Source organism: Enterococcus sp. FDAARGOS_553, from assembly GCF_003812305.1.
GTDB classification, from domain to species: Bacteria; Bacillota; Bacilli; order Lactobacillales; family Enterococcaceae; genus Enterococcus_D; species Enterococcus_D gallinarum.
The window spans coordinates 1435515-1493185 of the sequence record NZ_CP033740.1 but is presented as its reverse complement, the minus strand read 5'-3'; the positions used below and the strand labels follow the sequence as shown (position 1 = coordinate 1493185).

Annotated in this window: 50 protein-coding genes, 3 pseudogenes and 1 other annotated feature (1 of these 54 only partly in view); of the genes and pseudogenes, 11 read left to right on the top strand and 42 right to left on the bottom strand. The window is 37.1% G+C overall.

Features of this window, described 5'->3' with window-relative positions:
- Nucleotides 1–39: 39 nt before the first annotated feature.
- The 20 genes and pseudogenes from EGX73_RS07680 to EGX73_RS07565 all read right to left on the bottom strand — a co-directional run bounded on the left by EGX73_RS07680 (nt 40) and on the right by EGX73_RS07565 (nt 17820).
- Nucleotides 40–648: an MptD family putative ECF transporter S component gene (locus EGX73_RS07680; protein WP_003128664.1), complete on the bottom strand. Its 609-nt coding sequence runs from the start codon at nt 646–648 to the stop codon at nt 40–42.
- Between the two features lie 95 nt (nt 649–743).
- On the bottom strand, nt 744–1382 hold the full coding sequence (locus EGX73_RS15920) for a pilin N-terminal domain-containing protein (RefSeq protein ID WP_231130347.1): 639 nt from the start codon (nt 1380–1382) through the stop codon (nt 744–746).
- Between the two features lie 42 nt (nt 1383–1424).
- The gene (locus EGX73_RS16210; RefSeq protein WP_123866860.1) at nt 1425–1658 is read right to left on the bottom strand and encodes a hypothetical protein; all 234 of its coding nucleotides are present in this window, start codon (nt 1656–1658) and stop codon (nt 1425–1427) included.
- 623 nt (nt 1659–2281) lie between these two features.
- Nucleotides 2282–2790: pseudogene (locus EGX73_RS07665) on the bottom strand (YitT family protein).
- A 243-nt stretch (nt 2791–3033) separates the two neighbouring features.
- Nucleotides 3034–3243: pseudogene (rplT, locus tag EGX73_RS07655) on the bottom strand (50S ribosomal protein L20); the annotation flags it as partial.
- A gap of 167 nt (nt 3244–3410) precedes the next feature.
- Nucleotides 3411–3695 carry a hypothetical protein gene (locus EGX73_RS07650; RefSeq protein ID WP_123866859.1) on the bottom strand — a complete coding sequence of 95 codons (285 nt, stop codon included), beginning with the start codon at nt 3693–3695 and terminating at the stop codon, nt 3411–3413.
- Nucleotides 3696–3760: 65 nt separating this feature from the next.
- The gene (locus tag EGX73_RS07645; protein ID WP_253764201.1) at nt 3761–5170 is read right to left on the bottom strand and encodes a type I restriction enzyme endonuclease domain-containing protein; all 1410 of its coding nucleotides are present in this window, start codon (nt 5168–5170) and stop codon (nt 3761–3763) included.
- A gap of 4 nt (nt 5171–5174) precedes the next feature.
- Nucleotides 5175–6029: pseudogene (locus EGX73_RS07640) on the bottom strand (N-6 DNA methylase); the annotation flags it as partial.
- Nucleotides 6030–6108: 79 nt separating this feature from the next.
- Nucleotides 6109–6330, bottom strand: coding sequence for a hypothetical protein (locus EGX73_RS07635; protein WP_096741724.1), 222 nt, complete (start codon nt 6328–6330; stop codon nt 6109–6111).
- Nucleotides 6331–6666: 336 nt separating this feature from the next.
- On the bottom strand, nt 6667–7092 hold the full coding sequence (locus tag EGX73_RS07630) for a hypothetical protein (protein WP_123866858.1): 426 nt from the start codon (nt 7090–7092) through the stop codon (nt 6667–6669).
- The gene (locus EGX73_RS07625) at nt 7092–8231 is read right to left on the bottom strand and encodes a recombinase family protein (RefSeq protein WP_172956423.1); all 1140 of its coding nucleotides are present in this window, start codon (nt 8229–8231) and stop codon (nt 7092–7094) included. The genes EGX73_RS07630 and EGX73_RS07625 overlap by 1 nt, the downstream gene beginning before the upstream one ends.
- Nucleotides 8232–8368: 137 nt before the next feature.
- Complete coding sequence (locus tag EGX73_RS07620; protein ID WP_123866856.1) at nt 8369–9049, bottom strand: hypothetical protein; 681 nt, start codon at nt 9047–9049, stop codon at nt 8369–8371.
- A 650-nt stretch (nt 9050–9699) separates the two neighbouring features.
- Nucleotides 9700–9882 carry a hypothetical protein gene (locus EGX73_RS07610; RefSeq protein WP_115240399.1) on the bottom strand — a complete coding sequence of 61 codons (183 nt, stop codon included), beginning with the start codon at nt 9880–9882 and terminating at the stop codon, nt 9700–9702.
- Between the two features lie 1196 nt (nt 9883–11078).
- The gene (locus EGX73_RS07600) at nt 11079–12050 is read right to left on the bottom strand and encodes an Abi family protein (RefSeq protein ID WP_096741727.1); all 972 of its coding nucleotides are present in this window, start codon (nt 12048–12050) and stop codon (nt 11079–11081) included.
- 1021 nt (nt 12051–13071) lie between these two features.
- Nucleotides 13072–14916, bottom strand: coding sequence for a hypothetical protein (locus tag EGX73_RS07595; RefSeq protein ID WP_123866855.1), 1845 nt, complete (start codon nt 14914–14916; stop codon nt 13072–13074).
- A complete protein-coding gene (locus tag EGX73_RS07590) occupies nt 14897–15166 on the bottom strand; it encodes a hypothetical protein (protein ID WP_123866854.1) in 270 nt (89 codons plus the stop codon). Before EGX73_RS07590 ends, EGX73_RS07595 begins: the two co-directional genes overlap by 20 nt.
- Before the next feature lie 464 nt (nt 15167–15630).
- The gene (locus tag EGX73_RS07580; protein WP_019723519.1) at nt 15631–15873 is read right to left on the bottom strand and encodes a hypothetical protein; all 243 of its coding nucleotides are present in this window, start codon (nt 15871–15873) and stop codon (nt 15631–15633) included.
- Between the two features lie 9 nt (nt 15874–15882).
- Nucleotides 15883–16803 (bottom strand): hypothetical protein, encoded by a 921-nt coding sequence (locus EGX73_RS07575; protein ID WP_123866853.1) that lies wholly within the window; start codon nt 16801–16803, stop codon nt 15883–15885.
- A 17-nt stretch (nt 16804–16820) separates the two neighbouring features.
- On the bottom strand, nt 16821–17033 hold the full coding sequence (locus EGX73_RS07570; RefSeq protein ID WP_005233820.1) for a hypothetical protein: 213 nt from the start codon (nt 17031–17033) through the stop codon (nt 16821–16823).
- 217 nt (nt 17034–17250) lie between these two features.
- Nucleotides 17251–17820: a recombinase family protein gene (locus EGX73_RS07565; protein ID WP_123866852.1), complete on the bottom strand. Its 570-nt coding sequence runs from the start codon at nt 17818–17820 to the stop codon at nt 17251–17253.
- 340 nt (nt 17821–18160) lie between these two features.
- On the opposite strand from EGX73_RS07565, the gene EGX73_RS07560 reads away from it, so the two are divergent.
- Both EGX73_RS07560 and EGX73_RS07555 read left to right on the top strand, forming a co-directional pair.
- On the top strand, nt 18161–18937 hold the full coding sequence (locus tag EGX73_RS07560; RefSeq protein WP_123866851.1) for a leucine-rich repeat domain-containing protein: 777 nt from the start codon (nt 18161–18163) through the stop codon (nt 18935–18937).
- Between the two features lie 578 nt (nt 18938–19515).
- Entirely contained in the window at nt 19516–20430 is a 915-nt protein-coding gene (locus EGX73_RS07555) for a hypothetical protein (RefSeq protein WP_123866850.1), read from the top strand.
- Here the strand turns inward: EGX73_RS07555 and EGX73_RS07550 are convergent.
- The 4 genes from EGX73_RS07550 to EGX73_RS07535 all read right to left on the bottom strand — a co-directional run bounded on the left by EGX73_RS07550 (nt 20427) and on the right by EGX73_RS07535 (nt 24521).
- Nucleotides 20427–20954: a type III toxin-antitoxin system ToxN/AbiQ family toxin gene (locus tag EGX73_RS07550; RefSeq protein ID WP_123866849.1), complete on the bottom strand. Its 528-nt coding sequence runs from the start codon at nt 20952–20954 to the stop codon at nt 20427–20429. The genes EGX73_RS07555 and EGX73_RS07550 overlap by 4 nt on opposite strands.
- A 280-nt stretch (nt 20955–21234) precedes the next feature.
- Nucleotides 21235–21810, bottom strand: a complete 576-nt coding sequence (locus EGX73_RS07545; RefSeq protein ID WP_123866848.1) for a tyrosine-type recombinase/integrase — start codon at nt 21808–21810, stop codon at nt 21235–21237.
- 243 nt (nt 21811–22053) lie between these two features.
- A complete protein-coding gene (locus tag EGX73_RS07540) occupies nt 22054–23484 on the bottom strand; it encodes a hypothetical protein (RefSeq protein WP_096741735.1) in 1431 nt (476 codons plus the stop codon).
- The gene (locus EGX73_RS07535) at nt 23484–24521 is read right to left on the bottom strand and encodes a hypothetical protein (RefSeq protein ID WP_123866847.1); all 1038 of its coding nucleotides are present in this window, start codon (nt 24519–24521) and stop codon (nt 23484–23486) included. The genes EGX73_RS07540 and EGX73_RS07535 overlap by 1 nt, the downstream gene beginning before the upstream one ends.
- Before the next feature lie 188 nt (nt 24522–24709).
- Between EGX73_RS07535 and EGX73_RS07530 the strand changes: the two genes are divergently transcribed.
- A complete protein-coding gene (locus EGX73_RS07530; protein ID WP_123866846.1) occupies nt 24710–25876 on the top strand; it encodes a site-specific integrase in 1167 nt (388 codons plus the stop codon).
- 60 nt (nt 25877–25936) lie between these two features.
- On the opposite strand, the gene rplT (EGX73_RS07525) is transcribed toward EGX73_RS07530, so the two are convergent.
- From rplT (EGX73_RS07525) to nox, 4 genes are all read right to left on the bottom strand, one after another.
- On the bottom strand, nt 25937–26302 hold the full coding sequence (rplT, locus tag EGX73_RS07525) for a 50S ribosomal protein L20 (RefSeq protein WP_005233807.1): 366 nt from the start codon (nt 26300–26302) through the stop codon (nt 25937–25939).
- A 61-nt stretch (nt 26303–26363) separates the two neighbouring features.
- The gene (gene rpmI / locus EGX73_RS07520; RefSeq protein ID WP_003128650.1) at nt 26364–26564 is read right to left on the bottom strand and encodes a 50S ribosomal protein L35; all 201 of its coding nucleotides are present in this window, start codon (nt 26562–26564) and stop codon (nt 26364–26366) included.
- A 60-nt stretch (nt 26565–26624) separates the two neighbouring features.
- Nucleotides 26625–27146: a translation initiation factor IF-3 gene (gene infC, locus EGX73_RS07515; protein WP_003128645.1), complete on the bottom strand. Its 522-nt coding sequence runs from the start codon at nt 27144–27146 to the stop codon at nt 26625–26627.
- Between the two features lie 48 nt (nt 27147–27194).
- Nucleotides 27195–27316 (bottom strand) — a sequence feature (ribosomal protein L20 leader region).
- A 191-nt stretch (nt 27317–27507) separates the two neighbouring features.
- On the bottom strand, nt 27508–28842 hold the full coding sequence (nox, locus tag EGX73_RS07510; protein WP_003128643.1) for a H2O-forming NADH oxidase: 1335 nt from the start codon (nt 28840–28842) through the stop codon (nt 27508–27510).
- Between the two features lie 338 nt (nt 28843–29180).
- Between nox and EGX73_RS07505 the strand changes: the two genes are divergently transcribed.
- Nucleotides 29181–29816 carry a pentapeptide repeat-containing protein gene (locus EGX73_RS07505; RefSeq protein ID WP_003128642.1) on the top strand — a complete coding sequence of 212 codons (636 nt, stop codon included), beginning with the start codon at nt 29181–29183 and terminating at the stop codon, nt 29814–29816.
- 4 nt (nt 29817–29820) lie between these two features.
- Here the strand turns inward: EGX73_RS07505 and EGX73_RS07500 are convergent, their stop codons facing one another.
- On the bottom strand, nt 29821–30723 hold the full coding sequence (locus EGX73_RS07500) for a magnesium transporter CorA family protein (protein WP_003128641.1): 903 nt from the start codon (nt 30721–30723) through the stop codon (nt 29821–29823).
- A 95-nt stretch (nt 30724–30818) separates the two neighbouring features.
- Nucleotides 30819–31463, bottom strand: coding sequence for a deoxynucleoside kinase (locus tag EGX73_RS07495; protein ID WP_003128640.1), 645 nt, complete (start codon nt 31461–31463; stop codon nt 30819–30821).
- A 414-nt stretch (nt 31464–31877) separates the two neighbouring features.
- Between EGX73_RS07495 and mvk the strand changes: the two genes are divergently transcribed.
- Genes mvk through fni form a run of 4 tightly spaced genes read left to right on the top strand, consistent with a single transcriptional unit; the run spans nt 31878 to nt 35938 of the window.
- Nucleotides 31878–32810, top strand: coding sequence for a mevalonate kinase (gene mvk, locus EGX73_RS07490; protein ID WP_003128639.1), 933 nt, complete (start codon nt 31878–31880; stop codon nt 32808–32810).
- The gene (gene mvaD, locus EGX73_RS07485) at nt 32803–33822 is read left to right on the top strand and encodes a diphosphomevalonate decarboxylase (RefSeq protein ID WP_005472717.1); all 1020 of its coding nucleotides are present in this window, start codon (nt 32803–32805) and stop codon (nt 33820–33822) included. Before mvk ends, mvaD begins: the two co-directional genes overlap by 8 nt.
- On the top strand, nt 33819–34898 hold the full coding sequence (locus EGX73_RS07480; RefSeq protein WP_041119815.1) for a phosphomevalonate kinase: 1080 nt from the start codon (nt 33819–33821) through the stop codon (nt 34896–34898). Before mvaD ends, EGX73_RS07480 begins: the two co-directional genes overlap by 4 nt.
- A complete protein-coding gene (fni, locus tag EGX73_RS07475) occupies nt 34898–35938 on the top strand; it encodes a type 2 isopentenyl-diphosphate Delta-isomerase (RefSeq protein WP_003128636.1) in 1041 nt (346 codons plus the stop codon). Before EGX73_RS07480 ends, fni begins: the two co-directional genes overlap by 1 nt.
- 179 nt (nt 35939–36117) lie before the next feature.
- Here fni and celB read toward each other — a convergent pair whose 3' ends face one another.
- From celB to rpsO, 5 genes are all read right to left on the bottom strand, one after another.
- Nucleotides 36118–37479, bottom strand: a complete 1362-nt coding sequence (gene celB, locus EGX73_RS07470) for a PTS cellobiose transporter subunit IIC (RefSeq protein ID WP_003128635.1) — start codon at nt 37477–37479, stop codon at nt 36118–36120.
- Nucleotides 37480–37482: 3 nt separating this feature from the next.
- A complete protein-coding gene (locus EGX73_RS07465) occupies nt 37483–38874 on the bottom strand; it encodes a glycoside hydrolase family 1 protein (RefSeq protein WP_029487282.1) in 1392 nt (463 codons plus the stop codon).
- Nucleotides 38875–39034: 160 nt separating this feature from the next.
- Nucleotides 39035–39802: a DeoR family transcriptional regulator gene (locus EGX73_RS07460; protein WP_003128632.1), complete on the bottom strand. Its 768-nt coding sequence runs from the start codon at nt 39800–39802 to the stop codon at nt 39035–39037.
- 188 nt (nt 39803–39990) lie between these two features.
- Nucleotides 39991–42108: a polyribonucleotide nucleotidyltransferase gene (pnp, locus tag EGX73_RS07455; protein ID WP_003128630.1), complete on the bottom strand. Its 2118-nt coding sequence runs from the start codon at nt 42106–42108 to the stop codon at nt 39991–39993.
- A gap of 480 nt (nt 42109–42588) precedes the next feature.
- A complete protein-coding gene (rpsO, locus tag EGX73_RS07450) occupies nt 42589–42858 on the bottom strand; it encodes a 30S ribosomal protein S15 (protein ID WP_003128628.1) in 270 nt (89 codons plus the stop codon).
- A gap of 217 nt (nt 42859–43075) precedes the next feature.
- Between rpsO and EGX73_RS07445 the strand changes: the two genes are divergently transcribed.
- Entirely contained in the window at nt 43076–43936 is an 861-nt protein-coding gene (locus EGX73_RS07445; protein WP_003128626.1) for a MurR/RpiR family transcriptional regulator, read from the top strand.
- A 121-nt stretch (nt 43937–44057) separates the two neighbouring features.
- Here EGX73_RS07445 and EGX73_RS07440 read toward each other — a convergent pair whose 3' ends face one another.
- From EGX73_RS07440 to EGX73_RS07410, 7 genes are all read right to left on the bottom strand, one after another.
- Complete coding sequence (locus tag EGX73_RS07440; protein ID WP_123866845.1) at nt 44058–45452, bottom strand: glycoside hydrolase family 1 protein; 1395 nt, start codon at nt 45450–45452, stop codon at nt 44058–44060.
- Nucleotides 45446–47683 carry a glycoside hydrolase family 3 N-terminal domain-containing protein gene (locus EGX73_RS07435; RefSeq protein ID WP_096711014.1) on the bottom strand — a complete coding sequence of 746 codons (2238 nt, stop codon included), beginning with the start codon at nt 47681–47683 and terminating at the stop codon, nt 45446–45448. Before EGX73_RS07435 ends, EGX73_RS07440 begins: the two co-directional genes overlap by 7 nt.
- A 28-nt stretch (nt 47684–47711) precedes the next feature.
- Nucleotides 47712–50738 carry a glycoside hydrolase family 38 C-terminal domain-containing protein gene (locus EGX73_RS07430; RefSeq protein WP_096711015.1) on the bottom strand — a complete coding sequence of 1009 codons (3027 nt, stop codon included), beginning with the start codon at nt 50736–50738 and terminating at the stop codon, nt 47712–47714.
- Nucleotides 50739–50828: 90 nt separating this feature from the next.
- On the bottom strand, nt 50829–52478 hold the full coding sequence (locus tag EGX73_RS07425) for an extracellular solute-binding protein (protein ID WP_021149119.1): 1650 nt from the start codon (nt 52476–52478) through the stop codon (nt 50829–50831).
- 19 nt (nt 52479–52497) lie between these two features.
- The gene (locus EGX73_RS07420) at nt 52498–53412 is read right to left on the bottom strand and encodes a carbohydrate ABC transporter permease (RefSeq protein ID WP_003128615.1); all 915 of its coding nucleotides are present in this window, start codon (nt 53410–53412) and stop codon (nt 52498–52500) included.
- A gap of 15 nt (nt 53413–53427) precedes the next feature.
- The gene (locus EGX73_RS07415; protein WP_003128614.1) at nt 53428–54381 is read right to left on the bottom strand and encodes a sugar ABC transporter permease; all 954 of its coding nucleotides are present in this window, start codon (nt 54379–54381) and stop codon (nt 53428–53430) included.
- A 78-nt stretch (nt 54382–54459) separates the two neighbouring features.
- Complete coding sequence (locus EGX73_RS07410) at nt 54460–55803, bottom strand: alpha-L-fucosidase (protein ID WP_005472737.1); 1344 nt, start codon at nt 55801–55803, stop codon at nt 54460–54462.
- Nucleotides 55804–56398: 595 nt separating this feature from the next.
- Here EGX73_RS07410 and EGX73_RS07405 point away from each other — a divergent pair.
- Together EGX73_RS07405 and EGX73_RS07400 are read left to right on the top strand one after the other, a co-directional pair.
- A complete protein-coding gene (locus tag EGX73_RS07405; protein WP_003128609.1) occupies nt 56399–57025 on the top strand; it encodes a YesL family protein in 627 nt (208 codons plus the stop codon).
- 28 nt (nt 57026–57053) lie between these two features.
- Nucleotides 57054–57671, top strand: the beginning of a protein-coding gene (locus tag EGX73_RS07400) for a beta-N-acetylhexosaminidase (protein WP_096711016.1). The gene runs 1245 nt beyond the window's last position; only the first 618 of its 1863 coding nucleotides appear in the window; the start codon lies at nt 57054–57056; the stop codon falls past the right edge of the window.

Here is a 57671-nt window from a genome sequence, read left to right as displayed (position 1 = left end):
TCACAAATAATTTGCATCTGGGGTCAAGTGAGAGCCTAGTCACATCGATCTCCCGTTTGTTTGATGCAACGTTGGTTGGAAATGTTTTTGATATAGACGAGCACCGAGGCCTATCCCGACAATCGAAGCAACCAGTACAGCGAGCCCGCAAATCACCAGCATCGCTGTGGAAGTATGAGCAAAGACCCCTGCAATATAGCTTTGGTCTTTTCCACGAGCAACTAGCGAATCAATATACGCATTTTTCATGAACCACAATGGCAAGATGGGACCCATTAAACCAAAGCTGAATACGGTATAACTAATAGTTGTCTTGAGACTTCCTTTCCACTTGCTTTTATACTGAATCGTATCTGCCAGTACTGCACATAAAATATTCGGCATAAAGGCTAGCGGAAAGTGACCTGAAATCAAAAAAAAGAGACCTACCACACTGCCCATGATGGTGATCGCGCCAAACTTTGGTACTTTATTCAACATCAATAGATAAATGACCCCAGAAAAAAGTGCTGTAACGGCTGGAATGAATAAATTATGAAATCCTGGAATAACAAACCGTAAAATCAGCAGACAAAAACTCATCAATAAAAAATAAATAGCTGTATATATCCCGACAGCAATCAGGTCTTGAACTTTTAAATTTTTCATTTCTTATGCTCCTTCTTTCAAGCACCGGTTCTTGGTGCGATTACAAGCATCTAGTATAGCACATTCCCGCGCGAAACAATGGAAATGATGCTTATCTAGTCTAAGACGGTATAATCTGTGCCAAATTCAAGTGCTACCCAGTCACTGGAATCTGTCTTCGTATTAACAGTTAACCCATCCAACAAAATCTTTTCGTTCAATGTATCGCGAATCGTATAGTAGTCAGCGTAAATTTCGTCGCCTGCAGAGACTGGAATATCCGCAACTTGATTGCCATCTTTGTCATAAACTGGTGTAATAACCATGTCTTTCGCTGCAATTTGATAGAGTCCGCTTGGAAGAGTGGCATTGGCTTCCCAAGTGAAATGATTTCCTGCTTTATTGGAGAAACCTTTTCCTTCTTCAACGGTCTTATCTGGTTCAAGCAAAGATTCCATAATGTTCTTCGGTTGAACGACTACATCATAGATTAATGAGCCTAGATCATCACGGTCCGTTTGAGGTACTTGCACAAAGAATGGATCTGCTGGTTTTGCAACGGCAGGAGAGACACCACGGTCATCTTCTAATTCGGTAACTAAATAAATGCCATCTGCCGCATTGCCGCTACCCAAATTCGCTTTGACAGACCCATCTGCTCCTGTCGTTACTGTTTGAGCAGTAAATGTGTTGTCAATCGTATAATCGGTTCCTTCTTTTTGATCTAATGGATTCGTTAAAGCAGCATCACCGATTGCCGTTACCCGTTGTATGCGGAATTTGATCCCTGCTAACGGCTACTTTGTAACTGTATCATCCTTTTCTCCATCGCCACGATCACCCAGTTCAGATAGATCTTTCACTTCATATTTCCAAAGTGTAATGGAACGAGGGCTAGTATTATCTGCAACAGGACCTGTAGTCGCTGCATAGGCAGATAAAGTGCCAACAGCTGGAACCACCAAACTACCTGCTGTGAAAAGAGTTGTTGCAACAACGAACTTTGTAACTAATTTTTTCTTTCGTTTCATTTCTGTACCTTCTTTCATATTTTTTTAAATCTTTCCTAACCTACACATGCCTAAACAACCAATCCAACATTTTCGTTTTACATAAAGATCACTCCTAAAAAAGTGCAAAGATTATCTAAACAGATTATCGGATATTTTCGCTATTAGGAACTGACAAAATCCTTTCAAAAAATAAGTATTTGAGTCTCATTCTTACTTAGTAATCTTTTTAAAAAAGGAGTAATTCTTATCATTTTGCGCCTGGAAATGAATGGATAAAAGCGATTTTTATCTCAGACTTGAGCATTTTTTTAGTAAATAAGGACATTTAACTTCGTTTTTTTCTGAAATATGTGTTAAAAATCACATGATTTGGGATCGAGAAATCTCTTTCACTTATTGACCTGTTTATGAAAAAGACAAAATTCAAAATAAATCAACTTATTTTGTCATATTGCGCATTTTTAACGGTTTCTCTCTATTCGTTGATAGACAAAAAACAAAAAACACCTCATAAATCTCCGTATAAACAAGAGATTTATGAGGCGAGTCAATTAATGAAATAACCCCAATTTGAATTGGATCAATACTGTTAGTTTGTCGTTTTTATTGCGGATGAAAGGAAGCAAGAATCACCAAATAGATCACCGACTGCTTCTTTTCAACAAAAAATCTAATAGATAAGAATTGACAAAACTAAATAGTAATCCAATTACTACTGATTTGAAGCCATAAGTCAAAAATCCTAATATTAATACCATAAAGTTGATATAGCGGATACCCCGAGCAATACTAAAATCAGGCCGCTTTTTGTTGATAGCCATGGCAATCACATCCATCCCAACAGTTGAAGCGTTAGCCGTGATGCAGCAATAGTACCCTACCGCTATGAACAAGCTCGCAAATAAGAAATCAAGCATTAGGTTTACTTGAAAATCAATCTTCATATAATAAAAAAGAGCAAAAAATAAATTATAAAAACACTGCTGATAATGGACTTGAAAAAATTGGCTTTTCCTAAAAATAGCCAACAAAAAACCAGCAGAAGGGTCGTAATACCAGATGTCAAATAAACGATCGGTACATTGGTCACCTTTTCTAAAATCATCGCCATACTAGTGACACCACCATTGATGATCCCATTAGGTTTCATCCATTTCGCATAAGCAAATCCCAACAAACTATTACCCGCGATGATTTTTAGGACTGCCTTTGATTCTTCCAATACTTCATTCCTCGTTACTAGTTTCATTTGATATCCTCCCAGCCTTAACAGGAATCCGATTTCATTGTAGACTACTATACCATTAGTCAAGCGAATTTGGTATTTTGCTTAGCGGAAGAAACAAAAAACCCGCTCATTGAGCGGGTTCAATCGTTGTAGAACAACGTGAGTTTATTTGTTTAAAGCGTCTTTTGCTTGGTCAGCTAATGCAGTAAATGCTGTTGCATCGTTTACAGCCAAGTCAGCTAACATTTTGCGGTTGATGTCGATTTCAGCTAATTTCAAGCCGTGCATCAATTTTGAGTAGCTTAAGCCATTCATACGAGCCGCTGCGTTGATACGAGCGATCCACAATTTGCGGAAGTCGCGTTTCTTTTGACGACAGGACAGCTTATTAAAAATAATTTAATTTAAATATCTTTACTCATTTTAACCAACTTAGGGGTATTCAATGGGATATTCACTCAAAAAAACAAATAGGCATAGGATAAAGTTGATTTTCATTTAGGAATTGAACAGACAGAGATTAAATAACAAGCAACCTTAGATTAATGGATAAATTTTCTCTTATCTTTAGGAATTAAATTGATTAATAAAACTGCTGTAGGATAATGCTTTTGCATATATTCTACAGTCCCTAATACATGTGAATCTTCAGAAGTATACAATTCGTCCTTTAATTGCCCCATATCTATTGCAATACTTCCACTTAGAAAATCAACTGCATCCTTAAATTCTTTATTTTTGTGATAAGTATCATAAAAATCGGCAAGCTGTTTACAAGTAACTGCTTCGTCGATTGTAAGTTCTATTAAAGCTTTCTTAATAGTCATCTTACCTTTCCTTTCATTTTTATTGACAATTAGAATGCTTCCCTCTGAGCTTTTCTACTTAATAATTATGAAAGATTATCAGCCATTAACTCTGCTTGTGTAATCACTAAATCAATGGTTTCTAAATCTGTCTTAAATTTATTTTTTCTCAAAAAACGTTTGATTTCAACTCTCATTCGTGCTTTCTCAGAACTACGTTTTGTCCAATCAATTGTCATATTTTCTTCAATAGTTTTAGCGATACCTATTGCAATATCTTTTAGAACTTGTTCATCTTCATCCGAATTTTTAGAGATAACATCATAAAAGGCTTTTTCTTCAACTGTCAATCCTAATTCTTCGCCTTCTTCTTTCATTGTTTTCATATCTTTTGCCAATTCAATTAACTCACGAATGGCAATTTCAGAAGTAATTCCTCTAGTATTGTATTTATTTATGGATTTTTTCAATAGTTCAGAGTATTTTTCTGCTTGAACAACATTCGTTTTTTGAATAGACTTTATTTTTCCTGCTAATAAATTTTCAAGTAATTGAAGAGCAAGATTCTTTTGAGGCATTTCGTTAATTTCTTCTAAAAACTTATCAGACAAAATAGATAATTCAGCTTTTTCTAATCCTAGAGAATCGTAAATATCTACAATATCTTCGGTTACAACGGACTTAGAAATTAATTGTTTCAGTTCTTCATCGATTTGTTGAGGAGACTTTACTCCATCTACAAAGTTTAATTTAATTAAATATACTTTTACAGCTTTAAAAAAGGCAATTTCAGCATTGTATTGTTGGACTTCTTCCTCTGTCACACACAAAGCATACGCTCGAGTGATTTCCGTTACTAAATCTTTAAATCTCTTAACATCTTCAACATCATCTAATCCTAAAATATAGTTTGCAGCATTTGTAATAACTTGTAATTTTTTTGTATAATCTGTTGAATTGAAATCAGAATAATCAAATTTATCTAAAATCGTATTGGTAATCAAATCATATTTTTCTTTGACTAAATTCACAGCGACTTGGGTATCAATACCTGCTTGTTTTTGGTCATTTGGTGTATATTCTTGTAGAGCATTTTTCAAATTCGGTGCAATCCCAATATAATCGACAATCAATCCACCTGTTTTGTCTTTAAATACACGATTCACACGAGCGATTGCTTGCATTAAATTATGTCCTTGCATTGGTTTATCAATATACATCGTGTTCATAGACGGAACATCAAAACCTGTCAACCACATATCTCGAACAATGACAATTTGAAGTTCATCAGAATCATCTTTCATTCGCTTCGCTAATTTATCACGTCTTGTCTTATTCCCAATAAAAGGTTGCCAATAATCTGGGTCACTACTTGAGCCTGTCATTACAATCTTAATTTTCCCTTTATCATCATCATCAGAATGCCAATCAGGACGAAGTTTAATTATTTCTTGGTATAAATCAATCGCAATTCTTCTAGACATTGTAACAATCATTGATTTCTTGACCCCAGTCGCTAATATTAAAGGGAGGGTTGGCTAAAATATAGTCCGCTCTCAATCCTTTGTGTAAATCATTTTGGAATGTATCAGCATTATGGGTGCCGATATTTCCGTCAATTCCTCTAATTGCAAGATTCATTTTACAAAGTTGCCATGTTGTTGGATTAAATTCTTGTCCATAAACAGAAATATCGCCAATTTTCCCTTGATGATTTTCTACAAATTTTTCTGATTGGATAAACATCCCCCCTGCTCCACAACAAGGGTCATAAATACGCCCTGCATATGGCTCTAACATTTCAACTAATAACGAAACCACTGAACGTGGGGTGTAAAATTCCCCTCCACCTTTTCCTTCCGCATTTGCAAATTTCCCAAGAAAATACTCATAGGTTCTTCCTAAAGTGTCAGTTTTACGGTTTTCTGAATCCCCAACTTTAATGTTAGTAATTAAATCGACTGTTTCTCCTAAACGAGTTTTGTCCAATTGAGGTCTTGAATAATTTTTAGGTAATACATTGTTTAAAGAAGGATTTTCTTTTTCAATAGCTATCATCGCTTCATCAATCGTTTCGCCAATTTTTGGTGTTTTGGCATCGCGGTTGATTTTTTCCCATCTTGCTTCAGCAGGTACCCAAAAAATATTATCAGCCAAATATTCATCTTTATCTTCAGGGTCTGCATACTCATCTTTGGATAGTTCTTCATACTTTTCTTCAAAACTGTCTGAAACATACTTTAAAAATATTAATCCTAAAACGACATTTTTATATTCTGAAGCATCCATACTTCCTCTTAGTTTATCTGCGGCTGCCCACAGTTTATCTTCAATTTTAAGCTCTGCTGAGACCATTAATATTCCTCCTAATTGACATACATACTTTCATATTATAGCAGTTTTCTTACTAATTTTGGACAGCAAAAAAACCTAGTTAAAACAGACTAGGTTTATCAGTTCTAAATTTTTGTGACATGTAGTAATGCAAAGCTATTGCTCTAGAAGTATCTTCTGTATATGTTGAAAAATCATAGTTTTCTTTTAACTCATCCATCAACAATTGTAGTTTTTCATTATGTTGCTTCTGATAATACTTCTTATTCATTAGCTGATGGAAATCTTGTTCTATTTCTCGATAATTTCGTTTTTTAGCCACAGTACACTCACCTTACTTAACAAATAAATTATAGCGTTAAATATCCAAAAACCAACTTTTTAGATTGTATATTGACGCTATTGGTGTTATAGGAATCAAATCCTACCGGTACCGGACCTTATCATATGAACAAACTATAGTCAATAAAATTAAAAAATAATTTGATAGAGAGTAACATTTTGAAAATGACCATTAAAAACTATCACTTTTTGAGTTCATTTTATTTATTTACAACAATACTCTGCTACTTGATTTTCAAAAGTCTTGTTCTCAAACTCGAACTAGCGTTTGAGAGGTGTTTTGCTTACATACATGATAAAGCGGTGGGTCTTTAAATTAATTCTTATTTCTAGGAATAAACGGTAATAATTCTTCAAATTTTTCTAGCTCAAATACCATAGCTTTTTTGTCAGGTATTAAATTTCCTTTAAATTGATACCTCATTTCTTCTTTCCATTGGTCACCCATGAGCGACCTAAGAATATTTCTAATAGCACCATATTGCATCTTGATACTTCCTTTTTGTTGGCTTGCAGGCTTTGAAAACGAAACTGATTTTAAAGAATTCGCTTTACAAGCCTGAATAGCAAACACTTTATTTTCTCTATCTAAAAGTGGTTTTACGTGACTTGTATAACCCAATGCCTCTGCGATTGATTTATCAAACGTCAACGAATTTTTATTGAGAGTCAACAAATAACTACCAGTCGTTTCTACACTAATTACTTCAAAATTATAATCGTCAAAATTTATTTTACTCATTATTGGTGTTCTCCTTTCGATAATACCTCAGCGACTTCCTCTTTTGTCCATTTCGTATCAATCACAATAAATCCCTTGAATACACCTGATTTAATAGTAGAAACAAAAGTTTTAGGTTTTTCAATATTTTTGACAGTTTTCTTTTTAAATCCTTTTCTTGGATTTAGCAATAATTCTTGTGCCAAGTTCCAATCTTCTTCAGAAACAATAGCAGGCAACCCATTTCTTAATAAATATTTTGGTTTCTCACCTCGGTTGACTTTTTTCTTATGAGTAAAACAATCTACAGTGAAAGTCTTTTGCATGATAACTAAGCCAAAATACTTCTCATTTCTTAACACACGATAAATTGATGAAGATTTCCACTTATTGCCTGCTACAGTTGGTATATTCGCTTCATTTAAAAGACTTGCTATATCAACAGCCCGAACTCCTTCAAGAAAATTTTTATAGATGAAACGAACTATTTCAGCTTCTGATTCTTCTATAACAATCTTTCCAAATCTATCCTTAGTAAATCCTAAGAAGTTATGCGTGGGAATTATAGGTAATCCTTTTTTAAATCTTTCAATAATAGACCACGTAATAGCTTCACTCTTCTGTTCACTTTCAGCTTGTGCTACTACACTCAACATCAATAACGATGTTTCACTCGTAGTATCTAAAGTATTTATATTCAAATCTTCAATAAATACTCCCACAGGATTAGATAACGCTTTCAATTCTCTGTAAATCGAAATAAAATCTAATACATTTCGTGAGAAGCGACTGATACTTTTCACAATAATCAAATCAATCTTGTTCAATCGGCAATCATTCAACATACAATTGAATTGTTCTCTTTTTTTTATAGTGGTTCCAGAAGCTCCTCTATCTGCATAAATACCTACAAATTCCCATTCCGGATTTAAAAGTATCTTTTCCGTATATGATTGGATTTGTAATTCGAAACTCCCTGACTGGGTTTCATCATATGTGCTTACTCGGCAATAAGCAGCCACTCTTTTCTTCTGTATCGATAAATCAGAAACTTTTGCTGGAATAATCTCTACTTCAAGCTTATTACTAAACGCTTCTTGTATCTTCTTCTGTTGCTTAGTTAACTTCTGCTCCTCTCTAAAATCATTTTTCTTCACGATTCTCACTCCTAAATTGAAAAACCTTCAATTTAATTATACAAAGATTTTTATCAACTTTCTATAAATAGACAACAATTACCAATCGAATTAAATTAATTCTTTTATGCCTTATGAATAAATCTAAAGAATGAGCCTATTTATTTTGTTTCTTTTAAAAGTTCCTTAATTACATTACTTCCAAGAGTTCTTGTATTCAATTCGTTTCCGTTAATATTCGTTGTGTCCACTCCTATCTGTCGAGCTATCATTCTGAGAACTGGTTTTACTATTTCCACTTCTTCAAAGTATTCAAATAATTTGATAGAACCATTTTCTAGTTTTTGAACAGTAAATTGTTTATATTTAACTTCTATAATAGTTTCATTTTCTGATTTATGTATTTTTGATTTTTTTAGAATTTTACTTTGAGAAATCACCTTGTCTTTCCCACTTTTTGTTGGTATCATAAGCTTTTTCGCCTCTTCAATTACAGCATCATAAATAATTTTAATATTTAACTTTTCGGTATCCACATATACAATTATCACTCTATCAACACTATCTAATGTAGAAGCATTGAAATTAAAATGATGCGTTCCTTTTTCACTAGTGGTTGTTTTAACACTTATACAGTCCCCATTATTAGCAATTACATCATAACCTGGCTGATTTGTTTTTGTAGCCATTTTTCCATTCGTCATTATTGCTGTATAAATTTCACCTATACGTCCTGTAATAAATTTCAATTCTCCGCTATTCGTTCCCCATTTACTTTCTTGCTCAAGCCATTTTAGAAGTTTAGAGAGCGAATGAATCATCTCTTTTTGTGTCAGTGCCATTATACTGCTCCTTAATATTCTTTATTATATCGACTATATTTCTATAATTCATCAAAAGGTATTTTTTGACTTACCTCCATTATAAATTATAAAAGTAATTTTAGAATAGGTACCATTTTATTACTACAAATATAGTGAAAATTTTTCTCGTAAAATTAATCAAAATACACTTAGAAAATGACCTTCAAAAAAGACAGTAAATTCAAGGGTTTTCTACTTGTTGACAATAATACAAACTTACTGTAACATCAACGATATTTCAATGAATTTCTGAAAAAACATCTCTCAGATGCAACGAAGAAATTTTTATGGGTAATTCTACACTTAAAGCTATCTGGGAGGTGTTTTTTATATAAACTATTTATATCTGCTTAAATAATCGTTGATAAATCAACGTTTTAAATAACAAGAAAAAACTTACTTCCTAGCTTTAGGGTCAATTCTATATTACCTAAGCTGTTGGCTTAATTTTCATATCTCTTGTTCAATAAGTATACAAAAAAGACAAGCAGAATAAATCTACTTGCCCAAAAGGAAAGAGAACAGTGGACTAGACTGTTCTCTTAATTTAAAATGACATTTTTATCATTCGCATCTCTAAGAATAACATAACATCCTTTTTCTATAATTGCAAATTTGTAGACCATTTTTTAACCTGCAGGTGTAGGTTTATAATTCAAGCTTGCTTCTGCAGTATCTGTGGCATTCTTGAAAATATCTGCTAATTTAGGTTGTAATGTATCACGGAATAAAATATAAGCGATTAATACAAAAATACCAAAAATTACCACCGCTACGATTACAAAAAGTCCTTGTGAAGCTCCATCTGTCATGAAAAATGACCTCCTTTAATATAAAATTTTATACAAGAATAATGAATATTCATGTTATATTTTTTATAGTATCATCGTCATTTTTAAATTGCAATTTTAACTGTCGCATCAACACTTCACATCTAACTTTACTTATTTATATAAATCCAATTATTTGTTATATTTAATAAAAAAGTAAAGGTATTTTATTCCTTTCAACAAACGTATATTAATCAATTTCTTACAGAAGCTCATCTGATATAAGAAAAGAAAATCACTTTGAGGACATTATGAATATCATACCCACCAAACAAGCATTGCCTCTATTTTCAAACCTATTGAAATTAAAAAGTATTTTCTAAGAGCTGATAGATTGAAATTTCTTCAAATTATAATCGTTCAATTCTCAGTGTCAACAATAACATGATTCAACATTGTCAATTCTTTACTGAAGCTATTGATTTTCAAACAAATCTGCAACCGACTATTTTGAAAGCCTTAGCAAATACTCCTTATCGTAGCCAAACACCAGAATATTTTATCAGCACCAAAATTGTTGCAAACGAATTAAAGAAATTATTCTAAATTGGCTATTCATAATTATGATTTTTTATCTCAAATTTTATGATAAAAACCACTTAAAAAATGACCCTTAAAAAAGCCTTATTTATCAAGGGTTTTATACTTGTTGACAAAAATACAAGATTACTGTAGTATCAACGATTCTTCAATGTATTTTTCCAAAAACACCTCTCAGATGCAACGAAGAAAAAAATGTGGGAAATTACTCACTAACTTTTATCTGAGAGATGTTTTTTAATATATATTTTTCCATAAATCATATTAAATATTGATATATCAACGTTTTAAACTAATTACTAAGATATAAAATTTCTACAAGTAAAATCCCTAGGCAACTTAAATACCAAAATCAATTCTATGCTACTTAAATTGCGTTCTAACCGATTTTATGTTTTTGTGTATAAAATTTATCGCAAACATCTTCAAGAGCTATTAGGAGAAAAAACAGACTATTCAACAGAAATACTATTAATTCAAAGAAATTAAATAATATATTTACATTTATATAAAACTTTAAAAAAAAGACAAATTAAAAGAGCGAATGAAATATATCATTCGCCCTTAGGTATAGTCAATCTATACCGCAATTAGTAATTATATCCTACCATCTAATTCAATATTTGTAAAGCAATTTGTTAGATGTATGTTTCAAGAGAAGATATTTTGAGATTAATATTCGTACCTAATACTCTATCACTCACACTTTGCGGAACTTCTGACTTAAATTTTTCAATATATAATTTATACTTTCTTACTAAACTTTTCAATTCAGTTTTTGAAAATCCAATTTTTTTCAAGTAAAATAAAACAATACCCACATAATCTGTAATAGTTTCACAAGTAAAATCGACATAATGTAACTCGCTAGATAAGTTTCGCAATATATTATTGGAAATACGATTATTACTGAATCTGCAGTCAAAGACGATATTATTGTGAGCTATTGCATTCCTAAGCCCTTTCAAAATATAAATATGTTTGTAAAGTGTAACTGCTTGCCTATCCTGATTATGGTGAACACCTATATTTTCCGATATTTTTCTTCTTTCATCTACAGATAAGCATTGAATGAAGTACCCTAGTGTTCCGAAAGAAATTGCTTCAAAAATAGCCCACAGAGGGATTGGTTCTCCCGAATGTGAAAAATGTTTAATAACTGGGTTATCATTACCATACTCATAATAAATGGTAGATTGAATTTTCTTCCTGAGATTTAGTCTTCTTTTAATTTCTACCTGATACTCATCACTACCTACACGTTTCGTCCGATAATATAACAAATGATTTTCATATACTTTGTCAAATGAGCAGTCTCCTAAAACTACTAGTGTGTCAATTGAGTAGTTCTTTATTGCTGTTTCAATATTCATAATGTATGGATACAATAACGATTTTACATTCATATCAAAATCATAGATTGCTTTAATTTCATTAAAATCATTAATTTGAAATGTATTACTACTTCGTTTATAATATCGATAAGCTTTGTATCCATGATAGTATCCCATTTGTAGTAATTCTTTCTTCGCTTTACTCCCAACAATACGAACATTATGGTTATCTCTAATGTGTTTCATCAATCCATTTGTACTTTTTCCTTTAACCATGTGAAATACCTCCTTATTTCAAAGAATACGAAAAGCATATTACATTGTCAATGAAAAATCCTTTTTATTATCATTAATATAGTTTGATTTGATATATGAGTAAAGAATAATTCTATTCTTTTATTTCTCACTCTAGCAAAATTTCATCTAACCTTCTAGGCAGCAAACTTTCGCTATTTTACTAAACCTATAATTCTCTGTTTAATACGGTGGTAAAACCACCGCCTTATCAATGCTTAAAAGCAAAAATTCAAAAAAATGAAAATAAAGTTGCTCAAAAGTCGCTTTCTTCTAGGGAAATATTTCAGTTCGTTTTAGCGGTATATAATATTATAGAAAAAAGTAGAATTTTTTTAAAAAAGACCTTTAAAAACATCCCCTTTTTCTAGGAGAAAATCGAGATTCATTTTAGGGGTATAAAATAGAATATACTAATATATACCCCTAAAATGAATTGATAAAAACCTCTTGATTTTATTGACTTTTATTAACCTCTTTTTACCAAAAATGAAAAAAATAGATGAAATTCAAGAGAATACTATTCCTAAATCTCTCTATTAAGCCAGCAAGATTACATCTTGCTGGCACTGAAAAAATACTGATTTATCAATATTTTATATCTGTCTTATCACACAATTATCAACTGTAAATAGTTTTTTGCGTAAATAATAGTGTGAAAACAAGTAGATTGCCCTAGAATTTATTGGTTTTTTTTAACTAATTTGTTTTACACTAATAGAATTAGTATGTAAAAATGGAACAAATCCTTTGAAAATACCTATGAAAAACCCTTGATTTTATTGACTTTTTTAAATCAAATCGTTTTACACTAATAGAGTTAGTATATATTAATTATATTAGTGTAAAATGAATTAGCTAAAAAAAGACAGTATTTATGGGAACTTTCTATACATATTCACACTATTATTTACACTATAACCTATTTACAATAAAGATATGTCTGATAATAGCTATACAAAACATAGAAAAAACAGGTATATAATTCTACCTGTTTAATAGCTTACTTTTTATAAAGAACAACTTTAGATGAATATTTCTCTTTTATACCCAATTCATAATATAAATCTTTCGTCAATCGTTCTCTTTTAATCCCATAATTATTATAAATATCAGCTCTAATTTTCTGAAAGTTATTTTGAGTGATGCTCTTCTTTGTTTTCCTCACTCTAGCAAGTTTAGATATTAAATTTGATTCATACATATATCCCTGTTCTTCAATCTGAGTCATAAGAATTTTTACAGCTGATTTTTCTAACGCCACACTAGCCTTAGTTAAATTTCTATCTCTTTTACTCATGCTCACTAAACCTCTGTCTTCCAGTGGTTTATATGCTTGTGGAAAGTCTTGATTTGCTTTTTCCTCTCCAAATAATCTATAAACCAAGTTATAACCTAATCCTGAAATCGTAACATTGTTTTTCACCATTTCCTTAGCTAATATTTGAGAGTTTTCAATATTTACCACTGGATAATATACATTACTTGTTCTTATTTGCCCAGAATTCTCTTGTTGATTTAAAATCAACTTTTCCTTCAGGTCTAAAGGTATGGATTTTGACTCTGCCTTACGAATCAGTTCTGTGACGGTCACTACATTTAAAATATTCCACATTTTCCCTTCGGATATTTTATATCCCAAATTTTCTTTTACTAACTTAGCATACGTTTTTAAAGAAATGAAATTCATATATTTCACTTCCCCAGTCTCTTTATCCATATACGTATAATCAAAAATTAAGTCTAAAAGTAAATCTATTTCTTGTCTGTAATTATACAAATATTTATTTAAATCAGGATAGTTCAACCTTAAAGTATTACGTTTTAATGCTTTTTGTAGTTCCATTGCATTATATCTTGCTTCTCCAATTTCACTCTTCCAATTTATTTCACTATTTGTAATCGTTATCAGAACTTCAATAACTTTTGTATAGGATTTAATATTGAGCAACTTCCTTATAACTCTTATAATATCTCCTTGGAAAGGAGATTGTTCACTGAAGCACTTATATAAATAAATATCGTATTCTTCATTTAGATAGACACTTGCACTTGGGTTTGTTTCCTCATGGAAAATATCTAAAAATGGATTCATATCTGGAAGTTCCAATATTTCTACCATATCTATAGTTTTAAAAAAGTTCCCTGCAACAATAGGGTCAGAAAATTCACCAGAAAAATTATTTCCTAGTCTTTCTGCAATAATATCGAATTTTCCTAATTTTAATAGTTCATAATTTGGTATTGAATCATCCACTATTTCATTGTTTGAATCTCCTATTACCAGAGAATTTTCAACATTTATGTTTTCCAACAGCTCAGAAACATCTAAACGATTATCCCAATCAATCACTTCATATCCATTATTGCTCCCAAAGAACATTCTACTTGTTTGTCCAACTGAACTGTCTGCTTGAGGATATAATTTAAATAATTCTTGATAAATTTGTTCAATTTTTTTATTAGAAGTAACCACTCCATCTAATCGAAAAACCACACGAAATTTATCTACGTTAGAATTTTTATCACTAAACGTTTTATATATAAAACAAGCATATTCCTGCATCAACGAATCAGATTCCAAGTCTTCCAATGTATACAAATTATTTTCATCTTTATTATCAAAATCGAGCATTATTAATTCTTGACCAATAATCTCTGTATACTTAGACAACTTAGGTTCTTTTAATTCAGCTAGAACAACAGTTTTTCCATTCACAGTTAGTTCTTCTGCAAATTCCTGCATAGAAATATCTACCAATGTGTTCATTATAGTATTAGATATTTTACGAATGGTAATTGGATTAGGTTTTACTTTATTCGGAATATTACTTAGATATACTTTCATAGTCACTGTCCTCCAACATTAGCAATCTACCGTATTTTAAAACGATTACTTTCTCCAATAATATCGTTTTTTCTTCTGTCAGTCCTCTTTTTTCTTTTCGAAAATTATGTAGATTTTGATTGTGGATACCAATCGCCCTAGAAAAAACGGTCATTTTTACCCCATAGATTTTATCCAATATATGTAGCCAAGTCTTTACCTTTTCTTGTTTCTCAGTCAATTCCTCTTCTGTTAATCTTTTTGAATTCATTTAATTATCCTCCGTAAATTATTATATTAATCATTGCTGCCGGACTATATCATCAATTATCAACTGAAGTCAAGAATGAATATTGTATTCGGATAATAAAAAATAATTAGTGTATCTTTATTAAAAGAATACTCTTGTTTTCTTATTCCGTTCTTAGATATACCAAAACTATTAAAAACATTGATATATCAATGTTTATTATATTTTCCATCTTAAATTCGACCTAAAAAACACCTTAAATTGAACATGAAGTGGATAATTCCCCATAAAAATTTTTTCGTGAAGTCTGAGAGGTATATTTTCAAAAATCCATTGAAAAATCGTCGATATTACAATAATCTTGTATTTCTGTCAACAAGTAGAAAACCCTTGATTTTACTGGCTTTTTAAAGGGTCATTTTTTAAGTGGTTTTTGACAATATTTTTGAGATAGATTTTTGTAAAAAAAAGAGACATGACTTTACTCACATCTCTTCTAACAATTCTTTTTCTTTTGTTACTACATGTTTCTCCCAAAGACAAGCTACTAATTCTTCACTGAATAATACTCTCTCTTGTTCTTCAATAGATAAATTTATAAATTCCTTATATAAAGCAGTAGCTACTCCATTGATTACTACTTTAGGAATAGTTACATTCGCTTGAACAAATACTTTCTTCACTTTATTTTGAACATATTTCTTTCGGGCTAATTGATTAGTATTCATCTATTCTCCTTACATGAAAAAGTGGTCAAACATTGCAATAGTGAAAAAATATTGTTCAAATTCAGCTAACACTCCATCGAACGCTTGTTTATATAAATAAATAGGTTCATTATTATCGGTTAGTGAGACATATACGTTATCCAAATGAGAAGTATTTTTTCCATTTATACTCATTTGGTTGTTTAAAACCGCAAGCGATGGAGCTTCTTCATTTTCTAGACTACTTAACATTTTACTTATATCTCTTGTATCCGTTGCTTGCTTTGAATGGATGGGTTTTACTACCAGTAATGCTTTTTCTACACGATTTTCTTCTGTTACCAAGTCTTTTACAGTGTGTAAACTTATTATTATTTCATCAGCTTTTTGAGTTACTAAATAATAATTTGTTTCTCCAGAACCTTGATTTAAAAGCAGAGTCACAAATTTATCATATTTACTACTATCAATTTGTAGATTTGAACCAATTTCTGTTGCCTCTACTACTTCGGCTTTAGAGTTACCTATATAAAAAAATGGGTTTGAAGCACTAGGATTCCCATTATAAAATAAAGTGCCTACATTTAATCCATCCATCTCAAAAGCTTCATAAATATCTTGTTGATTTACAACAATATTCGTATTGAACCTGTCATCATCGATTTTTATTTTATCTTCTAATGATACTTCAGAGTGACTTTCATCGTTTTGCAACTGTTTAAATTCATCTATCGCACTTAATTCTTCAACTTTTTCAGTTGAATCTATCGATATATTACTGTTAAAACTACTTTCATTTTCAATAGGTTTTTCTTTAATTGTCGAAGAATTACTATTAACTGCTTTTGCTACCACTGGTTCTTTTATTTGTGAATATAAATAAGCTCCTGTTCCACCGCTTATCAGAACAATTCCAATTAACGCTGTTCCCATTTTCATCCATTTTTTCATTTTATTCACCTCTTCTGTTATCTTTTATTAAATAAATTAATCACAAACACTATTCCAGCAACAAACAAAAAGGAAATAAACAGATGTTGGAAAACAAAATCCAATACATGTATCAAAATGGTTATGACAATTACTAATAATACTATCCAACCAATGCAGCCACACCCTTTTTCTTTTTCGTCAGGTACTTCTATCATTTCTTGAAAAATCCTTCCGCCCTTTAACGCCATTATTTCAATCCTTTCTTAAACTTTCTTGATGCAAAAAATCAACGTTTTTGCCACAACAAAATAAGACCACCATATCAACTACAGAAATGTTGATACAATCGTCTTTTTTATGTATTTTATTTTTTTAAACAGTGTCGGTAAAAAACGTTGATTTATTGCCGGTAAAATCTTGCTTCCCTCCAATAATGTTACCCTTAGAGTGATAATTTATCAAGTCTCATTTTCGGGACAAACCTTCTTTTTTAGCAATGTTATAAACAGTTTTTTCGGACACACCACATTTTTTTGCAATTTCTTTTAAAGATAGCTGATTACCCTTATATAAAACAATGATTTTCTTACGTTTACTTTGTTTTATTGGTGGTCTCCCCAAGGTCTTGTCAGTATTAGCTAAGGCTTCCTTTGTTCTGATGCTAATATTTTCAGCTTCAAATTCTGCTATTCCAGCTAAGACAGTATAAAATAATCGTCCACTTGCTGTTCTGGTATCAATCGATTCTTGAATACTTTTCAGATAAATTTCTTTCTCATTCAACTCTGACATCAGATTCACCAATTGCCTAGATGACCTGCTTAACCGAGCTAAATTATAAATTAGTAAGGTATCTCCTTTTTCTAAACGTTTCAATGCTTTGTCAAGTTCTGTTCGATGTTCCTTTCTTCCACTAATCTGCTCAGAAAATAATTCATCAGGTTCAAACTTTTCCAATGCCTTTCTCTGCACTTCTAGTCCTAAGTCCTGCGTATTTTTGCTAGTGCGAATATAGCCAATCGTTTTATTTCTCATGCGAGGTCTCCTCCTTTCTTTTCCTTAGTTTAATAATTTCTTTTTAAATACAAAAATACCCTGACTACTGGGAAATAGACAGGGTAAATGAAAAAATCATTTAAAACCATATAGGCGATTCAAATGGTTTCGTCAAGGTAGTTTTATTATTACATAAAAAATAACAATTGTCTAGCAAACAAATCGTCACTTTACTTTTCTATTATTTCTTATTTTTTTAAACGAAAAAAACACATAAGAAACTATGTATCAACATTTATAACGTATTAAAAAATTCATATCAGTTCTTTAAGATGCTATAATAACATATGTATTAAAAACAAAAAGGAGGTCATTTTTCATGACAAATGGAACGAGTCAAGGGCTATTCGTAGTCGTTGCAATTATTATATTTGGTATATTCATATTAATAAGTTATCTATTATTTAGAGATACTTTAAAACCAAGTTTAGCTAATATTTTTACAGATGGGTTAGAACAAGCAAACACTGCTTTAAATAACGGAAGTATTATAGAAAATAATATTAATACTGATGAAAAAAATACAAACATTTATAATAATCAATTATATGTAAAAATAAGAGACAAAAATGAATCTAAGAATGAGACAGAAGTTTGGGTATTGCTTGAAGAATTAAAAGATGATACTTATGCAATAAAAGCATCTGGTATTAAAAATACCTCTCCAACATATAATATAAATAACCCAAGCTATTCTGGCTCAACAAGTATGACAGGGGATTTAATCCTACCAGATACGATTAATGGAAAGAAAATAACTTTAATTAAAGAATACGCCTTTTGCTTTTCTATGTTTAACGGTCAATTGACCCTACCTAAGTATTTACAATCAATTGGAAATCAAGCTTTCAATAATTCTAAATTTTCAGGAAGTTTAACATTACCTGATTCTTTACAATCAATTGGAGGTTTTGCTTTTTATCTTTCTAAATTTTCAGGAACATTAGATATTTCTAATGTAACCAATATTGGAGCTTATGCTTTTTGGAACTCATCAATATCCACTGTTAAAAATGATTCTTTAGATAACAAGAATAAGACAATAGGTTCAAAGGCTATAAAAATGGCTGACGGTTCATATTACAGCATAAACTAGACTACTACTAATACTATCCTGCCTATTTAATTACTTATCGCTCATTCAATGAGCGATATTTTTCTATCAAACACTATTTTTATAGTCAAGTTGATTTAGAGACAACGTTCAAATTTCCATCCCCTACTTTTAGATGATAAAATAGAGATGGATAGTTATGAAAAGGGATAGTTATGAGATGGATACTTTTGGAAGTCAGGGATACTTTACTAAATTATGAACCCCTTCATAATCCTTACATTTATTAATTTTCATACCCTACCTAAACCCTCCATCAACCCTAAAAAAGAGGTTTTTTCAAAAAATAAAATGATAACAAAATGATAACTTTTGTGATAACTTTTTGAAAACTATGTCATTTATGAGGTGAATTCGGAGAAATTACAATGGAAACCTCCGTGAATTTTCCAAAACAGCTGCATAAGTAAAAACTGGAAAAATTTTCTATCTGGATACCATCACCAAATGATGGATAGAAATGAGAATGGATAGTTATGAGTGTAGGGTTACTAATGGATAGTTACGAGAATGGATACTTTAATAAAATAAAACAGATAAAACTATAGGAGGGAGTGTATATGACCACACTTTTTGTAAACAATCGGGCAATTGATTCTGAGGAATTATTAGATATCATTGCTCAATCGAACGGAATATATGAAAACACCTTGATTAAGCTCTTGCAATGCAATCGTATCAGCCTAGAGGCACGGCTGAAGACCTTAAAAAAGAATAAAATAATATCTAGAGGAAAATTAAATAAACACTTCTATTATGTTAGTAACTATGACTTGAAACATATGAAGGATTTAGACTTGCAGTCAATGGTCGTTCAATATTTGGTTACAATTGGCTTGTATACCAATAAAATTCAAGTAATTGATTCACCATATAAAAACAAACAGCTCTATCTTTCAGTATTTGCTTCAGGTAAATATAACTATAAAAATGATAAATCTATAAAAAAACTTGCAAATAAACGATACAATCAATTAACTTCTGAAGAAAATAGAAAGTATTTTAGTCAGTTTATCGTCAAAGAATTGACTAAATTCCCAATTAGAGTAGCTTCTTTTTCAGATATACTACAAGAAAAATACTATACAACTTCTATAGATACTGTAGATATTCTTGCACTACCTAATAAAGAATTTATCCCAGCAATACAATCCAACTTAGCAGATGTATCATTTAGAAATCTAGAAAATAATAGCACTCTCATTAGAAATGATATTTTGATTTTTCTGAATGATTCTAATGAACTTTGTTACTTTGTGAAAGAAAATAATCAATATAAGTTACAAGCAATTCCCTGTATAGTTGATTTCTTCTATTACTTAACCTTACACAAAAATTCGAAAGATGCAATTTATATTTCTGATAATAGAAAAGAATATGATAATGCAGATAACTTGTATTTTCAAAGTTATTTGAATAAAGAAAAGTATAATACTATTCAATTAAAAAAAGACAAGCAAAAACCACAACCTTAATTGACTGTGGTTTTTGTTTTGTTATAAAGAGTCGCTTTAGCTTCTAGTAATTTAAAGTCACATGAAAATTTCACGAAATAAGCGTTTTTCTCATACACGGTTTTTCTATAAACTACATTTGATTTATTTTCAATATTTTGACTGATATCTTTCATAAAAATCAATTGTTTTTGCATCATCTGATGTTTAGGCTTACTTAAGTCTAAAATAATAGGTTTTAGTTCACTTTCTGGAACAGGTATCATGTTATGGTGCAATAAATATCCTAAAGGATTATCTAAATTTCCTAATTCGAATAATCTGGTAACTATTTGGCTTCTTTTTCTCATATTAATATCTTTTTGAGGTTTATCTTTAGAATAACTTGATAAAGGAACAAAATAATTAAAATCATTCTTTTTTAAGACGATTCCTACATACGTGCTTGCTTCATTTTCATACTGATGATGCACCTTACTTTCAAACTCACGCAAATAATTAATATACCCATCCGTCACCGTGTAAAAAGAAAAACTATTTTTCATAAAATCTCCTATCTACATAAAAGAGTCATCCCCATTTGAGAATGACTCTTTTATCAATTCCAACTATGGCTTGGATACTCCCATTTTATCAATTCCAACTATGGCTTGGATACTCCCATTTTATCAATTCCAACTATGGCTTGGATACTCCCATTTTATCAATTCCAACTATGGCTTGGATACTCCATCTACAATTACATATTATCATATACACATATTTAAAACAAGTAGCTAGACCTGAAAAATGTTACCTACATCCAACTTTAACTTACTAATATACTCAATTAAATGGGTCAAAATCTTCTAGCTTAGCTTTTATATCTTCCTCTTCAATCCCTGCATATCTAAGCGTAACTGCTTGGCTACTATGATTTAAAATCTTCATCAGAGTAACAATATCTCCTTTATTCTGTTGTAAAAAGAAGTAGGAAAATGTTTTTCTAAGTGTATGTGTGCCAATATAATCTAACCCTAGATTATCTGCAATTTTCTGTAGGATTTTATAATACTGATGACTGGCTAAATGTCTACTACTATCTGTTGGACTTGGAAATAGCCACTCAGATTCCGCACTATGTTCTGTATTTAAATAATCAATAATGTTTGATGTTAAGGATTTCAGATGAACGGTTCTTTTTTTACCAGTCTTTATTTCAATAATTTCTGTTTGCGTCTTGTTTTTCACATCAGATACCTTCAGGTTCAATATATCTGAAATCCGTAACCCTGTCTTTATTCCAATTGCCATAATCAAAAAATCTCTTTTTCCGTGTTTGCCCTTTTTTAATTCTTTTCCAAATTGAATTAGCGTTTCCTTATTTTTTATCGGTTTGACATTAATCATTTTTTGTCCCATAAATTACCTCCCTAAGATGCACTATTTATGGATACTTATAGTGTATTTAAATATAAAAGTATCCATCTCCCTATAAATCAAAAATGAAAGATTGATAGAATAGGATTGGTGATGGATACTAATTATAAAAGTATCCCTGTTAGGGTCCTTTATAGCATCATAATTTGGAGGTTGCAAATTTGTAGAACATAAAAGACGTTGATGCATAATACACTCAACGTCAAACCACTATTCAAATACTTGTTATATAAATATCCCCTTATCCAACTCTATTCTATTAGTTTTTTCAAATCCATAGTCATCATATATGGAAGCAATAATGATTTGATTATCTTTAAAATCTCTAGATAATATCTTCATAATGTCGGAAATATTTTTTTGGTCAACCTCTCTTCCACTAGGTGAATCCAGCACTATAGGCAGTTTGTACCCTAAATATTTCTGTAATTCAATAATATAAGCCATTTTGAAGCTAAAAACCATTTTATGGTATACAGCCCCAGAAAAACCTTTTAAATCATCTGTAAATATATAATCCCTATTGTCGTCCATATATTGATAAATATCTAATTCTTTGGCATATCTCTGTATAGATAGATACACATTATCAATTATACTATTATTTATTGTTATTTTATCAAATATCATCTTTTTCAATTCTTTTTCTCTCTGTTTGAGTTGTTTGATGATTTTATCTAGAGATATCGGATTAATAATTAGATTAGCAACTTGAGAATCAAATTTTTGAATCTCGCTTTGTAATGAAATTAAACTACTCTCTTTTGCTATTTTATCTTGAACTTCTATTATTTTTGCTTCTAACTTTCTTTTTTTGAATTCTAATATTTTTTTTCTAATATTTAACAACTCCTGATTATCCTCAAAATCAACTAAGTTATCTTTGGTTACTTGTATTTTTTCTCCGTTATTTTCTATATATAGACGCATATTTTCAATATATTCAACAAATGAAATATTGTCTTTACAGGATACCTCAATATCCTTAATCTGTTTTTTTAATATGTTTTTGTCCATAAGCAGAATATTTAAATCTCGTTCTAACTCGTCTATATAATCACTTGAAAAATCACTATCTTTAATATCCAGCAAAGTAGTTTTATAATCATATAAATTTTTCATTGTCTTATATTTCTTTTGTTCAGAAACGACTGATTCTAACTCTAATTCAAGAGTTCTACTTTCACGTTCTGCTAATCCAGAAATCAAATCTTTTAGATTAAAGTATTGTTTACCTATGACAATTCCTCGATTTAATAACGTCCATCCCTTTTCTTGGTCTAGATAAATCGCACCTAAAATATTGGATAAAACCTTCTCATTATCAGTTTCGAAGATAAAGCTATGCAACGATTCAGAATCGTTAGGTAAAAAAAATAAATGTGTATTTCCATTTTGTTCAAAATCTATAAATTTATCATCTCTTTCAAGAATAATTAATCCTTTGCTAGTCTCTATAGTTAATTTAGTTTTAACATTTTTGAACTTGATTCCTTTAGTTCCTGGTATAGAGTATCCCATTGAATAAAATAGAAGTCTTAGTAAAGTGGATTTCCCAACACTATTTTCCTTACTCACAACTAAATTAACATTCTCACTAAAAAGAAAAGTTTTCACAGAATTTCCATATGATAGCTCTAGGCTTCTAAAATACATTAAAGATTCACCTCCGTTATCATCTCATTAATCACCTGTTTATTGTTCAATATTTTAAATAAAATTATTTTTATCAGAGTCTCTAAAAGCTCTGCATCCATGGAATCAGTGAATATAGCATCCACATAACTATTCCAGTTTTTAAGCACAAAATAATTAATATTTTTTTCTCTTCTATTATGTGATTTTCTATGCACAGAAAAATCACCTATTACTTTAGTTGCAAAATCAAAACGTTCTGTCTGTCTATTAATAAAGTCCTCATATCTAGAAATTATGAGTTCAACTTCTTCTTTATCTAAGCCCAGTTCTTCTTCATAGTCTATTACAATTTTATCACTTTCCTTTAAATTACAGCAAATTGATATGACAGGCCACATCAATTGTCTTTTGGATAGGTTTATATTAGTATCTTTGTCACTTGCGTTAAAGAACAAATCACTTTGCCATATTTCAAGTATATCCCTAGCATAACTCTCTTTCATAGAAATACTGGTTAAAAAGTCTTTGAGTTTCGACTCTATTATTCTTTCTCTTGTTAACTTTATATTTCCATCAAAAGGCATGACTGCAATACGAAAATTATCAATATCAAATTTCAAATTTTCTGATTTTTCAATTTCCTTAATTTTTTTCAAAGCTCTCTTGGTAGATGACTCAGGAAGCTCTAGAAATTGTCTTTCAATATAATTTCCACCCATAAACATATAGTAATGAGACTGCTGTCCTCCAATAGGATTAGGATAGTTAGTAACAAAGTAAAGCCTCTCATACGATTCATTATTCGAGGCATAAATCAGAGTTCTTAACCCTTCCGAAAATTTTTCCAAAGCTTTCTTATCTATTCCTAAATCAGACTTTGATTTTGCTTGGATAAATATCTTATTACCTGTTTTTAGATTAAATTCAATATCTTCATCTTTTCCTTCTACTCTTACACTGTCAATATTTTGAATTTCATTTAACATAAAAAATATAGCTACGTTGATTTGAAAATGCCATCCAAAAATTGATGCTGAAGCATTAAAATTTTTCATACTTTAAATTTCCTTTTTTTATATTAAAACTCTTTTTATATTATAGCATTATTTCAAATAAGGTTGTTTTGAAGTCTAAAATAAACGATTTAATTCCATTTATTACATCAAATAAAACATCGTATTCTATTACTTGATATCATATAATGTTCTTAACTTTATCCTATGCCATAAAAAGGAGAATTTTTATGGCACAAATTAAACCATACAAAAAACAGGATGGCACAATCAATTATATGTTTGATTACTATGTAGGTGTTAATCCTAAAACTGGAAAAAAACAAAAAACCACTAGGAGGGGATTTGAAACAAAAGAGGAAGCTAGTTTAGCTTTAGCAGAATTGAGTCTATTGGTTGCAACCGAACAGTATTTACCTAGAAAATATAAAACATTTAACGATGTTTATACACTATGGCTAAAGAAATATAGAGGAATTGTTAAAGAAAGCACGTATGCAGGAACACTTAGTATCTTTAAAAATAATATTTTGCCATATTTTCAAGAAATAGAAGTGCAAAATATTACGACAGTTTATTGTCAGGAAATAGTTAATAAGTGGTATAAAATTCACCCTAAAAGATTCAAACGTTATATTTATTATTTCAACGCTGTTATGAATCATGCCAATTATTTAGAATTAATTTTTAAAAATCCAATGGAATTTGTTCAATTACCCCAGAATAATATAGATTTAAATCAATATAAAGAATTTGATAACTTTTACTCAAAAGATGAGTTATTAGAATTTCTAAACTTTACTAAGAAGAATTTTGAACATCAAAGATTCATATTTTTTCATTTGTTGGCTTTTTCAGGAATCAGACGTGGGGAAGCTTTATCACTAACTTGGAATGATATTAATTTTGAAGAAAAATACTTGCATGTATCAAAAACATTAACAAAGGGTGAAAATGGCAGATTCCTAATTCATCCACCGAAAACTAAAGCAAGTTTCAGGAAAATATTTCTGGATAATCAAACATTGAATTATTTACAGACATGGAAAGAATTACAAAAAGAAAAACTAAACTTAACTTTCGATAACCCCAAACAATTACTATTTCCTAACCATAAAAATAGTTTTTTAGAACCAAATATACCAAAAGAATGGCTACAAACTATTGCCAGACATTATAAAAAGAAGACTGGAAAAGACCTGAAAATTATTACGATTCATGGTTTTAGACATACCCACGCAAGTTTACTATATTTATCAGGAATAAATCTAAAGGAAGCACAAGAACGTTTAGGTCATTCTAATGTTAAAACTACACTGAACGTATATACACATTTAAGTGATAAACAAAGAGAACAAACAGTTGATAAGCTAACAGAGTTTATGAACCTAGATTAATTTTAAAAATAACAAAAAAACCCACTGGTTAGAGTGGGTTCACGGGTATTGAATACCCCTTTATTTGTTGTTTTCTAGGGCTTGGCGACTTTGGTCAGCCAATGCAGTAAATGCTGTTGCATCGTTTACAGCCAAGTCAGCTAACATTTTGCGGTTGATGTCGATTTCAGCTAATTTCAAACCGTGCATCAATTTTGAGTAGCTTAAGCCATTCATACGAGCCGCTGCGTTGATACGAGCAATCCACAATTTGCGGAAGTCGCGTTTCTTTTGACGACGATCGCGGTATGCGTAGTTGTATGAATTCATTACTTGTTCTTTTGCTGTTTTAAATAAAGTGTGTTTAGAACCGTAGTAACCTTTTGCTAATTTTAGCACTTTTTTACGACGTTTACGAGTTACTGTTCCACCTTTAACACGTGCCATGTATAATTCCTCCTAATATGAAAATCGATAGTTGTTTGAATTTGTAAAGCCTGGGACGCAATTATTTCATGCGTGCTAATTGTTGACGGATACGTTTGTAATCGCCAGCTGAAACCATAGAAGCTTTACGCAATTGACGACGTTGTTTTTTTGTTTTACCGTGGAAACGGTGGCTAGTAAATGCACGGAAGCGTTTCAATCCGCCGCCGCCAGTACGTTTTACGCGTTTTGCTAATCCGCGGTGTGTTTTTTGTTTTGGCATAACTAATTTCCTCCTCAAAATCTTTCGTTATCTGACTTTAAACTGAAACTCAGTGAGTCATTATTTATCATTTTTTGGCGATAATACTAAGAACATGCTGCGTCCATCCATTTTTGGTTTTTGTTCAACGGATGCTAAATCAGCTGTTTCTTCAGCCAAACGATCCAACACTTTCTGACCAATCTCTTTATGGGTAATGGCACGGCCTTTGAAACGGATCGAAGCTTTTACTTTGTCCCCTTTTTCAAGGAATTTACGTGCATTACGCAACTTTGTGTTGAAATCATTGACGTCGATCGTTGGACTTAAACGAACCTCTTTAATGTTGATTACTTTTTGTTTTTTACGAGCTTCACGGTCTTTCTTCTGTTGCTCAAAACGATATTTTCCGTAATCCATAATTCTTGCTACCGGTGGTTTCGCATTTGGTGCCACCAATACCACATCAAGGTTTGCTCGTTCTGCAATTTGCAATGCTTCAGCTTTACTCTTTACACCAAGTTGTTCGCCGTTTTGATCAATCAAACGCAATTCACGTGCACGAATGCCGTCGTTTACCATCATATCCTTTGCTATGGTCATTCACCTCCGAGTTTTTTGAGAGAAAGAAAAGCTTGTCGATTCGAAATCAGACAATAAAAAAAACGAGTTCTTCACGAACCCGCACGTACTCCATACACAAAATGTAGGAATCCTATTCTGCCCAGCGATACAGTCACTCAGGCGAGAAGCGGGTGCTTCTGCTTTAATTTCTCAACTTTTATAGTATACTGCTTTTTTTAGTTCTTGTCAATGATTTTCATGATTATTTCAAAAAAGAGCGCTTAACAAAAGTGACCAGCCACCTGAAGTTTCGGCTTGGTTCCAAAGAAGCTACTTCTAATCGTTTATTTGAAAAAAGAAGCTGCGACAAGATTTTTGTCACAGCTCCCTCAGCTATTTATTATTCAGCTTTCAATGCAGCCATTGTGATGTAGTTGTATGGTTGATTGAAGTGTGGTAAGAAGAAGATATCAAGTAATTTCATCTTGTCGATGGTTACACCTTCTTCAATTGCTAATGAGAACATGTGAATTCCCATAGCGATTTCTGAAGTACGTGATGCCATTTGGGCACCAATCACCCGACGTGATTCTTCTTCGTAAACAATCCGGATTTTCACGGTATCGTTTTCTTTCATGAATCCAGGTTTTTGCGTATCTTCATAATCTGAATACTTCACTTTCACACCGTTACGTTCTGCTGCTTCTACGGAAAGACCGGTAGAAACCATGTTGTAACCAAAGATTGAGATTCCGTTTGATCCTTGGACCCCAGTTGATTCCAATGATGTACCGCCAATGTTATGGCCAGCTACGATCCCTGAGCGAACGGCATTTGTTGCTAAAGCGATGTAGGTCGTTTGTTGCAATGCATTTGAATAAACCGTTGCACAGTCTCCAACCGCAAAAACATCTGGGTCACTTGTTTGTTGGTGACGGTCTACCAAGTAGGCACCATTCGTAAATAGTTCCAAGTGCTCTTTGCCTAATGTATTGTTTGGCAAGAAGCCGATCGCATTGATCACAAGATCCACTGGATATTCTCCATTATCCGTTACCACTGCTTCTACTTTGTCGGTTCCTTTGTATTCTCGAGCTAATTCACCAAAGTGCAATTCGATCCCATGCTCTGCTAAGTTTTGATCCATGTCATCCGTGAACCATTTGTCATAGTAGTTTGGTAATGCACGGTTAGCGGCATCAAATAAAAGAACGTTTTTACCACGACGTTTTGCAGCTTCTGCAATTTCCACTCCAATATAGCCGGCCCCGATGACAGCAACATTTTTTACTTCTTCAGCTGCTAGTTCTTTATCCACAGATTGGCCATCTTGGAATCTCTTCAAGAAATGAATATTGGCTAAATCACGACCAGGTACTTTTGGCGAAATTGGTACTGAACCTGTTGCTAAAACAAGTTTGTCATATGTTTCTACCACTTCTTCACCATCTTTTGTTACTGCATGAACCGTTTTTTTCTCAAAATCAATATGGTCAACAGTTGTTTCCATATAGATTTTTGCTCCCTTTGCCTCAAAATCTTCCCGTTTTGTATAGAATAAGCCTTCATACGAATCGATTTGACGTCCAACCCATAATGCAGTCCCACAACCAAGGTAACTGAGGTTTGTATTCCGATCGATCATTACAACTTCTTGATCTTGGTAATTGTCTAATAAGGTATTTGCTGCGGCAATCCCTGCGTGGTTCGCACCAATAATCACTGTTTTTGTCATGGAAAAATTTCCCCCTTTTGTTTATGGTTTCATTATAGCTACATTGTGAATTTAAAAACTATCAAGATTTTCGCAAACCGTTAAAAAAATGACAGTTTTTACTGGTTATTGCCGAATTATCCTTGAATTATGCTTCTGAAATGAAGATTTTTCTTAAAACAATTCATAACCTTGTGAATATAAGCGTATTTATTTTTTCATAAAACCTTGCTATTTCAGCAGCTAAAGTTAGCCTATTGAATTAAATTCACAATCTATCCATCAAACATCTTTGCACTGCAAAAGGCATCGCTCAAAACATGGTATACTATTAAAAAAACAAAATTTTGAGGTGCAAAATGAAAAAAAAGCAGCCGGATCCTCTTTTACCGATTATTGAATACTCAGAAACAAAAGATTTTTATCTTGAAGATGAAGAAATTTTTGAACAAGCTTTTTTTACAGAAACTGATGCCAGTTATGACGCTTGTACGGGTCTCATTTTAAAACAGTGCCACTTGAAAAAGGTCACCATGCAAAAGACAAGACTAGAGCATTGGGAATGCCAAAATGTTTTCTTTGAAAACTGCGACTTTTCCAACATGGAATGTTTGGGCGCTAGCTTTCATCAAGTACACTTCAAAAACTGCAAGCTGACCGGTACAAATTTTGCAGAAAGTTATTTTCGTGACTGTACATTTGAATCTTGCGTCGGCAATTTTGCTTCCTTCAGCAACACCAATCTCAAAACGATCCGCTTTGCAGAGTGCCAGCTGAATGACACAGAATTTTACGAAGTCCAATGGAAAAATCTCCAGTTGCAGCACAATCAGCTGACAAACAGTAATTGGTTCCGAACCAAACTCTATCAGCTGGATCTGCGGACCAATCCTTTCCAGAAAATCGCTCTTTCGCAAGAATTGTTGCGGGGATTGATCGTTGACCAAGAACAAGCATTAGTGATTGCAGCGGGGTTAGGTCTAGTGATTGACTGAAGCATCACTTGATTCTGCGCCAGAGTGCAATCAACATCCATCCTGACAAGACTAAACTGATCAGCAGAGCGATTCCCCAGCCAAACACGGTATTCGTGAAGGGCAATGGAACGTTCATGCCAAAGAAGCTGGTAACGATCGATGGTACCGTCAGCAACAACGACCAAACAGTCAGGAATTTCATCGTGTCGTTCAAGTTGTTGTTCAACAAATTATTGTACGTACCTGACAATTGTTCCAGAATTTGAAACGCTAACTGAGTCATTTCAACGGCTTGTTTCGCTTCGATCAGTGCATCATCCAACTGCTCTTTTTCATTGTCGTCCATTAAACGAAAGAACGACAAAGCTTTGATCTGTTCTAATAAAACGGCATTTTGTTTCGTTGCCGAAACCAGATAAACGAGTCCGATCTCCAAGTCAGACATCTCCAACAAATTTTTATTGGTGGTCTTTTCCCGCAGCCGTTGATTGAGATGCACGCGATCGCTATTGACTTCTTCGACTAAAGGAAAAAAAGTTCCTGAGATCAAAAAAAGACTATTAAAAAGAAAATGAATCGGTGTTTGCAAAGGATTTTGCACGAGTATCCGTTCCATCATCGGAATCACATATTGTGTATTTCTCGAAGAAAAAGTAAACAGCCGATCTTTTTTTAAGATAAACGTCATCGGACTTGTTTCAAAATGATTGTCTTTCTTTTCTTGTTGAGGTACGTTGAACACCAACAACAATGCTTGATCATCAGTATCGAACTCCACACGGGCACGTTCATTCTTGTCTAATGAGTAAGTTAACATCTCATCAGTCAACTGGTGCTGTCTTTGTAAACGCGCAATACTGCTACTGTCTTGTTGATCCACTTGAATCCATTCATAACGGCCATTGTAAAATCGTTTTTTTTCCACTGGTTTCCCTCCACACGTTACATGTTCGCTTTCTTCTATTATAAAAGAAAACAGCTGGAATCCCCACTTTTATGGGCTGGACTCCAGCTGTTGCTTTATTTGCGCACTTTTGCCAGTGCTTCGTCGACCATCGCTAATACCTTTTGGGCTGCTTCTGGATCTTCAACAAAATTGAATTGATCGCCGTCGATTTGGATTTTTGGACTTTCTTGGTATTCTTCATACCATTGATCATACCGTAGATTCAATTCTTGATAATAGTCATACAAGGTAGGATCAAAGGATAACTGTTCATATTCCCGTCCCCGTTTATTGATCCGTTCTAACATAGTTTCAAAAGAAACCCGAATATGGACCAATAAATCTGGATGTTTTTTATGAGCTGCATAAGGCAATTCTTCCAACATGTTGGCCAATAAATCATCATAAACCCGAACTTCTGTATCCGTTGCTCGCCCTAAATCAGCATTCAAATGGAAAAGCAGTGAATCTTCATAAATGGATCGATCCAATACATTATTATCATCATTCAATGCTTTTTTGATACTATCAAAACGTTTATTCAAAAAATAAATCTGCAATAAAAAAGCATATTTATTTGGATCGGCATAAAACAACGGCAGCACTTCATTATCATCGATTGACTCATAAAATGCTTGACTGCCTAAATGATCAGCTAACAATGCAGTTAAACTTGATTTTCCTGCGCCGATAGTTCCTGCTAATACGATCACGCTCATATCCCCCAACTCACTCATCACTAAATATTGTATGTTTCATTTGCGTAATCAACTATACACTACTAGATATTGTATCGTCAACCCAGCGCTTTTGAAGCATAAAAACAAAAAATTTTCAATAAAAGTTTAAATATTTTCAGTTTTTTACGATTTCTTTTTCGGAATGCTTAACGAAACAGCCTTCTTCTAGTAAAATAAGAAAGAATCTTTTATTCGTTTTTCTGCGAACTTTTCTGTTCTAACGGAAAAACAAGGATCTATGATGAAATCACTAGTAATTATTAAGTAGATTGCAGCTTAGTTTAAAAGAATGACTCACAGGATCAAAGGGGAACCTTTATTTTTTTGCCTGCTGCTTCCTCTGAGACATTCTTTTGACTTCTGCTGCAGTTCTAAGAGAAATGAGGATAATGAATGTCACTCGGTACTGGCATAGCTACAGGGAAAATCATATTAATGGGTGAACATTCGGTCGTCTATGGTGAACCCGCCATCGCTTTTCCATTTGCTGGCGCAAAGGTCCACGTGACGATCACTGCCAGCCTAACGAATGATTTAACCTCCAATTATTACCACGGCCCACTAGAAGAAGCTCCTTCGCATTTAAAAAATGTGAAAGAACTTCTTCATCGCTTGCAGCAAGACCATCAAACCGGTCCCTTTTCTGTTTCGATCGTTAGTACAATCCCTTCAGAACGAGGAATGGGTTCAAGTGCGGCAGTTGCAGTTGCGTTGACTCGGGCCTTTTTTGATTGGCAGCACAAAGAGTTAAAAAAAGAACGGCTATTGGATTATGTCGATTTTTCTGAGAAAATCGCGCATGGAAATCCTAGCGGTATTGATGCTGCAGCAACAAGCGGCAACGAGGCGATCTACTTTACCAAAGGGCAGCCGATTACTTCTTTTCCATTGACGATCGATGGCTTTTTGTTAGTCGCCGATACAGGGATCAAAGGTCAGACCCGCACAGCTGTCAAAAGCGTCGCGCATCTGTTTGAAACGCAAAAACACCAAACGAGTCAGGCTATCAGCCGCTTAGGTTCTTTAGCAAAGACCGCTAAAGAAGCTATCTTACATAATCAGCTGACGCAGCTAGGTCAGGCAATGACCCACGCACATGAGACCCTCCGGCAACTAGGTGTCAGCAATCAAAACCTGGACGATCTCGTGTCACTGGCATTAGCCAACGGCGCTTTTGGCGCAAAACTGACGGGCGGTGGCCGCGGTGGCTGTATGATCGCTTTGACTCAAACAAAAACACAGGCTGAAGTGATCAGCCGTATTTTATTGTCCAATGGCGCCCATGCCACTTGGATTCAAGGATTAGGAGCTTACGAACATGTATAAAGGAAAGGCGCGAGCCTACACGAATATTGCTTTGATCAAATATTGGGGCAAGGAGAACGAAACACTGATCTTGCCAATGAATAACAGCTTATCTTTGACGTTAGATGCTTTCTATACAGAAACCTCTGTTACCTTTTCAGAGGAATATACTCAAGACCGTTTTTTCCTGGATGACAAACAGCAGAGTGAGGCTGCAACGAAGAAAATCTCCGCTTTTTTGGATCTTGTACGCGCAAAAGCCAATTGTCCTTTTTTCGCGCAAGTCAACAGCCGCAATTTCGTTCCAACAGCTGCTGGTCTTGCTTCATCTGCTAGTGGACTAGCTGCTTTAGCCGGAGCCTGTAACGCAGCACTTGACTTACAATTATCACAAACAGAACTATCCCGTCTCGCTCGGCGGGGATCTGGCTCTGCTTGTCGCAGTATTTTTGGCGGCTTTGTCGAATGGCATACTGGTGATGATGACACGTCTTACGCAACACCGATTGCTTCGGAAGGCTGGGAAAAAGAGCTAAGTATGCTTTTCATTTTGATCAACGACAAAGCAAAAGATGTTTCCAGTCGTGACGGGATGCGTCGGACTGTAGAGACTTCCAGCTATTATTCTGGTTGGCTAGAAAGCACACCACACGATTTGAAAAAGTTAAAGCAAGCCATCCGCGAAAAAGACTTTCAGTTATTAGGTGAAACGACAGAAGCCAATGCCCTAAAAATGCATGCCACTACTATGGCGGCGACTCCACCGTTCACCTACTGGTCTCCTGAATCCTTGCGAGCAATGGATTGCGTCCGTTCCTTGCGTCAAAAAGGGCTGGCCTGCTACTTTACGATGGATGCCGGACCAAATGTCAAAGTGCTTTGTCAAAGAAAAGACGAAGAAGCTATATTAACCCAGCTGAAAAAAGATTTTCATCCTGAACAATTAATCGTTGCTCACGCAGGACAAGGGTTGGTTGATTTACCAATGACAGTGACCGATCCGTCTATGACAAATGAAGGAGTGTCGAAATGATAGAAACCTCAGTCCCCGGCAAATTATTTATTGCAGGTGAGTATGCGGTCGTTGAACCTGGACATCCAGCGATCATCGTTGCGGTGGATCAATTCATCAATGTGACGATCGAAGGCGCCCGCAAAAACGGCAGTATCCAATCTGCCCAGTACAGTGACTTGCCGATCCGCTGGACCCGCCGCAATGGCGAACTAGTACTGGACCACCGAGAAAATCCTTTTCATTACATTCTAGCTGCTATTCGTCTAACAGAAAAATACGCTCAAGAAAAAGGAACCCTGCTCTCTTTTTATGACTTAAAAGTAACGAGTGAGTTAGATAATTCCAACGGTCGAAAATATGGACTTGGTTCTAGCGGTGCAGTGACCGTTGCTACCGTCAAAGCACTCAACCTCTACTATGATCTAAAAATGGATCGCTTGACGCAATTCAAGATCGCCGCATTGGCCCATTTGGCCGTGCAAGGGAATGGCTCGTGTGGTGACATTGCTGCTTCTTGCTATGGCGGCTGGCTGGCTTTTTCCACATTTGATCATGAGTGGGTCTTACGAAAACAGCAGGAATGGACATTGACTCAGCTATTGACCAGTGATTGGCCAGAGCTTTCGATCCGTCCATTGATTGTCCCAAAATCATTGCGCCTGTTGATTGGGTGGACAGGTAGTCCTGCTTCCACTTCTGATTTAGTTGACCAAGTCTACCAATCAAAAGAAGCCAAAGAAAAGGGCTATGCCAAATTTTTGGCAGACAGCAAAGACTGTGTCAATCGTTTGATTGATGGCTTTTTAAATGAAGACAGCCGAACAATCAAAAAAATGATTACCGAAAATCGAAAATTACTTGTAGGATTATCTAGTCTGACTGGTGTAACCATTGAAACACCCGCTTTAAAGAAACTATGTGACTTAGCAGAAACCTATCGCGGGGCCGCCAAGTCTTCAGGCGCTGGCGGCGGGGATTGCGGCATTGTGATCGTCGATCAAAAAACCGGGATCTTACCATTGATGAGCGCTTGGGAAAAAGCCGACATTATTCCATTGCCGCTGCATGTCTATCACTATCGGGAGGAGATTTAATGAATCGAAAAGATGAACACGTCTCATTGGCAAAAGCCTTTCACAAGCCACGGTTGAATGATTTTGATGCGGTTCAAATTATTCACCAGTCCTTTCCCGAGATCGATAGCGCACAAGTCACTTTGGAAACGGAACTCTTTGGCCGCTCTTTCGCTACCCCTTTTTTCATCAACGCCATGACAGGCGGAAGTGAGAAAAGCAAAAAAATCAACCAAGACTTGGCTGAAGTTGCGAAAGCTTGTGACCTGATGATGGCGACTGGTTCTGTCTCAGCTGCATTAAAAGACCCAGCGCTGTCCGACACGTTCCAAGTCGTTCGCCAAGTCAATCCAGAGGGCTTTCTTTTAGCAAATGTCGGTGCTGGTAGTTCCGTTGAAAATGCCTTGCGTGCGATCGACTTATTTGAAGCCGATGCCTTACAGATCCATCTGAATGCCCCTCAAGAATTGGTGATGCCAGAAGGGGACCGTGAATTCAGCAATTGGCTAAGTCTGCTGGAACAAATCGTAAAGGCGGCTCCAGTACCAGTTGTCGTAAAAGAAGTCGGTTTTGGTATGACCCGAGAGACTATTCAGCAATTGATTTCGGTAGGCGTACAAACGATCGATGTTGCTGGTAGCGGCGGAACGAGTTTTACCCAAATTGAAAATGCCCGCAGAAAAAAACGAGAAATGGCTTACTTGAATCACTTCGGCCAATCGACGGTTATTTCTTTACTAGAAGCCAACGAAGTGCAACACTCCTTCACGACAATCGCTTCAGGAGGGATTCGAGATGCCTTTGATATTTTCAAAGCTTTATGTCTTGGTGCCAAAAGTGTCGGAATCTCTGCTACGATTTTGACCATGCTCTTAGATAAAGGACCTGAAGAAACGATTGCCACCATCCAGTCTTGGAAAGAACAGCTTCAGCTGCTCTACACCATGGTCGGACAAACCCTGACACAGGATTTGACCAATGTACCGCTAATTTTCTCCGGTTCTGTCAAAGACTGGTGTCATGCCCGGCATATTTCGTTGTCGGATTATAGTTTTCGCTAAAAAAGAGGCTGGGACAGAAATGTTAAACTCCGCAAAATAAGGAGGAATACACGGAAATTGCTTTTCAAATTTTGGGGTAGTTCGATTAATTTCTCGGAGTTGCTTCTGCTTCCGCCATTTAGACGTGTTTAGAGCGTGGGACAAAAGTGTTTTTTACTTTTGTCCCACGCTCTTTTTGTCTACTGATCATGGAGAGTCGCTTCTGCTTCGTTTGCTTGCTGCTCCGCAAAAAGTTTACTATCGTACATTCGGAAAAATGGATAATAGCAGACAACCGAAATCAATAAATTAAGGATAGCGATCAAGATTCCGCGAAAATCACCGCCAGTTCCAAGAAATGCTCCAATCCCAACAGGTGAGATCCAAGGAATCCCGGTGATCACTTTAGCTACAAAGCCAAAGGATGTAGCAAAATAAGCAATCGTCACATTGATCAGCGGTGTCACAATAAAAGGAATAATCAAATAAGGATTATAGACGATTGGCGCACCAAAGATCACTGGTTCATTGATATTGAACAATCCTGGAAGGATCGCCGCTTTGCCCAATACTTTCAACTGTTGGGATTTAGCTCGAAACAGCATCAACAAGACCAACCCTAACGTACTGCCAGCACCGCCAATAAAAATGTACATATTGACAAAATCACCGGCAAAAATGTTGGTTGCTCCATCGATGTTTTCGGTTAAAGCAACTAATAAAATAGGATTGATAAAACTGTTTTTGATGACGGCTGTTCCGTGAACACCAACGGCCCACAACAAATGAATCAACAACATGATTACAATGATCCCTAGCCAAGAACCTGTCAAATCTTTTACAAATTCAAATGGTTTTGACAACAAACCATGCAAGTCGGTATGAAAAACGGCTAAACAGCCATTGATCAGAATCATCAAAAAAGCAATAATAATCGCTGGAATCAGGGAAGCAAATGCTTTACTGACCCCATCTGGTACTCCCGCTGGCATTTGGATCGTGATTTTCTTTTTAACACAAAAACGATAGACTTGGGTTGCCAGCACCGCCGTAAGGATACCGATAAAAATACCGACCCCACTAAACCGTGTCACCCAAGAACCAAGTGCTACACCATTATAGATGATAGCTGTCTCTCCAGTTGTTTGAAGCAATTGTGCCCCACTATCTGAAATATCGACTTGAATGATCGTCATCAAAAATGCAAACAACCCAAGAATTGCGCCAACAAAGCTGCTCAATTGGAGTTTTTCTTCTTTGCGATAGATGTCCGTTAAATAATACGCAGTGGCTAAACAATAAAAGAGTGCGATCGAGCCGATAGACATAGTTGTCGCGACATTATAAAGCGGGGAAAATTTCAAAATCGTCTGTTCAAAAAAGCTGGCCAGCGGCGGAATAATTTGAGGCAGGTTATTGATGATCAAAAAAATCGAGCCAACGATCGTGAAAGGAACCGTGATGACTCCCGCTTGCATAATTGCCCGGATAAAACGCAAGTTAGCGACTTTATTTAATGGCGGCATCAATCGCTGCTCTAAAAAAGTAAAGACATGATTCATTGCTTATCCCTCCCAATGTCCGTTTTCGATCAACTTTTGATACCAGTAAAAACTATCTTTTTTCACACGCTTTTGCTCTTTTTCATCGGCATCATTCCGATCCACATAAATAAAACCATAGCGCTTTTTGATGCCTTCATGGACACTGATCAAATCGATCGCAGACCAAGGACTATAGCCAATCAATTCCACTCCTGACTCGATAGCTGCTAGACATTGCTGGATGTGCTGCTGCAAATAGTCGATACGGTAAGAATCATGGACTGCGCCGTTTTCTTCCAGATGATCTTCTGCTCCCAAACCGTTTTCTGTGATGAGGATTGGTAGATGGTAGCGATCATAGAGTGTTTGCAAAGTCGTTTTTAAGCCTAGAGGATCAATGGTCCAGTTAAACGCATTTTTCTTCAAATAGGGATTCGTAAATCCTTTATAAAACCCTCGTTCCATGATGTCTTCACTTTGTTGATCACTGATCCCATTCGTCATGTCTCCTTCCATCGTTGGCTGTTCAACTGTGACCGTTGTATAGAAATTCATAGCTACAAAGTCTGGGAAGGCACTGGTCATCAAAGCCTGATCCTCTGGGTGGATAGTGATCTTCACCCCACTTTGATTCAAGTAATCTTGAAAGACTGTATTGTAGCGTCCTAAGCAGGCAAAATCTAAATACGCCCAATTCCGAACGCTATTGAAATAAAGGGCTGCCTGATTGTCTTCCGGCTTGCTGGTTGCTGCATAAACAAGCGAGATATTAGGGACTGGTCCAATTTTTCCATTTGGAACGAGTTCATGGCAATGTTTGAAGGCAAGCTTTTCAGCAATCATCAGATGATGGAATTGCTGGTACTTCTCAGGTAGAGGAATCGTTTTGCCTAGTATCTTGCGATCGACTAAGAGCATGATATTCGGTTCATTGATCGTCAACCAATGGGTCACCCGATCACCATAAGCGTTGAACAATGTCTTAGCATAGGTTTCAAAAGCTTCAACTGTACTGCGATTTGTCCAGCCGCCTTGATCTTCCAAAGCTTGTGGTAAATCAAAATGATTTAACGTAATAAATGGTTGGATTCCCTGCTTCAACAGTTCGTCGATGACAGCACTATAATGGTCCAATCCTTTCTGGTTAACACTTCCCCGCCCCTCAGGGTAGATCCGTGACCATGCAATTGAAAAGCGAAAAACTTTGATTCCTAGTTCTGCTAACAAGGCGATATCTTCCTTGTACCGATGGTAATGATCCACCGCTACTGTAAAATCGGCGATCTCGTTATTGTCTCGGGGACGAGTATCTTGAACACTTAGTCCTTTACCATCCGCTAAATAAGCTCCTTCTGTTTGATGTGCGGAAATGGATGCTCCCCATAAAAAATCTGTTGGAAATTTTGATGTCATGATGTTCTCCTGTCTTTTTTAGTAAATCGCTTTCTGGTATTTAGGATAATCGTCTCCTTGATCAAAAGCAATAGCCGGACAAGAACTGTTCATGAAAGAATATTTATGAACGATTCTCCTTAATTGATTGTCTGAGAAAAGCTTCAATGCCAAATTAAAATCATAGCAGCGAAAACTGCAGACCTTGAGAAGAAAATTGCGCCGTCTCGATCTCTGTAAGTTGTCTATTGCTAAACAAGCGATTCGCCATAAACGTACGATCAATCATAAATCCTCGGACATGGCCGATATTTTCTCCTTCCGTATAGATGATTTTCTCTCCTTGAGTATGCTGAAGCATCGTCCGATACACAAAGGATTCACTTAGTGTCGTTGTTGTGATTTCATGGGAGTCGATTCCTGAGGCTTCAATCAAACACAAATCAGCCGTATATTTGCTGAAAGCCAGTGTCGCTATATCTCCGACTAACGCAGTGGAGTTGCTTTCCACTTCTCCTCCACACAGACAAACAATCGCCCGTCCTGGTTTTAGATCAATCAATGCGGAATGGTCATTGGTCACAATCGTTAAATCAAAATCAGCAACTGCGTGGATCAATTCTTTCGACCAGCGTCCAGCCCCCACAAAAATCAATTTCTTTTCTTGCAGCAAAAGGTGTAACGGTGGAAGCAGTCGCTGCCAAGGAAATTCTTCTACCGATCCAAGTTGCTGGGATTCTCTTTTTTCTGATTTCTTGATCCGTTTCACGCCGCCATAATAACGTTCAATCAACTGCTTTTTTTCCAGAAACAACAAATCCCTGCGAATCGTCACTTCTGATACTTGAAATCGATCCGCTAATTCTGAAACAGTCCCATAATCATACTTATCTAAGTAGGTGATCAAGGCCTCTCGTCGTCGAAAAACACTTCCCTGTGTGGCTTTCATTTTTTCACCTTCTATACGTTTTTTGAATTTTTGATTGCCCGACCTCTTTGAGTCAGTTTACCTTATTATCAGCGAAATGTCTGTGCCTTATGTCGTAAAAACCCCCCAGTAATCGAATCGATTACTGGGGGGTTGGACGTTGATTTACGTTTGCAAAATCTTCTCTTGCGGATAACTAGTTAAGAAAATTATTTCTTCTCTGCTTTATCGTCAGTCAATAATGCTTTGCGAGACAAATTAATTCGACCTTGTTTGTCGATCTCTGTGACTTTCACAAGAACTTCATCGCCTTCTTTGACAACATCTTCTACTTTGTTGACCCGTTCATTTGCAAGTTGAGAAATGTGAACTAACCCATCTTTGCCTTTGATCAAGTTGACAAAAGCGCCGAATTTTTCAACACGAACAACTTTTCCTAAATAAACTTCGCCAACTTTGACTTCTTTTGTTAGATCTTCAATGATCTTAATAGCTTTCTTGATCATTTCCGCATCAGAAGAAGCAATTGATACTTTTCCGTCTTGATCGATGTCGATCTTCACGCCTGTTTCATCAATGATGCCATTGATCGTGTCGCCACCTTTACCAATCACATCTTTGATTTTGGCTGGGTCGATTTGGATCATCTCGATCTTCGGTGCGTATGGACTCAATTCTTCCCGTGGCGCAGCAATAGTTGAAGTCAATTCATTTAAGATTTCCATCCGTGCTTTTTTCGCTTGCGATAGAGCTTCAGTTAAGATTTGCTCGGTGATTCCTTGGATCTTGATATCCATTTGTAAGGCTGTGATTCCATCTTTTGTTCCGGCAACTTTAAAGTCCATATCGCCTAAATGATCTTCCAATCCTTGGATGTCGGTCAAGATCGTATAGTTTTCGCCATCAGAGACAAGTCCCATCGCGATACCAGCAACAGGGGCTTTGATTGGAACACCAGCATCCATCAATGCCAATGTACCCGCACAAATACTTGCTTGTGAGGATGAACCATTGGATTCTAATACTTCTGCCACTAAACGGATTGTGTAAGGGAAATCCTCTTCACTTGGGATTACTTGCGCCAAGGCACGTTCACCTAAAGCGCCATGTCCGATCTCACGACGGCCTGGAGAACCGGCACGTCCTGTTGAACCAACTGAAAACTGCGGGAAATTATAGTGGTGGATGAACCGTTTTGATTCTTCTACCCCTAAACCATCAATGATTTGATGTTCACCCAATGGTGCCAATGTACAAGCAGATAATGCTTGCGTTTGCCCACGAGTGAATAGTCCTGAACCATGAACACGAGGCAACAGACCGACTTCTGAGGCTAATGGACGAATTTCATCCAATTTCCGGCCATCGGGACGAATTTTGTCGATCGTGATCAATTCACGGACAACATCTTTTTCAAGGTCTTCTGCGATTTGTTTCACTTCTTTTAGAAGCTGCCCTTCATCCTCATGACCCGCAAATTTTTCTGCATAAACTTCTTTAACTGTTTCTTTGACGTTGTCGATCTCGTCTTCACGAGCCAATTTTTCTTCGGTCATAACAGCCGTTTTCATTGTTTGATAGTAGCCATCGAAAATTTCTTTTTTCAAGTCAGCATCTACTTGAAGCAAAGTCACTTCCATTTTTGGTTTACCGACTGCTGCAACGATTTCTTCTTGGAAAGCAACTAATTCTTTGATTGCTTCAAAACCGAACAGCAAAGCGCCTAGCATATCATCTTCAGAAACTTCTTTCGCTCCTGATTCTACCATGTTGATGGCTTTTTTCGTACCAGCAACCGTCAATTCGATATCTGTTTGCTCTGCTTGTTCAACGGTTGGATTCAACACATATTCCCCATTGACACGGCCAACTTCAACACCAGCGATTGGTCCGTCAAAAGGCACATCGGAAATAGACAACGCTAAAGAAGAGCCTAGCATTGCAGCCATTGCTGGTGAGCAATCTTGTTCCACACTCATGACAATATTTGTCACTTGGACTTCATTTCGGAAACCATCCGCAAACATTGGACGGATTGGACGGTCGATCAAACGAGCAGTCAATGTTGCTTCGGTACTTGGACGACCTTCACGTTTGATGAAACCACCAGGAACTTTCCCGACTGCGTACATTTTTTCTTCATAATTGATCGTTAAAGGGAAGAAGTCTGTATCTTTTGCTTCTTTTGAAGCAACGGCTGCACTAAGAACTACTGTATCGCCATAGCGGACGAGTACTGCGCCATTTGCTTGTTTGGCTAATTGGCCAACTTCAACTTGTAGCGGACGCCCGCCCCAAGTCGTTTTGAATACTTGTTTTTCTGTCATGATCTGCTCCTTTTTTTCTGAGCCAAGCAAGTCACTACTAAACAAATGAAAAAAGCGGATCGGTGCTTCCGCTGCTTTCATTTGGTTAGTAGGAAGCTGCTCGCCGTGTCTCAGAGATTCTTTTTTAGTTGCGGGTTTGATTCACCAGTCAAGTCCCGCTAATTGAGTTTGTTAAAAAGATGGGGCCACTATTATTAGTCGCCTAGTACTATTCATCATCTGCTCTGTGCGGCTTGTGCCGCCCAGTCGCAGTGATTCCGCTCGGGTGACTACGCTCCTGGTTAGTCGCCTAGTACTATTCATCATCTGCTCTGTACGGCTTGTGCCGCCCAGTCGCAGTGATTCCGCTCGGGTGACTACGCTCCTGGTTAGTCGCCTAGTACTATTCATCATCTGCTCTGTACGGCTTGTGCCGCCCAGTCGCAGTGATTCATAGCAAAAAAGTGAGATTCGGGTTGAACCTCACTTTTCTTTGTTTGATTAACGACGTAATCCTAAAGCTTGGATCAATTCGCGGTAACGTTGTACGTCTTTTTGACGTAGGTATGCTAATAAGTTACGACGGTGACCAACTTTTTTCATTAGGCCACGGTATGAATGGTGGTCTTTTTTGTGCATACGTGCATGTTCGTTCAAATGGTTGATTTCTTCTGTAAGAACAGCGATTTGAACTTCTGGAGAACCAGTATCTCCTTCATGACGAGCAAATTTGTTGATGATTTCGTTTTTGCGTTCTTTCGTAATTGCCATGTTTTTCACCTCTTTTTTCTTTTTTCACCTGCGACTGAGTAAAACGTTGGTGACTCGTTGAACCAAGTAACAGGTAGCGTGTATTCACACGTAATTACTTTACTTTATTCTACCTAAAAATGCAAGTTTCTTCGCTGAATCTTTTCATTTTAAAATGAAAGCAACACTCCAACTTATGGTATACTAAATCTAGAAATTTCTTAAAGCAGGTGACCTTATGAGCGTCCTTTCTCGCATTGAAAGTATCCAGAGCGAATTATCCAATTCCGAAAAAAAACTTTTTGATTACATCAAAAAAAATTCTGAAAAAGTTCCTTCGATGACTGCGAGTCAGTTGGCTCAAGCTACCGGGATCAGCGCCCCTACAGTTGTTCGTTTTGCAAAGAAAACAGGCTTTTCCAGCCTAACTGATCTTAAGATTCAGCTTTCTGCGGAATCTGGCTCCCGACAAACCCATGAGGAGATCATTGGCTATGCAGATGTTGCATTGAACGAATCTTTTCATGATATTACTGCGAAATTGAGCCATAATGCCCAAGTGACTATGCATGAGACTGCGGACCTTTTAGAAGAACAAGTAATGCTGGCAGCAGCGGACCTACTGAAAACCCGCAATCGGATCTTCGTATGTGGTATCGGTGCTTCCTCTTTGATTGCTCAAGATATCCAACAAAAATGGACTCGCTTAGGCAAAGTGGTTATTTTCGAAACCGACTATAATTCGCTGTTGCCTCAATTGATCAAACACGAAAAAGAATGTTTGCTCTGGGCTGTCTCAAACAGTGGTCAAACACCTGAAATCCTACACCTTGCGGAGTTTACGAAGGAGATGGGGATTCCAGTTCTATCTTTGACTCGCTTTGGCAGTAATTCCCTTTCGAAATTAGCAGATGTTCCGCTGCAAGTTTCCCGACCGAAAGAAGCCAATATGCGCAGTGCAGCAACCAACTCGATTATTGCTCATCTTTTGGCAGTTGATGTGCTGTTCTATGTCTTTTTGAGTAAAAATGAACAGCTGGCTCAAAATATCTACGAATCAAGACAGGCCATTGCTGACTATCGTCACAAATATCTCTGATCGTCAAATGCGCCTGCTAAATTCAGTGGTCGAAACTTAAGCATAAAATAAAATCAGTTGAAACACTCAAAGCATGCTCCAGAGGTCCAATCGTCTCTCTGAAGCATGCTTTATTTGCTGGCTAATCAGGTCCATTCCCTGAATCGATCCCATTGTCCTTTGCTACTTGCGCCATCCAAAAGCTCGACGCTTTTGGTGTTCGGGTATCATCTGTCAAATCTACTCGATAATACCCATAACGATTTTTATACGCATTCAGCCAGCTCCAACAATCGATAAATGTCCACATATGATAACCGAAGCAAGGGGCTCCTGCTTCGATCGCCCGCTGCAGTTCTTTGAGATGATCTGTTACAAATTCGATGCGATAGGTGTCATTAATCTCCCCCTCTTGCGTTGCGAAGCGTTCTTCTTGAGAAACCCCCATACCATTTTCAGAAATATACCAAGGAATCGTGCCATAGCTATTCTTTAGACGCATGGCAATGTCATAAATACCTTGCGGAAAGATTTCCCAACCGCGATGAGGGTTGATTTTTTTGTCCGGCCAATCATAGCCTCGAAAAAGATCCCTCGGCCCTGTGATTGGATCGTTCGGCGCAATCGGGGCTTGAACTCGTAATGGCTGGTAGTAATTGCAACCAATAAAGTCCACCGTATTTAAGGCAAAAAGTTCTCGGTCCCCCTCCTCTGTTACAGGAGCAAGACCTGACTTTTTCAGCATCGCGACTAATTTTTCTGGAAATCGTCCGAGGACTGTACAGTCTAAAAAACTGCGAATATAGAGTAAGTCTGCCCGTTCAGCAGCTTCAAGATCAGCAGACTGCGGACTTTTCGGATAGACGGGCGATAAATTTAAGATAATCGCTATCTCTCCGTTAGGAATCGCAAGTTCGCGAAAAGCAGCTACTGCTTTTGCGTGAGCTAACAGTGTATGATAGCCTACTTGGATCGCTCGTTTAAAATTATGAACTTTAGGCCAATGGGCATCCCCCATATATCCGCATTCAATATGAACTAAAGGTTCGTTGAATGTGGCCCATTTTTTGACAATGTCGCCAAATTGCTCAAAGGCGATACGAGCGTAAGCGGCAAAGTAATCTACCGATTCTCTGGCTTCCCAACCACCTCTTTCCATTAACCACCACGGCATATCAAAATGGAACAAATTGATGATAGGTTCGATTCCTTGATCGACCATTTCTTGAAAATAGGCACGATAGAAGGTGACTGCTTGAGGGTTGACCGTCTTTCCATCAGGTACTAGTCGTGTCCAAGCAATTGACGTCCGATAAGAGTTCAGATTCATGGCTTTCATCAGCGCCACATCTTCTCGAAAGTGTCGGTTGGTATTCGAAGTATCACTAGGTCCTACGTGATCGTAGAACTTGTCTGGCTCCAATTCGAACCATTTATCCCAAGTTGAAGGGCTTTTGCCATCAATCGCCGCAGCGCCTTCCGTTTGAGGAGCAGAAGCAGCTGCTCCCCATAAAAATCCTTCCGGGAATTTTAACATGATTTCTCTCCTTTTCCATTTTCTTCTTGTTTCAATGGCTTCGTGAATACTTGTTTCTGATTGGCTGCTTCGACTTGGATGATAAAATCAGCTGGCAATTCATTTGGTGAAATGTTCAACTGTTTCAACGTTTCATAAGAAACTGTTAGAGAAAAGTCGACGGTGCTTTTGGCTGGCAAAAAGACTTTTTGAAAACCGCATAACACTTTGACACGCGGTAAGACCTGCTGTGAGTAATTGCGAAGGTACACTTGTACCACTTCAGCTCCTGCTATCACCGAAAGATTCTCGATTGTTCCATTAATTTGGATTGCTTGCGGAGCATACTGCGCATGGATTCCCTTAAGCATAAATTCTGCATAGCTTAGACCATAACCAAACCCATAACGAGGGGTTCCTGAACAATCTGTGTAATCTCTCTGGAAAGCAGTCTCACGGTAGTTGTAATAAACTGGCAGCTGCCCATTTTCATCTGGAATAGAAACAGCTAGTTTCCCACTGGGATTCGTTTCGCCAAAAAGAATCCGAGCTAGCGCACTTCCGCCAAATTGCCCTGGATAACCTGCAAAAAGCAACGCATCAAAAGCGGTACTGACCTCACTTAACAGATGAGGACGGCCAGCAATCACAATACCGATCAGAGGTTTCTGAAATTTTTTCAATTCAGTAATCAATCGTTTTTGACATTCTGGCAATGCCAAAGACGCCAGATCGATATTTTCCCCACTGGTCATCTCCGCAGATCCTTGCAAGGCAGCTCCATTCTTATCAAAATCCGTCGAAAAGTCACGAATACTAGAGCCGCCAATCGTTAAAATGATTTGATCCGCTGTTGCTGCCGCTTGGCATGCGGCAGTCAGTTGCTCTTTGGTTCCTTCTGTGATGCCGCAGCCATCTGCTTGAATAAAAGTGGTTTCGGTCCCCTTGATTTCCAGCAACCCCTCCCACAGATTGCGGCACTCAGACAGTTCTTTGAAAGGAGTATAGTCCCCTAGCTGATGATAGCTGTTTTTGCTATGAGGACCAATAACAGCAATTGTTTGTCTTTGTTTCTTTAACGGTAAGACTTGCTCATTTTTCAACAAAACGATGGCTTCTTCTGCTAAACGAGTTGCACTTTCTTGAAACTGCTTTTGATCCGGAACGGACACCGTAGGCACCGGTTCGTCAAAAAGTCCTAGCTGCTCTTTCAGTTTCAGAACGCGCATCACGGATTGATCAATGGTTTCTTGCTTAATCAACCCTTGATCAACAGCAGCTTCCAACTGAGGGAAAACATTGTCCCATAAACTGATGTCTACGCCGCTGTTCATGGCCCGGGCTGCCGCTTCTGGTTTGTTTCCTAGCCAATCCGCTAAACGGTCCAACGCACAACCATCTGCCATCACAACTCCTGCAAAGCCGGCTTCCTCTCGCAAAATCTCTTGAAGTAAGCGAGGGTTCGCGTGACAAGGGACACCATCCCAATCATTATAAGCAGCCATGCACCCTAGTGCCCCTGCCTGAATTCCCGCCAGCATAGCGGGTAAATGAATCTCTCGCAATTCTTGCTCCCCAATATTGACTGGTCCTGCATTGTGCCCGCCCATACTTGAACCTTGAGCTGCAAAATGTTTTAACACGGCCAGTACATGGGTTGTCGGTTCATGACCAAGTATTTCCCCTTGCATTCCCTTGACCGCAGCTTGCGTAAAACAACTGGCTAAGTAGGGATCTTCACTGAAACATTCCTCGGTTCGTCCCCACCTAGGATCTCGTACGATATCCAAGGTAGAGATCAGCCCAACTTGCGCCCCTTTAGCTCGTAACTCTTGTGCCACGAACGTCTGCACGCTCTGATAAAGATCAGGATTCCAACTAGCCCCTGTACTGAAATTGACCGGCAGTGTTGTTGCTGCTAATCCTTGATGACCATGAGGACATTCTTCTGTCAAAAAAGCTGGGATTCCAAGACGAGTATGTTCTTTTAAATAGTCCTGAATCATCCGGCTGACTTCCCGTGATTCTTCCACCGAGAGACCCGTTGTTGCGTCCTTGCCCGACCAAGGATCTGCTCGGAAAACGCCGTAGATCCAGCCAATCGAGCCAAAGCGAGCAACTTCCGACTTGAAGTAGTCTGTCAAATAAAGTTTTCCTTCCTTTTTCTGATAAACTTGCCAGCCATACAATCGCTGATTCAACTGGCCGATTTTTTCTTTTAGGGACATCTTCTTTACAATTTCTTCGATCATTTTAAACTCCTATCATCAAAAATGCCGATTAGTCAAAATAGACCTTGACCGTTTGAATTTCATAAGGGTTGAAAGGAATCACCACTTGGTGGCACACGCCCGTGACCACTAACTCCTGCTGTTCCTCTTCCAATAAATTCGTTAGCACTGCTCGTTTGATTTTTTTAGCTGCGGTCAAGCGGCATGTCGTTTTGCGATTGTGGTATTCATACAAACGTACCACGATGGCTTCATCTGCTTCAGCCTTTTTGACCGAATCGATCAGCACATTATTGTGATCCACTTGTAAAAAAGATTGCTCTTGCTGCTGATCAAAATCTGCCAATACATATGCTGGTACATTGAGTGCCAACGCTTCTTCCATCGTTTGTCCTTTTTTCCAGTCACCTTCATGAACATAGAGAGAATAGGTAAACGAATGAAGTCCTTGATCTGCTTCTGGATAGGGATCAGTCGCCGACTTGATAAGAGAGAGACCAATTTTTTGGTAAGCTGTGCTGAATCCGTATTTACAATCCGTCAACACACTGACGCCATAACCATCTTCAGACAAGTCGACCCATTTTTGCCCACAACTCTCAAAACGTGCCAAATCCCAAGTGGTATTTTTGTGGATGGCACGTTTGACATTCCCAAATTGGATATCGAAAGTGGCATCTAGCGTATTGACGGCAATTGGCAACTGCGCCTTCAATAAAAGATGATGCTGATGCCAATCGACCGTTGTCTCAAAGTCGATCCTGCCCGTTCCATGATAGAAATGGATCAGCTGAATGATCGTTGATTGCTCAAACGTCCGTTTGATACGGATCGTGTCACGAATCTCGCCTTGCTCGACGATTGATGCGTCAGTCACATCCTCTACTGGATAAGCTTTACGATCGTAGTAGATGTCTATATCCCACGCATCATAATCCATCGGTAAGTCTTCATAAGCAATCAATTGATTCATCACTTCTCCTGCTGGCAAGACCTCTCGCTGGTGTCTTTTGTCAAAAAGAGCAGTCATTTCATATGCCGCGTTAAATGTTACGACAAAGTCGGTCGTTTCCAGTTGACGAGTCAACGGAACACACTCTTGTTCTACTGGTTCTGAGATAGTCTCCCTCAACGTTAGGGGACGCAGACCTAAGCTAGGGACTTGTGGAACTTTGACCAGCAAACAACCATCTTCGGTTCGCTGTGTCAGATAATCTTCTTGAATCGCCGGACTATCAACTTTGATTACGGCATCACGAGTAAAGCCTAATGGATTATAGACCACCTGATGATTTGCATCACTGGCGGTTCCTCCTGCCACGAGGGACTGGATCAATTGCTCGCCTTCTTCAAAAAGAGCAGCATACTCTTCTTCTGTCTGCTGGTACACTTCGCCAATCGAACTTCCTGGCAAAATATCGTGAAATTGATTGAACAACAATCTTTTCCAGAGCCTTTCGAGGAGCTCTTGCGGATACGCTTCGCTTCGATAGGCACTGTAAAGCTTCTCAATAGTTTGCAATAAAAATTCGCCTTTGCGGTTGGCTTTCTTATTTTTACCGATGGAGGTCAGTGTCCCACGATGGTACTCAAAATAGAGTTCGCCAAACCAGACCGGGGCTTCTGAATGAGCAAAAGCTGCGGCTAATCGGTCAAAAAATTTGCCCGCATGATCGCCAGTGATCACTGGCATCTGAGGGAGTGGTTTTGATAACCGCTGTTTTGTCTCCAGCATCTCTCTAGTAGGTCCGCCGCCGCCGTCTCCATAGCCGTATGCAATCAAGATCTCATCATGCTGATCTTTTTGTTGGTACCGTTCAAAGCTGCCTTTGACTGTATAAGGGTCTAAAAGCCCATTGTAAGTGGTGTAGTAGGGTCTTGGACTGTAGCCTTCACTGATCGTTGTAATAAAGTGAGTCAAAACTCTGCTGCCATCGATCCCTTGCCAGTAAAACGAATCATAAGGAATCTGATTGAATTGATTCCAAGACAATTTAGTTGTCATGAAATAAGGTGTATTGGTCTTTTGCAAGATCTGTGGCAATGCAGCGGAATAGCCAAAAACATCCGGCAGCCACAAAATCTGACTCTCATGATCAAACTCTTCTTTGATAAAGCGTTTGCCGTATAAAATCTGCCTTACCAATGATTCACCGGAGGTCAAGTTGCAATCTGCTTCTACCCACATAGCACCTTCTACTTCCCAGCGTCCAGATTTAATCTTCTCTTTGATTGCCTGATATAACTCAGGATATTGTTCTTTGATCGCTTGATATAACTGGGGTTGGCTTTGGAGAAACGTATATTCAGGGTATTCATCCATCAATTTTAATACGGTCTGAAAACTGCGTTCTCCTTTTTCAACCGCTTGCTGTGCCGTCCAAAGCCATGCCAGATCGATGTGGGTATGCCCGACTGCGGTCACTTTTTGACGAATCTCTTGGCTGTAACACGCTTGCAGACATTCTTGCGCGTTTGTGAGGCCTTCATAGAATCGCGGCGTATAGGGGGCTCGAAAATCTAATGCATTGGCAGCTTGTGACAGACAGCTTTGATAGATTTGTTCTTCTCCGCCAAATTTCCTAATGGCACGCCAACTGTCAAAAATCGTCGAGAAATCAAACCAGACTTGCTCAACGATAGGATCGATCGCCAATAGATTCACGTAAAGCGGAAACTTCTTCTCTTCTCGTCCCGAAAAAATATCGATCTGTAAGGCTATTGTTCCTGTTAGCTCCGAGGGATCCAACCGCACTTCTCGATGGTTGACATCAATTGCCTGAATGTAATTCCCATTCAAGAACACTTTCATTTGCGGATTTGTCGTATTGTCCCATTCAGAGAGCGAAGAATAGACTTGCAAAGCAACCGACATCTCTTTCCAGTCTTCCGGTAGTTCAAAAGTTCCTTTCATTGTGTAATAACAATTCTTTTCTCCAAAAAAAGTTCCTTGCACATAGGGTGCCCAGTTTTCTTGCTTTAACTGCAAGTCATTAACAGGCACCTGATAGCGAATCCGGTAATTCTTTAATTGAAATAAAATCTTACGGATACGTTCAAATTCAAATAACTGCACGCTGTATTCTCTCCTTTACTCGGTTTCTGAGGAGGAAAAAAGCGGGTAGACAAGAAATTGTCCAAGCCCGCTTCTCCTATTGCCGTGACTCTAGTTCTCTTTCCAACGATCATATGCTGTTTGGTAAACGGAAATGTAGTCATCGATCCCCATGGACTCGATCGTCGAAACATATTTATCCCAATTACTGATTGGCTCGACACCCGTAATGAATTTGGCTTCCATTTGTTCGACATACGTTGTCAAGTCAGTAGCCGTAGCAGCCACTTTATCATTTTCTTCTACAGTCAGATAAAGTAATGGAAATGGCACTTCCGCAATGTCATCCATCTTATCTGCTGTTTCTTTGGCCACCCAGTCACTGAAACGAGTATCAGGTTGTTCATCCGCGGATTTCAAGATTTGATATTCACCTGTCGTATCGATAACAATGTTCGGTGTTGTCAACCCGTATGCTGGTGTGATCTTGCCACGTTCATCTTCTGTATTTTCTGTATCAATGCCTTCTGCATAAACTCGTACTTTTTGGCCGTCAGCGTTTTCTTTGTACTCCCAAAGAACGCCTTCAGGTCCTTGTTCGATATATTTCGTACCTTCTTCAGAATAGAAGTAATCCACCCAGCGCATCGAAGCTTCCGGCGATGGATTGACATTTGTGATGGCAAAGGTGCCCCGAGAAATTCGTGGACTTCCTGGAATCACTGCTTCTGGCGACCATTTTGAAGTCAATGGTTGGAACATGGCATCGTTCATCGCTTCAATCTCGCTGCGGCCTGTCGTAAAGAAGCTGAAGTAATCGGCGAACAAGCCCAACTGATCATTTTGTCCTTTTGCTTTTTTCTGTTCGTCGGATTGGCCATAAACTTCCGCATCCAACAAACCTTCACTATACAATTTGTTCATATACTCAAGGAATGCTTTATAGTTTTCCGAGATTGGTGTATAAGAAACCACATCATCATCTACTTGAACGCCTCGTGTCCGTAACCCAAAAGCTGCCATCAGCCATACCCTTGTTGAATTCATATCGACATCGGTCAAAGGAATCTCATCGGCTTTGCCATTACCATTGGGATCTTCGTTCTTGAATCGTGTCAGCAAATCATACAATTCATCCGTTGTCTTTGGCAGTTCCTTGACATTCAACTTATCTAGCCACGTTCCGTTGTACCACATCGGACCTTGCCACCAAATAGATGTCGCATTTCTCGAAATCATCGGCAATGAATAAATATGGCCATCTGGTGTGGTGATCGATTTTAAGATGGACGGGTCTTCTTGGGTCAATGCATAAAGATTAGGCATAATTTCCGGCGTGATATATTCTTCTAACGGCAGCAGAATTCCTTGGGAACCATAATCGATCTCCATTGAAGAAGTGAGCGAATTCGATCCTGCGCCATAAACGATATCCGGCAGATCCCCTGAAGCAAATGCTAAGTTCAACTTGGTACTAAAGTCAGCAGAAGGGGGTGTCGTATAAGTCAGTTTGATTCCTGTTTTTTCTTGATAATCCTGCAGCGTCGGCATATCTTCCCATTCTGCCATACCTACTCCTGGCGCCATAATGTTCAGCGTCAGTTCTTCGCCTTCTTTAATGATCGGAAATTGGCTGTCATGATTGATGGCTACCCCTTCATTTTCTCCGGTTGTTTCCTTTTTTGTGTTCCCGCACCCACTGAGTAAAAGCGCACTGCACAAAAACACCCCTGTTACTCCTAAAATTTTTTTCATTCCCATCTTCTTCCTCCTCTATGTTTTATCCTTTAATTGATCCTACCATCATGCCTTTGACAAAATATTTCTGCAAAAATGGATAGACAATAATGACCGGTAATGATGAAACGATCATGACACCGTATTTGATGACCTCTGCTAACTGTTGCTTGCTGTATAACATACTGGCCATTTCGGAAGTCACATTGCTGACAGTATTTGATGACATATCTTGTAAAATCAAAATTTCCCGTAAAATCATTTGTAATGGATACATGGATTTATCTGACAGATAGATCAATGCGCTGAAGAAACTGTTCCAGTGTCCTACCCCGTAAAAAAGTGCCATAACTGCAATGATTGGCGTAGATAAAGGCAGTACGATCTGCATGAATAAGCGAAAATCCGAGCAGCCATCCACGATTGCCGCTTCTTCCATCTCTCTTGGGATCGTCGTTTGAAAAAAGGTCCGCGTAACGACCACATTATAGACAGAGACAGCTCCTGGGATAACCAAAGCCCAAACCGTATTCAACATCCCTAAGCTGCGGATCAGTAAATAGCTAGGGATCAAGCCCCCAGAAAGAAACATTGTCACTAGCATGAAATTGGTAAAAGCTCTTCTGCCATAAAAATCATCTCTGGAGAGTGCATAAGCACAAGGCAGTGTCACCAACAAATTGATGGATGTTCCTAAAACAGTGTAATAGATCGTATTTAAGTAGCCGCGCCAGATGCTGCTATTGCCTAAGAGAGTTCGATAGCCTTCAAAGGTGACCCCTTTTGGCAATAACCACATTTCCCCCGAGTTGACTAAATGAGGATTTGAAATCGACGCACTAACGATATAGATCAATGGATAGAGAACGATTAGTAATGCTATGGCTAAAAAGAAATAAACAAAAACCAAAAAGATTTTATCTGCACGTGTATCTTTCACTAATGAAGTTGTTTTCATTCCTATACCACCTTTCTATAAGAGACTCGAATCGCTCAGCCGTTTCGCAATCCCGTTGACTAAAATCAAGAGAATGGAATTGATCAACGAGTTGAATAACCCAACAGCTGCTGCAAAACTATATTGTGCATCTAAAAGCCCTTGCTGATAAACGAAGGTTGCAATGACATTCGATGATTCCATATTCAATGGGTTTTGCATCAAAATGATTTTTTCGAATCCCACCGACATCAAACTACCAAAACTCATGATCAGTAAAATCACCATGGTCGGCATTATCGTTGGAATATTGATATACCAAACTCTTTGGAGCCGAGAAGCACCATCGATGGTGGCAGCTTCATGCAGCTGAGTATCCACTCCAGACAATGCTGCCAAGTAAATAACCGATCCCCAACCTGTGCCTTGCCAGACGCCTGATAATACATAGATTGTTTTGAACCACCGCGGTTCAGTCATAAAATTGATTCTTCCCACGCCGATAAAATCTAGAAAGTGATTGATGATCCCAGTGGAAGGAGACAGAAATGCAATAACCATTCCGACCATTACCACTACTGCGATAAAGTTTGGGGCATACGTGACTGTCTGGGTAATTTTTTTGAATGGACCATCCTTGATTTCATTCAAAGCCAGTGCAAGGATGATCGGTAGCGGAAATCCGACGATCAAAGAGTACAAACTGATACCTAATGTATTTTTCATTAGATCCCAGAAGTAATAAGAATCAAAAAAGCGTTGAAAATGTTTGAACCCTACCCAAGGACTTTCGAATATTCCCAAAGAAGGCATATAGTCTTTAAAGGCGATGATCACACCATACATCGGCCCATAAGAAAAAATCAGAATAATCAAAAAAGCAGGCAGGACAAACAAATATAACTGTCGACTCTTTTTTAATTTAGTCTTCATTTCTTTGATTTTACTTTTTGATGCTGACACAGGCTCTCTGATCGTTGTTGTTTCCATTCATACTCCTCCTTGTGTTTTTGGTTTGTATACTAAATATGAAATGAATTCGCTTTCAAAGCAATGTGTATTTTTTCTTCAATGTGTAGAAATGCGAATGCCAACTGCTCCAAGTTCAGGCTGATGCACTTCTGATGAAGCAATATAGGCGTTTTCACCCGTTCCATGAATCGTCAGTGATTGATTGGTTGCTAAATCTGTGATCACGGATTTTTCATCTGCATGGATCTCCTTCAGAAAAATTCGCGGCTGCAAATTTGTTGTGATACTGCGGAAGGCATAATGTGTTTTTTGATCTTTGCTATAGGTAAGATGCCAATTCTCCGTCCACGCTTCTGGTCTAGCTCGGGTCTCGTAAATGCCTTCCCCATATTGTTCCAACCAATCACCCACTTCAAGCAGGCGCTGGGTCTCTTCTTTCGTGAAAGTTCCTTCTGGTGTTGGACCCACTCCTAAAATTAAGTTTCCGCCTTTACTGACGACATCGATTAATGTATCGACTAACTCTTGGCTGCTTTTAAAGGTGTCATGGGGAACATAGCCCCAGTCATTGCCTATAGGTATATTACTCTCCCAAACTTTTGTTGGGATTTCTTCTAAAGAAGGAATCTTGCGTTCTGGCGTCACATAATTCTCATGTCTACCGCCCATCATGCGATCAACAATGATCAATTCTGGCTGGTTTCGCCGGGCAATCTCCGCTAAGCGATCCATCTGTAAATCTTCTTTCCCCTGCCCACACCAGCCGGCATCTAGCCATAGCAAATCCACTTTTCCATAGTTGCCAGTGATTTCATGAATTTGTCGATGAACAAAATCCACATACCGCGACCAGATTTCTGGCTGTTCTAATGGATCATAACTTGCGTGACGCCCTTTGATCGTTTCATCATCCAGCCAATAAAACGGTGAGTACCAGTCCGCCTTAGAATAATAAGCCCCAGTAGCAATACCCGCTTGCTGGAACGAGGCAAAAACTTCTTTTAGGATATCTCGTTTAAAAGGACTCAATTTACCGCCAATTTTGAATTCTGACTCCAGCGTATTGAAGAGATTAAAGCCGTCATGGTGTTTCGTTGTGAACAAACAATACTTGAAGCCAGCTTTTTTACACGTTTCAGCCCACTGATCAGTATCTAATTCTATCGGTGCAAACGCTTTGATCAGTTGCCAATAATCAAGACGCAATGTGTTGATATCTTCTCGATAAGCTTTATTTTCCCTTGCCCATTCATCTTTTTCTGATAGTTGCCATGATTCAACGATACCCGCTTGTGCGTATAAGCCATAATGGAAAATTACCCCAAATTTTAAATCTTGGAACCATTCCAAACGCTTGGCCAGCATCTCTGACTCAGGGTACCAACGATCATCCTGCTTACTGTTTTTCGCAGACTCAATGTCCCCACGAATTGTTGTCAATTTATCCAACCCCTTTCGCCACTAATCTAACGAGAAAATAAAGCGCTATCAATATGTAGTTTCAGCAGCTATGTCAAACTTTATTTTTTTGTAACAAAAGAGCACTCTTTTTAAAAAACACACCACTTCAATTGAAGTTTTAGCTTACGGTATCAGACGCCATGTTCACTCTAGCAATTTCACCTTTCTCATTTGTAAGAAAACTGCGGGCTAGCGCTCCTCGTTGTACTTTTCTCTTTATCTAGAAAACTTGCTCCTGCGGGCTAGCGCTCCTCGTCGTACTTTTCTCTTTATCTAGAAAACTTGCTCCTGCGGGCTAGCGCTCCTCGTCGTACTTTTCTCTTTATCTAGAAAACTTGCTCCTGCGGGCTAGCGCTCCTCGTCGTACTTTTCTCTTTATCTAGAAAACTTGCTCCTGCGGGCTAGCGCTCCTCGTCGCAATCGAATGTTTTCAAAAGATAGCTTTAGGAAGGTGTATGTATTAGCTGGTTCGGCTATGTAATTTTTTGAATACGCTTTCTAAAAGGTCCATTTCTTGCTACTATTTGGCTAGTAGTTTTCTACTTTTTATCAATTAGTTAAAAGAGGGGTGTCCATGAAACAATCACGAGGGTTATTTGATCTATCTTACCGGTTGGGTGACTATTTGCTGATGGTGATTCGATTGCATTTTTTGTGGTTCTTTTTTGTCTTACGGGGGGGAATCATTTTTGGCTTCTTTCCAGCGACGGCTACTGTTATTCGCTATTTCTTTGAATTATTTGCAAAAAAACCACTGCCTGCTGAACTTTATAGTTGGTTCAAACAACAGACAGCCAAAAATTTTTGGCGTAGTAATCAACTAGGTTTGCTGCAAATGGCGATCTTGCTGCTGCTATGGATCGAGCTGCGGATCTCCAGTACATTCTTGCAAAATGCCTTTCTCCATTTCGGATTGACGGTACTCTTTATCAGCGGTTTGCTCATCAGCTTTTATTTGCTGCCGGTCTTTGTCCGCTACCATCTTCCTTTTTGGGTCTATTTCAGGAATGCGTTTCTTTTAATGATCGTTAGTGTGCCACAAACGATTGCCATGATCTTAGGTGTGTTTTTGGTTACATTCGCCGCTACCTTTTTGCCGATTTTGTTATTCATTGCCTTCATCCCTTTGCTTCTCTGGCCAATCAGTTGGTTCGCCTATCAAGCGATCCAAAAAACAGAGTTGCTAACAAATGAACACTGACGATTTTTTACTAAAGGAGAAGTGAATCATGGAGATAAAGATTGTCACCAACGAAAACGTCGCCGCTTTTTTTCAAATCGTTGCTCCTGAACTTGGCTTGTCACTATCAGAAACCGGCAAACCGCTTGAATTGATCCGCCGAAAAGGATCATTGAAAATCATTTCCAATACAGAAAAAGCCACGATTTACTATCAGGAAAAAGCCCATTTATTTCGAGGGCTCCTTCTATGGATGCAAGCAGATACCGATTTTGTCCACGAAGAGACTCCGCAATTTGACCAAATCGGTCCTATGATCGATTTATCTCGAAATGCAGTACTGACAGTACCTCAGTTGAAACGTTTCATTTTGTTGAGCAGCAAAATGGGGCTCAACAGTCTCATGCTATATATGGAAGATACTTACGAAATTCCTGAATATCCTTATTTTGGTCATTTGCGAGGGAGATACAGTCAATCTGACTTGCGGGAATTGGACCATTACGCTGACCAATTAGGCGTTACATTAGTTCCTGCGATCCAAACACTCGCTCATTTGACAAATCCATTAAAGTGGCATTTTGCCAAAGAGATACGTGACACGGAAGACATTCTGCTAGTTGGTGAGCCCAAAACTTACATTTTTCTTGAAGCCGCTCTTCGTTCC

Excerpts from the sequence above, each read along its gene's own strand:
- EGX73_RS07680 (WP_003128664.1), bottom strand. The coding sequence starts at position 648 with ATGAAAAATTTAAAAGTTCAAGACCTGATTGCTGTCGGGATATATACA.
- EGX73_RS16210 (WP_123866860.1), bottom strand. The coding sequence starts at position 1,658 with ATGAAACGAAAGAAAAAATTAGTTACAAAGTTCGTTGTTGCAACAACT.
- EGX73_RS07650 (WP_123866859.1), bottom strand. The coding sequence starts at position 3,695 with ATGACTATTAAGAAAGCTTTAATAGAACTTACAATCGACGAAGCAGTT.
- EGX73_RS07645 (WP_253764201.1), bottom strand. The coding sequence starts at position 5,170 with ATGATTGTTACAATGTCTAGAAGAATTGCGATTGATTTATACCAAGAA.
- EGX73_RS07630 (WP_123866858.1), bottom strand. The coding sequence starts at position 7,092 with ATGAGTAAAATAAATTTTGACGATTATAATTTTGAAGTAATTAGTGTA.
- EGX73_RS07620 (WP_123866856.1), bottom strand. The coding sequence starts at position 9,049 with ATGGCACTGACACAAAAAGAGATGATTCATTCGCTCTCTAAACTTCTA.
- EGX73_RS07610 (WP_115240399.1), bottom strand. The coding sequence starts at position 9,882 with ATGACAGATGGAGCTTCACAAGGACTTTTTGTAATCGTAGCGGTGGTA.
- EGX73_RS07600 (WP_096741727.1), bottom strand. The coding sequence starts at position 12,050 with ATGGTTAAAGGAAAAAGTACAAATGGATTGATGAAACACATTAGAGAT.
- EGX73_RS07595 (WP_123866855.1), bottom strand. The coding sequence starts at position 14,916 with ATGAAAGTATATCTAAGTAATATTCCGAATAAAGTAAAACCTAATCCA.
- EGX73_RS07590 (WP_123866854.1), bottom strand. The coding sequence starts at position 15,166 with ATGAATTCAAAAAGATTAACAGAAGAGGAATTGACTGAGAAACAAGAA.
- EGX73_RS07580 (WP_019723519.1), bottom strand. The coding sequence starts at position 15,873 with ATGAATACTAATCAATTAGCCCGAAAGAAATATGTTCAAAATAAAGTG.
- EGX73_RS07575 (WP_123866853.1), bottom strand. The coding sequence starts at position 16,803 with ATGAAAAAATGGATGAAAATGGGAACAGCGTTAATTGGAATTGTTCTG.
- EGX73_RS07570 (WP_005233820.1), bottom strand. The coding sequence starts at position 17,033 with ATGGCGTTAAAGGGCGGAAGGATTTTTCAAGAAATGATAGAAGTACCT.
- EGX73_RS07565 (WP_123866852.1), bottom strand. The coding sequence starts at position 17,820 with ATGAGAAATAAAACGATTGGCTATATTCGCACTAGCAAAAATACGCAG.
- EGX73_RS07560 (WP_123866851.1), top strand. The coding sequence starts at position 18,161 with ATGACAAATGGAACGAGTCAAGGGCTATTCGTAGTCGTTGCAATTATT.
- EGX73_RS07555 (WP_123866850.1), top strand. The coding sequence starts at position 19,516 with ATGACCACACTTTTTGTAAACAATCGGGCAATTGATTCTGAGGAATTA.
- EGX73_RS07550 (WP_123866849.1), bottom strand. The coding sequence starts at position 20,954 with ATGAAAAATAGTTTTTCTTTTTACACGGTGACGGATGGGTATATTAAT.
- EGX73_RS07545 (WP_123866848.1), bottom strand. The coding sequence starts at position 21,810 with ATGGGACAAAAAATGATTAATGTCAAACCGATAAAAAATAAGGAAACG.
- EGX73_RS07540 (WP_096741735.1), bottom strand. The coding sequence starts at position 23,484 with ATGTATTTTAGAAGCCTAGAGCTATCATATGGAAATTCTGTGAAAACT.
- EGX73_RS07535 (WP_123866847.1), bottom strand. The coding sequence starts at position 24,521 with ATGAAAAATTTTAATGCTTCAGCATCAATTTTTGGATGGCATTTTCAA.
- EGX73_RS07530 (WP_123866846.1), top strand. The coding sequence starts at position 24,710 with ATGGCACAAATTAAACCATACAAAAAACAGGATGGCACAATCAATTAT.
- rplT (WP_005233807.1), bottom strand. The coding sequence starts at position 26,302 with ATGGCACGTGTTAAAGGTGGAACAGTAACTCGTAAACGTCGTAAAAAA.
- rpmI (WP_003128650.1), bottom strand. The coding sequence starts at position 26,564 with ATGCCAAAACAAAAAACACACCGCGGATTAGCAAAACGCGTAAAACGT.
- infC (WP_003128645.1), bottom strand. The coding sequence starts at position 27,146 with ATGACCATAGCAAAGGATATGATGGTAAACGACGGCATTCGTGCACGT.
- nox (WP_003128643.1), bottom strand. The coding sequence starts at position 28,842 with ATGACAAAAACAGTGATTATTGGTGCGAACCACGCAGGGATTGCCGCA.
- EGX73_RS07505 (WP_003128642.1), top strand. The coding sequence starts at position 29,181 with ATGAAAAAAAAGCAGCCGGATCCTCTTTTACCGATTATTGAATACTCA.
- EGX73_RS07495 (WP_003128640.1), bottom strand. The coding sequence starts at position 31,463 with ATGAGCGTGATCGTATTAGCAGGAACTATCGGCGCAGGAAAATCAAGT.
- mvk (WP_003128639.1), top strand. The coding sequence starts at position 31,878 with ATGTCACTCGGTACTGGCATAGCTACAGGGAAAATCATATTAATGGGT.
- mvaD (WP_005472717.1), top strand. The coding sequence starts at position 32,803 with ATGTATAAAGGAAAGGCGCGAGCCTACACGAATATTGCTTTGATCAAA.
- EGX73_RS07480 (WP_041119815.1), top strand. The coding sequence starts at position 33,819 with ATGATAGAAACCTCAGTCCCCGGCAAATTATTTATTGCAGGTGAGTAT.
- fni (WP_003128636.1), top strand. The coding sequence starts at position 34,898 with ATGAATCGAAAAGATGAACACGTCTCATTGGCAAAAGCCTTTCACAAG.
- celB (WP_003128635.1), bottom strand. The coding sequence starts at position 37,479 with ATGAATCATGTCTTTACTTTTTTAGAGCAGCGATTGATGCCGCCATTA.
- EGX73_RS07465 (WP_029487282.1), bottom strand. The coding sequence starts at position 38,874 with ATGACATCAAAATTTCCAACAGATTTTTTATGGGGAGCATCCATTTCC.
- EGX73_RS07460 (WP_003128632.1), bottom strand. The coding sequence starts at position 39,802 with ATGAAAGCCACACAGGGAAGTGTTTTTCGACGACGAGAGGCCTTGATC.
- pnp (WP_003128630.1), bottom strand. The coding sequence starts at position 42,108 with ATGACAGAAAAACAAGTATTCAAAACGACTTGGGGCGGGCGTCCGCTA.
- rpsO (WP_003128628.1), bottom strand. The coding sequence starts at position 42,858 with ATGGCAATTACGAAAGAACGCAAAAACGAAATCATCAACAAATTTGCT.
- EGX73_RS07445 (WP_003128626.1), top strand. The coding sequence starts at position 43,076 with ATGAGCGTCCTTTCTCGCATTGAAAGTATCCAGAGCGAATTATCCAAT.
- EGX73_RS07440 (WP_123866845.1), bottom strand. The coding sequence starts at position 45,452 with ATGTTAAAATTCCCGGAAGGATTTTTATGGGGAGCAGCTGCTTCTGCT.
- EGX73_RS07435 (WP_096711014.1), bottom strand. The coding sequence starts at position 47,683 with ATGATCGAAGAAATTGTAAAGAAGATGTCCCTAAAAGAAAAAATCGGC.
- EGX73_RS07425 (WP_021149119.1), bottom strand. The coding sequence starts at position 52,478 with ATGGGAATGAAAAAAATTTTAGGAGTAACAGGGGTGTTTTTGTGCAGT.
- EGX73_RS07420 (WP_003128615.1), bottom strand. The coding sequence starts at position 53,412 with ATGAAAACAACTTCATTAGTGAAAGATACACGTGCAGATAAAATCTTT.
- EGX73_RS07415 (WP_003128614.1), bottom strand. The coding sequence starts at position 54,381 with ATGGAAACAACAACGATCAGAGAGCCTGTGTCAGCATCAAAAAGTAAA.
- EGX73_RS07405 (WP_003128609.1), top strand. The coding sequence starts at position 56,399 with ATGAAACAATCACGAGGGTTATTTGATCTATCTTACCGGTTGGGTGAC.